The following is a 55,755-nucleotide window of genomic DNA, read 5'->3' on the forward strand; positions in this document are numbered from 1 at the left end:
ACCCAGCACCCGGTGGAGATTTTCGGCGAAGACTGGTTCGAGCCGGCCGAGACGGACAAGCGCGGCTGATAAACCGGTTTTGCCGCCGGCCGACCCGCGTTGACGCGGCGCCGCGCGCTGTCGAGAATGGGGTTTTCGACCTGCCGATGAGGGCTCAGATGATCGATCTGGCGTGTCCCGGCGCCGCCTGGCCTGACTACCGTGGCGGCAGCCTGCTCAATCTGATGCAAACGCTGAGCGGCGAGCTCGGCGGCCCCGACCTAGGCCATGCGCCGTTGCGCGGCGACGCGCTGGACGGCATCGGCCGCCACCGCCACGTCTGCCTGTTGCTGATAGACGGCCTGGGCGCCGCGCAATTGCGGCGGCTGGGGCCGGACAGCCGCTTGCGGGCCGGGCTGAGGGACGAGATAAGCAGCGTGTTTCCGCCGACCACCGCCGCCGCCGTCACCACGGTGCTGACCGGCCGCGCGCCGGCCGAGCATGGACTGATAGGCTGGCACCAGCTGCACGGCGACGAGATCGTCGCGCCGCTGCCCTTGTATGTGCGCCATCCGGCGGGCAGCGCCAACGCGCCGCAGGCGCTGGCCGACTCCTTGTTTCGCGCGCCGCCGCTGTTCGAGCGCTTCATCCGTCCGGCGGCCTTGCTGCTGCCCGATTTCATCGCCGACTCGCCATGCAGCCGTTTCCACGCCGGCGCTGCCGAGCGCGTCGCCTACCACGGCCTGGACGACGGTTTTGGCCAGTTGCAGGCGCGGCTGCGATCGACGACGCCGGGCTTCCACTATCTGTACCTGCCGCAGCTGGACACGCTGATGCACGAGCGCGGGCCGGATTCGGCGCAGGCGCGGCGACTGCTGGCGGCGATAGACGCCGCTTTCGCCGCGCTGCTGGAGACGGCGGCGGCTTGCGACGCCGCGGTGGTGGCCATCGCCGACCACGGTTTCGTCGCCGCGCCGGCGTCGCAATGGCTGGACGTCGACGCCGACGCCGAACTGTACGGCCTGCTGGCGCGGCCGCTGTCCGGCGAGACCCGGCTGGCCTACTGTCATGCGCGGCCCGGCTGCGCCGGCCGTTTTGTCGAACTGGCCCGCGAGCGCCTCGACCACGCTTGCTGGGCCGTGCCCAGCGCCGAGTTGCTGGCCGCCGGCGTGTTCGGCCCCGGGACGGCGCATCCGGAGCTGGCGCGCCGCTGCGGCGATGTCGCGCTGATCGCCAAGCCGGGCTGGAATCTGCGCGACACGCTGCCGGGCGAGAAAACCTTGCGGCTGGCCGGCGTGCATGCCGGCGTCCATCCGGACGAGCAGGCGATTCCATTGATCGCATGCCGTCCGGTGCCAATGGCATAATATGGATATCTGTGCAAACCGGGAGCGGGTCATGAGCCATGCCGTGTATCTTTCCGCCGCGCCGAGCGGCAGCCGCATCGCCGCGCGGCTGTCCGGCGCCCATTTCGCCGATGCCTGGTCGGTCAGGGCCGCCGAGCCGCAATTGCCGGCGCTGGGCCAGTTTCTGCGCGTGGCCGCCGCGACGCCGCGCTGGGTGGAGAACTGCATGCGCTTGCGCAACCGCGTGGTGCGCCTGTTCGGCCTGAAGGACCTGGGTGGTCTGTCCGATGTGGCGGCGCGGCCGCCGGAAGCGTTCCGGCCCGGCGACCGGGTCGGCATCTTCACGCTGCTGGAGAACGGCGAGGACGAGGTCCTGCTTGGCGACAGCGACAAGCATCTGGACGTGGTGCTGTCGGTGCACCGCGCGCCGCAGGACGACGGCGGGGCGGTGCTGACGCTGACCACGGTGGTCCATGTGCACAATCTGCTGGGTCGGCTGTACATGCTGCCGGTGACGCCGATGCACAGGCTGATCGCGCCGGCGACCTTGCGCGCGGCCGGGCGCTAGCGTCTGTTGCCGATCTTTTTTTTGGGCGCCCAAAGCGGCGTCAGGCCGGTGGCGCCTGCCGCCATCATGACATTTCCGGTTTTTTAACAAAGGACGCCGCATGTTTCCGTTGATCGTCACCCTGGAAGTTTCCGCCGTCGAAGATATCCCGTCGGTGGCCGCCGCGCTGACGCGGATGCGGCCGCTGTGTCTGGCCGAGCCGGGCTGCCTGCTGTGGGAGGCCTACCATTCCGAGGCAGACTCCCGGCAGTTCGTGCTGGTCGAGCACTGGGAAAGCCGCGCGCACTGGGAGGCGCACGGTAAGCTGGACGCGATCCAGACCATCTACCTGCCGGAGGTGCTGCCGCGCGCCAAGCGGGCCGGTCATCCGTCCATCCGGCTTGGCGCCTGAAGCCAATGACGGCGCCCTTGCCCGGCCGGGTGTTGATCGTCGGCGGCAGCGGCGCGGGCAAGAGCACGCTTGCGGCCCAGCTGGCCACCGCGTCCGGCGCGCCGCTGACCGAGCTGGATGTCTTGTTCTGGGGGCCGAACTGGACGCGGCGAGAAGCGTTTTCCGCCGACGTGGCGGCGCTGGTGGAGCAGCCGCGCTGGGTGGTGGAAGGCGGCTATGCGTCCGCGCTGGAGCGTTTGCTGCCGCGTGCGGAACTGGTGATCTGGCTGGACTATCCCCGTTCGCTGCTGGCCTGGCGCATCGTGCGGCGCAGCCTGCGTCGGGCCTGGCGGCGGGAGGTGTTGGCGCATGGCAACCGCGAGACCTTGCGCGGCGCGCTGTTTTCTCGCGATTCCCTGCTGCTGTGGATGTGGCGCGGCCATGTTCGCCATTGTCTGGCGCTGTCGACCTTGAGGGACGCGCATCCCGAAGCGGCCTGGCTGGCGCCTCGCAGCCCATCAGAAGCCAGGCTGCTGCTGGCCGGCATCTTGCCGTCTTGAGCCATCGTCCGTAGAATGCGCGCTTTCCCGTCATGGGAAAGCTTTGCGTATTCAATGTGTTAAGGATGAGCCGTGGCCGACGTCAATCGCCTGGAAACCTGGATCAAGTACAAGAACGGCCTGTGCGGCGATTGCATGGCCTCCTGTTGCACGATGCCGGTGGAAGTGAAGCTGCCGGATTTGGTCCGTATCGGCGTCGTCGACGAGTTCGAGCTGGAAGAGCCGATCAAGAACATCGCCAAGCGGCTGGAAAAGCAGCGGGTGATCCAGCATTTCAATTTCAAGAACAGCCTGTTCACGCTGGCGCAGCGCGCCAACGGCGATTGCCTGTACCTGGACGCCGGAACCCGGCTGTGCACCATCTACGACAAGCGGCCCAATACCTGCCGCAATCATCCGAAGATAGGCCCGAAGCCGGGCTTCTGCGCCTATACCCGCGACAGCCGGCCGCGGCGGCCATAGTCCCGGCCGGCGGCGTTCCACGTGAAACAGGCTGCGTCAGTTGAACGATGATCCGTTCCGGTGGCGGGGAGGATGGCTGGAGACCGGTGGCTGTGCGCCGCCGGGGCGGGAACGCCATCGGGCGGAAACGGCGCCCGGCTGTCCAACCGGGCGCGATGGCGACTACTGCTGGGCGGGTGTCGGCGCCTGTTGAGCGGCCGGCGCGTCTATCATCCGCATATCGTGCAGCGACAGCGGCACGCTGGGCTGCACGACGGCCGTGTCGAACGGGCGGCAATTGGCATCCTGGGCGCTGGCGATGCCGGTGACCAGAAACAGGCCGGCCAATAGGGAGGTATACAGTCTGGACATGGCGGGATCCTTTTTGCTTGTTGACGGATGTGCTGTCCCCTGAGTTTCAGACCCGGTGAGGCGAAAGAAACGCCGGTGGGCACTTCCAGTATCGCCAACGATTCGACTGCTGTTAGTGCGGAAGATTCTCTTTTTTCCTCAATATGTTAATTGGTTTGTCCTGGTCTGGATAAATTGACCGGAGCATGCCGGCGCGAGCAAAAAGCGTCGCGCCGGCGCATCGCCTACATCGGCGGCGGAGGCGGATAGCCGGCGCGCGGCGGCGGATAGGACGGCGCCAGCCGCTGGCCCGGCAGCTGATTGCCCTTGGCGTACATGCATTGCTGGTAGGCGATGTTGTAGCGGGTCTGGGCATCGTAGCCGGCGTAGGCGCCGTTGGAGCCGCCGACGGCGGTGCCGGCCAGCAGGCCCATGCCGGCGCCGACGCCGGCGCCCTGGTGGTTGCCGCCGATCAGCGTGCCGGCCGCCGCGCCGACCACGGTGCCCAGCGCCATATTGGTGGCCAGATTGGTGCTGGACGCCTGGTTGCCGTCGACGCTGTTGCCGGCGGCGTAGGCGCGGCATTGCTGCTCTTCCTGGGCGAACACCTCGAACGGCTTGCCCGGCGCCGGCATCACCGCCACGGTGGGGCCGGTCGGCAGCGTGGTGCAGGCCGCCAGCAGCGGCGGCAGCAACAGCGCGTAATAGCGTGTCTTCATCGCGATTCCTTTCCCGTTATTGCGGCGGCCGCGCCGGCACGGTCTTCCAGCCGCCCGGACATTCGCTGACATACGGGTAGTACTGTTTGGCCGCCCTGCAGTAGTACCAGACCTGGGCCGGTTCCTGCGGCGCGACGGCGACGGGAGGCGCGGCCGGCGCCATCGGCACGGCGGGCGCGAGCGGCACCGGCGCCACGGCGATGACCGGCGGCGCGTACAGGCTGGGATAGGGATAGACCGGCGCGGTATAGAAGTACCAGGCGCCGCCGACGACCCACCACCAGCCCATCCGGCCCTGATAATAGCCGTGGTGCCAGTTGCCGCCGCGCCAGACATTGATGCTGATGTGCGGCGGCCCGCCGTGGTGGTAATACGCCTCGGCCGGGGTGACGGCGGCCACGGCCAGCGTGGCGGCCAGCAACGCGCCGCTCAAGCGGATGCAGCCTTTCATGATGAGCCTCTTTCTGCTGGATTCATCGTTGCCGCCGACCCGCTGACGCCGGGCCGGCCGCGTCGAACGCCTGCGTCTCAGCCGTTGGCCGGCGCGGGCATCTCGAACTTGCCATGGGGCTTGCCGTGCGGGCGGTGCAGGTGGTCCATGGTCTTCTGCTGCTCAGGCGTCAGCTGGGCATAGAAGGTTTTCAGCGCGTCCAGATGCTTCTGCATCGCGTCCTGATGGCGCTGCATCATCCGCTCCATCTTTTCCGGCGCGGTCTCGTTTTCGTTCATCGGCGGCTTGGCCATCTTCTGCGGCTTCATCGATGCGGTGAAAGTCTGCCAGGCGGCCTCCTGCTGCGGCTGGATCTTCAGTTTGTCGTGCAGCATCTGCAGGTGCTTGGCGCGCATTTCCTCGCGTTTGGCCGGGTCCATGTGCCAGCCCTTGTGTTGCGGGGCGGCGGCCGGCGCGTCGTCGGCGTAGGCGGAGCCGGCGAGCAACAGGCCGGCGACGAGCAGGGGTTTGATCAGCTTGGTCATGGTCTTGTTCCTTCCGCTATCGGTTTGGGTGAATGCAGTATTGGCGGCAATTGTCAGGCTAGTTTTTCGCGAAAAATCACTTGTGTTTATGACTGTTAACCGGCAATGCCTTGTTGACATTTATCCGGCCGGCAGTGCGCCGCGCCGCCGTGGACTACAGTGAAGACGGATGACAACCGGGAGAACGGCATGGCCGAAGGGGAAAAAACGGGCTGGTGGTGGTGGGGGCAGCATTGGGCGGATTACTGGACCGACGCGGCCCAGCGCGGCCTGTTGTTTTGCGATGTGCTGCGCGAGCGCGGCGACACGTATCGGGAGCATGCGGCCTCCGGCCATCCGCCGGTGCTGGTGTTTGAATACGACATCATCGTCGACGGCCGCGAGCTGGAACAGCCGGTCAATTACGCGCTGGCGGCGATCCGGCCGCCGGCCAGCAGCCCGCCGACCGATCCGGGCCTGCGGCCCTTCGTGGTGATAGACCCGCGCGCCGGCCACGGTCCCGGCATCGGCGGCTTCAAGATGGACAGCGAGATCGGCATCGCGCTGCGCCAGGGCCATCCGTGCTACTTCGTGATGTTCTTCCCGGTGCCGGTGGAGGGCCAGACCATAGAATGCGTCTGGCGCGCCGAAAAGGCCTTTCTGAAAAAGGTCAACGAGCTGCACCCGAGCAGCGCCGGCAAGCCGTTCGCCATCGGCAACTGCCAGGGCGGCTGGGCGCTGGCGATGGTGGCGGCGTCGGCGCCGGAGCTGGTCGGTCCGATACTGCTGGCCGGATCGCCGCTGTCTTACTGGGCCGGCGTTGCCGGCAAGAACCCGATGCGCTACCAGGGCGGCATGCTCGGCGGCACCTGGATGGCCTCGCTGGCCGGCGATCTCGGCAACGGCCAGTTCGACGGCGCGCAGCTGGTCGGCAATTTCGAGCAGCTGGACCCGGCCAACACCTATTGGAACAAGGGCTACCATCTGTACGCCAATATCGATCGCGAGCGCGATCGCTTTCTGGAGTTCGAGCGCTGGTGGGGCGGCCATTTCCTGCTGAACAAGCAGGAAATGGAGTGGATCAGTCAGAACCTGTTCGTCGGCAACCGGCTCAGCCGCGGCGAGGTCTATCTGGAGGACGGCGCGGTGCGCATCGACCTCAGGCAGATCCGTTCGCCCATCATCGTGTTCGCGTCCTGGGGCGACAACATCACGCCGCCGCAGCAGGCGCTGTACTGGATCGCCGACCTCTATCGCGACGTCGAGGACATCCGCGGCAACGAGCAGACCATTGTTTACTGCCTGCACGAGCAGATCGGCCACCTCGGCATCTTCGTTTCCGCCGGCGTCGCCAACAAGGAGCACAGCGAGCTGGCCAGCGCGCTGGACCTGATAGACGTGCTGCCGCCGGGCCTGTACGAGGCGGTGATCACCGACACCCACCCGGAGACGCCTGGCCTGCAATACCTGCAGGGCCGCTATGTGATCCGCTTCGAGCCGCGCGAGGTGTCCGACATCCTGGCGCTGGGCGACGGACGCGACGGCGAGCGCGCCTTCCAGGTGGTGAAGCGGGTGGCCGAGATCAACCAGCAGCTGTACGACTGCTTCGTCTCGCCGTGGCTGCAGGCCGGCAGCACGCCGTGGACCGCGCATCTGCTGCGGGAAATGCATCCGTCGCGTTTCGAGCGGCACTGGTTCTCCAGCGGCAATCCGATGTTGACCGGCCTGGCGGAATGGGCCGAGAAAGCGCGCGCGGCGCGCAAGCCGGTGGCGGCCGACAATCCGTTCTGGCAGTGGCAGCAGACGGTGTCCGATTGGACCGGCAGCTGGCTGGACGGCTGGCGCGACCAGCGCGACGCGCTGAAGGAAATGACGTTCCGCGCCGTCTACGACGCGCCGCTGACCGCCGCGCTGGTGGGCCTGCACCCGAAGCGGCCGTACACGGTGCGCGCCCACGGTGGCGGCTGGGAACGGCAGGAGATGCTGAGGCTGAAGCGGCTGGAGTTGGAGCAGTTCTATTCGGAGGGCGGCGCCGTCGACGGCTTTCTGCGCTTGCTGATCTATGTCGCCATCGGCAACGGCGTGGTGGACGTGCGGCCGTTCAACGCGATACGCCGCGTGATGCAGGACACCGGATTCGGCGAGGAGCTGACGCTGGAGGCGTTCAAGCAGGCGGTGCGACGCCAGACCTGGCTGGTGCGCAACGACGACAAGCGCGCGCTGGCGACGATCAAGGACCTGCTGCCCGACGAGGGGCAGCGGGCGATGGCGCTGGAACTGGTGATGCTGTTGCTGGGCGCGGCCGGACCGATCAGCGTCGAGAAGCAGCAGCGGCTGGGACGAGTGGCGCTGGCGATGGGCATAGACGGCGGCGGCAAGCAGGAGGAGGCGGGCACGCCGCCGGCGCCTGCGCCGAAAAAGGCCAAGCCGCGGCGCAAGGCGGCGCAGTAGCCTCGCCAGCCGGCGGCGATGTCAATCTTGCACGAGCAGCGCGGCCCCGCGGGGCCGTTTTCCGCGTCCGGCATCCGGCGGAAAGCGGCCGGTGCTGGCAGAGACCTTGAACAGGCCTTACACTCGCCGCTTTGCATGAAACGGAGTGGCGCGGCATGAGCACGCAGGCCAATAACCCCACCCACGGCGTCACGCTGGAGAAGATGTTGAACGAGCTGCAGGCGCATTACGGCTGGGACGGTCTGGCGAGCCGCGTCGACATCCGCTGCTTCAGCCACGATCCCAGCATCAAATCCAGCCTGGTGTTTCTGCGCCGCACGCCGTGGGCGCGCGCCCAGGTGGAGGCGCTGTTCGTCGAGATGCGCGCCCGGCCGGTCGATAGCCGTCCAAAGCTGTTCGGCAAAAAGGGCGGCTGACATCCGATTGCAGGCCGGCCGCGTTAAGCTGGACAGAGGCGGCGGATGAGCCGCGCGCCGATGCGAGGGGGAGACCATGGAAGTCGAGATCAGCGTGGAGGCGGAAAAGAAGCGCCTGAACAGCTGGGTGGCGCTGACGGTGGTGCTGCTGTCGGTGCTGATGGGGCTGGGCAAGCTGAAGGACGACAATATCGTCCAGGCGCGCCAGCTGCTGAAGGCGGACGCGGCGGACGGCTGGTCGGAATACCAGGCCAAGAAGATCAAGCAGCACCTGAGCGAGGCGGGCCTGCGCCAGGCCCGGATGCTGGCGCTGGCCAATCCGTCCGCCGCGGCGGCGCTGGCGCCGCAGCAGCATGAGCTGCAGCAGGAAGTGACGCGCTACCAGCGCGACAGCGAGCTGTTGCGCGCGAAGGCCGAGGGCAAGGAGCGGGGGCTGGAGACGCTGAACGCGCGACACGACCTGTTCGACGTCAGCGACGCCGCCTTGTCGATCGCGGTGGCCTGCGCGGCGGTGGCGGCCTTGTCGGCCAATTTGCTGCCGCTGTTCACCGCCTGGGCCTTCGGCGCGGTGGGCGCGCTGTTCTGGCTGGCCGGCTTCGCCGGTTGGGGCCTGCGCGCGGACTGGCTGGTCGGCTTGCTGGGTTGAGCCGGGCGGCCGGGGCCGGCGGGGGCTTGCAATCGGCATGTTTTTGGCTCAGGCTGGGCGCGGTCGTATTTTGTCCCGTCCTCACCACAGGAGCATCGCGATGAAACTGTACTACTCCCCCGGCGCCTGCTCGCTGGCCTCGCATATCGTGTTGTTCGCCAGCGGTCTGCCGTTCAGCGTCGAAAAAGTCGATCTGCGCGCGACGCCGCACACCACCGCCGGCGGCGCCGATTTTTCGGCCATCAATCCCAAGGGCTATGTGCCGGCGCTGCAACTGGACAACGGCGAGTTGCTGACCGAAGGCGCGGCCATCCTGCAGTACATCGCCGATCAGGCGCCGGCCAAGCGCCTGGCGCCGGCCAACGGCACGCTGGAACGCTACCGGCTGCAAGAGTGGCTGAACTTCATCGCCACCGAGGTGCACAAGAATTTCTCGCCGCTGTTCTTCGGCAAGACCGAGGAAGTGAAGGACGACGCCTGGGCGCGGCTGCAGCCGCGTTTCGCGCTGCTGCAGCGCCAGTTGGACAAGACGCCGTACCTGTTGGGCGGCGAGTTCGACGTGGCCGACGCCTATCTGTTCACCTGCCTGTCCTGGGCGCAGTTTGTACAGCGTTCGCTGGCCGATTACCCGGCGTTGCTGGACTTCCTGAAGCGCGTGGCCGCGCTGCCGGCGGCGCAGCAGGCGCTGAAGGCCGAAGGCCTGACCCAGTAGCCGGCGCGCGTTCCGACCCGACGATGCCCGGCGCCGCCGGGCATTTTTCATCGCAGGATGGCAAAGAGGCGCCAAGGCGCTGATGTTTCACGTGAAACCGGAAGTTGTGACATGAAAGACGACACATTGATAGACGCGCGCGGCCTGGGGGCCGCGCTGCAGCGCTTCGCCGACGCGCGCGACTGGAACCGTTATCACTCGCCGCGCAATCTGGTGCTGGCGCTGGTCGGGGAGGTCGGCGAGCTGGCCGAGATCTTCCAGTGGCTGGACGACGACGCGGCGGCCCGGCTGCGAGACGATCCGGCGCGCTTCGCCCATCTGCGCGAAGAGATCGCCGACGTGCTGTTCTATCTGACGCGGCTGGCGATGGTGACCGGGGTGGACCTGGACGAGGCGGCGCGCGACAAGCTGGCCAAGAACGCGATCAAGTATCCAGCGCCTTGACCCTTACGCTATAGTGCCTTTACGGCCGGCGACGGTGGCAAGAGAGCGGCAATGACGTGACACCCGTGCAACAACTGCAGCAATGGATAGACGGCGCGCATCGAATCGCGGTGCTGACCGGCGCCGGCATGAGCACCGAATCCGGCATCCCCGACTTTCGTTCCGCCGATGGCATGTGGGCGCAGAACATGACGCTGACCGAGGTGGTGTCGATAGACTATTTCCGCCGCGCGCCGTCGGCGTTCTGGCAGGCGTTCAGCGACATCTTCCGCATCAAGCTGGCCGGCGGCTACCAGCCCAACGACGGCCACCGCTTTCTCGCCGCGCTGGAGACGGCTGGTAAGGAAGTCACCATCCTGACCCAGAACATAGACGGCCTGCACGGCCGCGCCGGCAACCGCCGGGTGCTGGAGCTGCACGGCACGCTGATGAGCGCCAGCTGTCCCGACTGTCGCATGCCGCATCCGCTGGATTATGTGCAGCGGCACGAGGTGCCGGCCTGCCGCCGCTGCCGCGCGGTGCTGAAGCCGGACGTGGTGCTGTACGGCGAGGCGGTGCCGCTGATAGACGTGGCCTTCGAGGCGGCGCTGAACGCCGAGCTGCTGCTGGTGATGGGTTCGTCGCTGGAGGTGTCGCCGGTCAATCTGATCCCGGTGGAGGCGGCGCGCGCCGGCATACCGTGCGTGCTGATCAACTACACGCCGACCCGCTTCGACACGCTGTTCGACCTCTGCATCCACGCCGGCATCGGCGACACCTGCCGCGAGCTGTCCTGCTGATCCGGCTGGCATGGCGCCGGCGCCGCGCCTATCTTGAGAAAGCCGCTGTCGGCGGCTTTCAAGGGGAATAGGCAATGGATCGCATCAATTGGAATCACTGGCTGGACCTGGCCGTCGCCTTCGGCGGCAACATCGTGTCCGCCATTCTGCTGTGGCTGATCGGCCGCTGGCTGATCGGCTTGTCCACCCGGATGCTGGACGAGCAGCTGAACGCGCGCAAGCTGGATCCGACGCTGCGCCGCTATGCGCACTCCTTCCTGTCGGTGACGCTGACCGTAGTGCTGGTCATCGGCATCCTAGGCTTTTTCGGCGTGCAGACCACCACCTTCGCCGCGGTGATCGCCGCCGCCGGCGTCGCCGTCGGCATGGCCTGGAGCGGCCTGCTGGCCAATTTCGCCGCCGGCATCTTCCTGGTGGTGCTGCGCCCGTTCAAGGTCGGCGATCTGGTGATGGTGGCCGGCATCACCGGCCAGGTCCGGGAGATCGGCCTGTTCGCCACCACGCTGGACACGCCGGACGGGGTGCAGACCCTGGTCGGCAACAACAAGATCTTCTCCGACACCATCCAGAACTACAGCGCCAACGCGGTGCGTCGCGTCGATCTGAAGGCGCAGCTTGCCAGCAGCGCCGACCACGCCCAGGCGATACGGCTGCTGCAGGACGCGCTGGTCCGCATTCCCAATGTGCTGGCCGCGCCGGCGACCGACGTCGGCGTGCTGGAATTCACCGCGCTGGGGCCGGTGTTGGCCGTGCGGCCCTACTGCGCGCCCGAGCACTACTGGCAGGTGTATTTCGACGCCAACCGCGCGATACGCGAAACACTGGGCGCGGCCGGTTTCCCGACGCCGGAGCAGGCGATGGTGGTGCGTCAGGGCTAGCACGCCGTTCCGTCCCCGCCGCTTGAGCCATTTTTACAAGCCCGGCGTCGGCGCTTGCCTTTAAATGCCCCGGCATGCCGCGCGCCCGGCGCGGCGCGGACAGGGGAGAGTGGGATGAAGGTAGGCGTATTGAATGCCGGCTTGCGTCAGTTGGCGGCCGAGGTCGTCGAGCAGGCGGCGAGGGCGGGGCGCGGCCTGGCCGGCATGCTGCGGCGGGTGGCCAATGTGACGGCGACGCCGCCTCGCTCGGCGACGGTGGCGAACGGGCGGAGCGGCTTGGCGGCGCGCCTGCTCGGCGGCCGCCGCGCCGAAGGGCCCGAGCCATCGACGCTGCAGCGGACAGGACCGACGCGCGCGGCCATCCGTCCCGGCGACATCAAGGCGATGCTGCGGGCGCGGCTGGACGGCCTGCGGGAGAATATGGGCGATCCGGTCTATCGCCACCAGGCGCTGGAGTCCACTTACGCGATGATTTACAGCGAGGCCAAGCAGACCTTCTACCGCGCGAACGGCGGCAAGATGCCGGACGGCTATCTGCGGGCGTTAGGCGAGGAGGCGCGCGCGGTCGGCTTGCCGGGCGCGGAAAAGCACGGCGCCTTCATCCCGGCCGGCGACGGCGCCAGCCCCTTCGTCAATTACCTGTTGATCCCGGTGCACAAAGAGTTCGGCCACCGTCTGCGCAACGAGTCGCAGCAGCGTCTGTTCCGCGATCATGCCCGCCAGCTGACGATGGAACTGGTGGCGCCGCACGCCGCGGAACGCGGATGGGAGCCGCCGGCAGCCTTCGCCGCGCGGCTGGAGGCGGTCGGACGGCCCTGGCTCGACCGTCCTTAACGCCGGTTCACTATCTTGTCACGCGCATCGCAGCCGGCCTGCCGGCCGGGCTGCGATGTCCTAGTCCAGCCGGCCCAGCCTGTAGGTCTGGCCGGTCTGGGCGCCCTCTATGCTGAGGCTGTAGGCGCGCGCCACCTGGCGCGCCTCCACCAGCGGCACGCCGCGGAACAGCGGACCGTATTCGGCTTCCGATTCCGCCAGCAGCAAGGGGCTGACCAGATTGATGCGCTGCCGGCGCGGCAGCTCGACGGCGGCGGCGTTGACGAAACCCTCCAGCGCGGCGTTGGCCATATAGACATTGCTCAACAGCGGCACGATGGCCTGCGGCTGCCAGGCGCCGCCGACCAGCGTGAACGAACCGCCGTCGGCCACCTTGTCCAGACCGCGCAGCACCACATTGACCTGGCCCATCAGCTTGGCGTCCAGGCCGACGCGATAGCGCTCGGCGTTCATCTCGGCCAGCGGCCCGACATGGCCGTTGCGGCCGCCGGTGGCCACCGCCACCGCGTCGAGCCGGGGCAGCCGGCCGTACATGGCCGCGATGCTCTGTTCGTCCTCGATGTCCACGCGCACATCGCCGTGATGGCGGCCGGCGACGATCAATTCGTGGCGGCCGGACAGTTCGGCGGCGATGGCGCGGCCGATGTTGCCGCTGCCGCCTATCAGCAGAATCTTCATATCGTTTTCCTTGTGCTATTCGAGTGTCGGAGTCGTCAGCTTAGGTGTGTCCACGGCTTGGAAAAACCGGGCAAACGTGGAAGTATTGGAATTAATATGGAAACAATCGAACCGTCATCCGAATTGGCGCTGGTCTTTCTTGAAGTGGTGGAGGCCGGCAGCATTACCGCCGCCGCCGCGCGCCTGGCCACGTCCAAGTCGCAGGTCAGCAAGCAGCTGAGCCGGCTGGAAGCCCAGCTGGGCGTGCAGTTGCTGTATCGCAGCACCCGGCGGCTGACGCCGACCGAGGCCGGGCGGGCCTATCTGGACTATTGCCGCCGGCTGCGCGTCTTGTTGCGCGAATCGACGGCGGCGCTGCGCGGCCTGAACGAGGAAGCGGCGGGAACGGTGCGGCTGACGGTGCCGCAGATGTTCGCCAGCGTGTTCGGCGCCGAGCTATTGTTGGCTTTTCATCAACAATATCCGGCGATAACGGTGGAGTTGGATATCAGCCTGGCCGAGCGCGACCTGGAGGAGAGCGGCTTCGATCTCGCCATCCGCTCCGCGCCGGCGTTGCCGCCGCATTTGGTGGCGCGCTGCCTGTTCTTCACCCGCGACTGGGTGGTGGCGTCGCCGGCGCTGCTGGCCGGGCGCGGCGAGCCGCGCGAGCCGGGGGCGCTGGCGCGGCTGCCCTGCGTGGTGCACGCCAGCTACCATCGCGGCGCGCGCTGGCTGTTCGAGCGCGCCGGGCGGGTGGAGGAGGTGGAGGTGTCGCATTGGCTGCAGGCCAGCGACTACAGTCTGAACCGGCAACTGGCCGAGGCCGGCGCCGGCTTCGCCCGACTGCCGGATTTCGCCGCCGCCGCCGCGGTGCGGGACGGTCGGCTGCAGCGGGTGCTGGCCGACTGGAACACGCCCAGCCACCCGGTCTATCTGCTGTATCCGAAGAAGACGCCGCAGCCGGCGAAGACGAGGGCCTTGATCGACTTCATCGCTGGCTGGTTCGACGGCTCAGCGCCGGAACAGCTCGTCGGCGCCGGCCGGCCGTAGCCGCGGCGGGCCTGACAGCGCTTGCAGGAAGGCCTGCAACGCCCGTTTCTCGGCGTCGCCGAGGCCAAGCGGTTTCAGCAGCGGCGACGTCTTGGGCTGGGTGTATTTTTCCAGTCCCGCGGCGGCGACTTCGTTGCCGCCGTTGTTGTAGAACTCCAGCACGCCGCTGCCGTCGTCGGTGAACAGCGGCATGTCGCCGCTGTGCATATAGTCGCCGGTGTACAAGAGCTCGCGCAGGCCCGGCGTGCGGAAGGCGCCGACGTCCTCGTTGCGGCCGGTGACGGCGCCGCGGCCCCGGTCCTCGCGGTCGCGGCCGATGAAGTGCAGTCCCAGATTGTGGAAGCGCTGGTCGGACAGCAGCGGGCCGTTGTGACAATTGAGGCAGCGCGCCTTGGTGCGGAACAATTGCAGGCCCCATAGCGCCTGGTCGCTCAGCGCCTGGGCATCGCCTTTCAGGAAGCGGTCGAAGTCGCTGTCGTGGCTGATCAGCGTCCGCTCGAAGGTCGCCAGCGCCCGGGCCAGCCTGTCGGCGTCGACGCGGGCGTCGCCAAAGGCCGCGGCGAACAGCGGCGGATATTCGGCCGCTGCGGCGATCTTGGCAGCCGCCGCGGCCAGCGGCTGGTGCATCTCCAGCGGATTGGCGATCGGCCCCAGCGCTTGCTGCTCCAGGCTGGCGGCGCGACCGTCCCAGAACAGCGAGGCGGCGTAGCCGCTGTTGACGATGGCCGGCGCGTTGCGGCCGCCCAGCTGGCCGATATGGCCGGACGAGACTTCGCGCGGGTCGGCCCAGCCGTGGGCCGGGTCGTGGCAGCTGGCGCAGGCGATGCGATCGTTGCGCGACAGCCGGGCATCGAAGAACAGTTTTTCCCCCAAGGCCGCCTTGGCCGGCGAGTACGGATTGTCGGCCGGGAACGGCATCGCCGGCAGCAGGCCCAGATCGCGGAAACCGGCGCGGGCGGCGGCGTCCAGCGTCGGCGCCGGCCAGTCGGGCTGCGCGGCTTGGCCGGAACGGTAGCGCAAATACTGTTGGCGCCAGCCGGCCAGCGTGGCGGCATCGGGCGGCGTGTCGTCGCTGTCCGGCATCGGTGGTTTGGCCGGCCGCTTGCTGATGGCCAGCAAGGCTGCGGCGCCGACGTCGGCGTATTGGCCGTCCGCGCGCAGGATGCGCGCTTTGCCGGCGTTGTCCTTCACCCAGATCGCCTGCGTCGCGGCGGCGGCGGGGAAGGCCGCGCGGAAGGCGGCGTCGCCGGTCAGGCGCAGCTGCAGCCAGCGGCTGCCGTCCGCCGCGCTGGGCAAGGTCCAATCGCGCTGGCCGCACCAGGCCTGGCCGTTGGCCTCGCTTAGCGCGGAAGAGACTTGTCCGGCCTGGACATCGCGCGGACGCGCCTGCCACAGCACCACATTGAACATGGCGTCCGGATGTTCGCCGTCGTCGACGCAGGCGGCGTCGGCGTTCGGCTTGGCCAGTTCGCCGTCGCGATCGACCGGAATGTACGGCGGCATCGTTTGCGGCAGGTCTTCGGGATTCGGCGCGTCAGGCAGCGCCGGGCCGCGCACCAGCCGAATCCGGGCCGGCGAGCCGAGGCTCAGGCTGATGTGCGGCAGCGTGCGATGGCTGTCGTCGAAGGCCACCGCCAGCGCGCCGCGGCCCTGGCGGCTGGTGGCGGTCCAGTAGAATGCCGCTTCGGCGTCGGGGAAGGCGTGGCGGTCTATCGCCGGCAGGTTTCGTTGCCGGTCGCGCTGACTCCAGTCCAGCAGCGTTTTCAGCTCGCGCTCGCTGGGCAGGCGCCAGTCGTCGTGGCCGCACAGTTTCTGTTGGTTGACCGCCTCGACATAGGTGACGGCGAGGCAGTCTTCCTGCCCCGGCTCGCACTGGGCAGGCCGCTCGATCTGGCGGCTGGCGCTGGCGTAGTAGCTGTGCCAGCGGCTGCGCAGGCCGGTCTCGGCTTTCGCCTCCCAGCTCAGGCCGGTGCGCCTGTCGTCGACGCAGCCGGCTGGGTCGCCGGCTTGGACGGCCTGGCCGTCGCTGTCGCGGCGGGGCTGGAAGCGGGCGGCTTGCGGCTGCGTATCGAGCGCGGCCAGGCTCAGTTGCAGATGGGCTTGCGCGTATTCGGCGCTGACCAGGCTGCGGCCGATGCCGAGCTGGTCGAGCAGGGCCTGCGCGTCGTCGATCTCGGCCAGCTTTTGCGCTTGCTGGAAGCGGGCGGCGTCGGCCGGGTCGATCTGAATGCCGTTGGCCGGGTTGTCGTCGCGGTCCAGCGTCAGCAGCAAGCGGGCGATTCTCAGCGCCGCCGGATGGCCGGCGTCTTGCGTGCCGGCCAGGGTCAGCGGCGTCAGCACCGGCGAGCCGGCGGCGGCGCCTAGCGTCAGTCGGCCGAGGCGGAAAGTGACGGTCTCGCCGTTCAGATAGTGAAATTCGCCGTTGTCGGTGGTCTTGCCGGCCCGGGTCGGGGTTTCGTAATCGAGGCCGCTGACGGCGCTGTCGATGAAGCGGCCGGTTTGCGGCGGCGTGGCGGCGGGGCCGCCGCTGCAGCCTGCCAGCAGCAGCGAGGAAAGTAGGGCGGGAGCGAAGCGATGCATGTAATGAGAATTATTTGCAAAATCCTCGATTATGCCTTGCCGCGCGCTTCCGTCACAAGCGGCTACAGCGAAGACGGGAAGGCGCCTTCGTCCTCGCAGTTTTCCACCTGGATGTCGTCCGGGCTGGTGTTGGGAACATAGACCTGATTGACCGCAGACGGCGGCAGCGACGGATCGGGCGCGCAGTCGGCGCTTTGGACGGGGCCGACCGCCACTTGCGCGCCGGCTTTCAGCTGACAACGCACCACGCTGTCGAGCTGGCCCCAGGCCGGGCAGATGGCGTTGGCGGCCTGGTATTGCGCCACCGTGCCCTGAGGCTTGCTGAACGACCACCAGCGGCCCAGGCGGGAGCCGGGCTTGGCGCTGTCCCAGACCCGATAGACGACGACGCCGGCGGCGGCGAGGTCCTGCTGGTAGACCGCGCCCTCGCACAGGCCGCCGTTGCCGGGCGCGCCGACCGCCTTGGACAGCAGCTCCGGATTCTGCGCCGCCTTCATGCCGCCCGGCGGCGGCAGCACGCTGCCGACGCAAGCGGTGGCGCTTTCTCCCAGCTTGGCGGGCGGGGTGGCGGCGCAGCCGATCAGGATCAGACTGAGCGAGGCGGAGGCGGCGAGGCGCAGCGGTGAGGGCATGGCGGGTCTCCTGTGGTCGGAATCCGATTGCATATTGGAACATAGACGATTTGACCGTCATCGCCAGCGTCGGACGGAAAAAAGGCGCCGACCTAAGCCGGCGCCCAAAGCTGCGGAAAAACAATGAACGATGTTCAGGCCACCGCCGCGCTGGCGGCTGGACGCGTCGGCTGGGCCTGGCCGGACAGCTCGGCCTGGCGCGCGCGCGCCTGCTGATAGTTTCTGAGCTTGATGTGGCCGTAGCCGCGCACGCCTTCCCAGGTCTTGATCCACTCGATCGCCTGCGGCAGCTTGTCGGCGCTCAGTCCGGCCAGCAATGCCGGCAGGCCTTGCTCGAACTCGGCGATTAGCCGGCGCTCCAGCTTGCGGTCGGTCTGCCAGGCGAACGGGTCCAGCGCGCCGCCGCGCAGGAAGCGCAGCTTGGCCAGCAGCTTCATCGCCGGCATCAGCCAGGCGCCGATGGCGATCTTGCGCGGCTGGCCGCGGGTCAGCCAGGCCACGCCGATGTGGAAGCGCAGCTTGTAGTCGCCGTCGAACTGGGTGGCCAGCTCGCGCAGGAACTCGCCGTCGCTGTACAGCCTCGCCACCTCGTATTCGTCCTTGTAGGCCAACAGGTGGTGGTAGGCGCGGGCGGCGGCCAGCGTCAGCGCGGTGCTGCCCGGCTGCGCGGCCTCCTCGGCCTGGCGCACCCGCTGCACCAGCGCCTTGTAGCGCTCGGCCAGCTTGTCGTTCTGGTAAGCGGTCAGCAGCGTGGCTCGGTGATGGACCAGCGCGTCCGGCGTTTCACGTGGAACGAATTGCACGACGGCGGTCGGGCTGACCAGCGCCTCGACGCGCGCCGGATCGTGGGCGGCGTGACGGCCCCAGAGGAAGGCGTCCTGGTTGAATTTGACGGCGGCGCCGTTCAGCCGCACCGCCTCCATGATCGCCTCCAGCGATACCGGTATCAGGCCCTTCTGCCAGGCGTAGCCGAGCATGAACATATTGCTGGCGATGGCGTCGCCCATCAGCGCGGTGGCCAGTTTGTTGGCGTTGACCTCGCTGAAGCGGCCGGCGCCGACCGAGTCGATGATCGCGTCCTTCATCGCCTTGGCCGGGAAGCGCACGTCCGGATTCTTCAGGAAGGCGCTGGTCGGCGATTCGTAGTTGTTGACGATGGCGTGGCTGAAGCCGTCGCGCATCTTGGCCAGCGCCTCTTCGGCGGCGGTGACCACCAGGTCGCAGCCCAGCACCAGATTGGCGTCGCCGGCGGCGATGCGCACCGCGTGCAGCTTGTCCTGCGAGTCGGCGATGCGCACGTGCGACCACACCGAGCCGCCCTTCTGCGCGAGGCCGGCCATGTCCAGCACGGTGACGCCCTTGTTGTCCAGATAGGCCGCCATGCCCAGCACCTGGCCTATGGTGACCACGCCGGTGCCGCCGACGCCGGTGACCATGATGCCGAACGGCTCGGCCACCGACGGAATCTTCGGCTCCGGCAGCGTCGGCATCTTGCCGAGGTCGGCGCTGGCGCCGGCCGGCTTCTTCAGTTTGCCGCCTTCGACGGTGACGAAGCTGGGGCAGAAGCCCTCGACACAGGAGTAGTCCTTGTTGCAGCTGGACTGGTCTATCTTGCGCTTGCGGCCCAGCGGCGTTTCCACCGGCAGCACCGACAGGCAGCCGGACTTCTGGCTGCAGTCGCCGCAGCCTTCGCACACTCGTTCGTTGATGAAGGCGCGCTTGGCCGGGTCGGGGAATTCGCCGCGCTTGCGGCGGCGGCGCTTCTCGGCGGCGCAGGTCTGATCGTGGATCAGGATGGTCACGCCCTCGATGTCGCGCAGCTCGCGCTGCACCCGGTCCAGCTCGCGGCGGTGGAAGACGTCGATGCCGGCGGCCAGGCCCTGGGCGTTCTGGTATTTGTCCGGGTCGTCGCTGGTGATGACGATGCGCTTGACGCCTTCGGCCGCCAGCTGGCGCGTCATCATCGGCACGTCCAGATAGCCGTCGACGTGCTGGCCGCCGGTCATCGCCACCGCGTCGTTGTACAGAATCTTGTAAGTAATATTGACTTTCCCGGCCACCGCGGCGCGGATCGCCAGGATGCCGGAGTGGAAGTAGGTGCCGTCGCCCAGATTGGTGAAGATGTGCTTGGTGCTGGTGAACGGCGCCTGGCCCAGCCAGGTGATGCCCTCGCCGCCCATCTGGGTGAAGGTCTTGGTGGTTTCCGGGCTGATCCAGTGCGCCATGTAGTGGCAGCCGATGCCGGCCACCGCGCGGCTGCCTTCCGGCAGCTTGGTCGAGGTGTTGTGCGGGCAGCCGGAGCAGTAGTGCGGCACGCGGGCGATCGCCTCGCGCGGCTGCACCAGCTGCGCCTCCTTGTCGTCGTAGAACTTCAGCCTGTCGTGTATCACTGGACTGTCGTAGATCAGCGCCAGCCGGCTGGCCAGCGCGCGCGCGATCATCGCCGGCGTCAGCTCGCCGGCGGCCGGCAGCAGCCAGTCGCCGTGCGGCAGCGCCCATTCGCCCTTCTCGGCGAATTTGCCGACCACGCGCGGGCGCACGTCGTCGCGCCAGTTGTACAGCTGTTCCTTCAACTGGTATTCGATGATCTGGCGTTTTTCCTCGACGACCAGGATCTCTTCCAGGCCCTGGGCGAACTGGCGCACGCCTTCCGGTTCCAGCGGCCACACCATGCCTATCTTGAAGATGCGCAGGCCGATCTCGGCCGCCTGCGCCTCGCTGATGCCGAGATCGTCCAGCGCCTGCATCACGTCGAGATAGCTCTTGCCGCAGGTGATGATGCCGAGGCGCGCCTTCGGCGAATCCAGCGTGATGCGATTCAGCCGGTTTTCGCGCGCGTAGGCCAGCGCGGCGTACAGCCGGTGGTGCAGCACGCGCTTTTCCTGGGCCAGCGGCGTGTCCGGCCAGCGGATGTTCAGGCCGCCTTCCGGGATGGGGAAGTCCTTGGGAATCTTGAATTCGAAGCGTTCCGGCGAGATGTCGACGATGGCCGAGCTCTCGATGGTGTCGGTGATGGCCTTGATCGACACCCAGCAGCCGGAGTAGCGGCTCATCGCCCAGCCGTGCAGGCCGAAATCGAGCACTTCCTGCACGCCGGACGGGCTCAGCACCGGGATCATGCTGGCGGCCAGGATGTGGTCGGACTGGTGCGGGAAGGTGGACGATTTGGCGGCGTGGTCGTCGCCGCAGACCAGCAGCACGCCGCCGCGGGCGCTGGTGCCGGCCACATTGCCGTGCTTGAGCACGTCGCCGGAGCGATCCACGCCCGGGCCCTTGCCGTACCACATCGAATAGACGCCGTCGTATTTGGCGCCTTCGAAGATGTTGACCTGCTGGGTGCCCCAGACGGCGGTGGCGGCCAGGTCCTCGTTGAGGCCCGGGTGGAACACCACATTGTGGGCGTCCAGGTAGGACTTGGCCTTCATCATGGTCTGGTCGACATTGCCCAGCGGGGAGCCGCGGTAGCCGGTGACGTAGCCGGCGGTATGGAAGCCGGCGGCGCGATCCAGTTGTTGCTGCAGCATGGGCAGGCGCACCAGCGCCTGGATGCCGGTCATCAGAACCTGGCCGGTGGGGGCGGTGTATTTTTCTTCCAGGTCTGCGTGGCGGATTGACATGGTTTCTCCTCCTGTCGTGCTCGCTTGTGGCGATCAGCCCGCGGCCGCCTTGTGGGCGGCTGGTTCCGGGCGCTTGCTGCGCTGGCAAGCGCGGGGACACTTTATTTTTATACCTTGTTCCCAGGGTATGCGCGGCTGTCGCAGCTTAGAGTGTTCACCCTAATGCCGCCGACTATAGTTTACGTTTACGTCAACGTCAAAGGGATTGCGCGGCGGCTCGGCCCGGGTGCGGTTTATGTGCCAGTGCAGCAAAAAGCCGTTATTCGTTAAATATTTGTAAACATACTGTATAAGCGCGAAGTATTATTGTCGCGTGGCAAAGCGGGTAAGCTGCATGCTGGAATAATCCCGTCTTAGAGAACCCCATGTCCGCTTCTTCTTCCTCCGGCGATCACCGCGGCGTGCTGTACACCCTGGGCGCCTTCATCTGCTGGGGCCTGTTTCCCCTGTACTGGAAGCCGCTGCACGCGGTGCCGGCCATGCAAATCCTGTGCCACCGCATTGTGTGGTCGGCCTTGTTCGTCGCGCTGGTGCTGACCGCGCTGCGGCAATGGGGCGATATCGGCGCGGCCTTGCGCAAGCCTAGGCTGCTGGGCGTCTTCGCGCTGTCGTCGACGGTGCTGTCGCTGAACTGGCTGATCTATATCTGGGCCGTCAACGCCGGCCACGTGGTGGAGGGCAGCCTCGGCTACTTCATCAATCCGCTGGTCAATGTGCTGTTGGGGCGGCTGGTGCTGTCCGAGCGGCTGAGCCGCCCGCAGACGCTGGCGGTGGGGCTGGCGACGCTGGGCGTGGCCTGGCTGACCTTCAGCGCCGGCTCCTTGCCGTGGATCGCCTTGTCGCTGGCGGCCACCTTCGGCCTGTACGGCCTACTGCGCAAGATGGCGCCGCTGCCGTCGCTGCCGGGCCTGGCGCTGGAGACTTTCCTGATGTCGCCGCTGGCGCTGGCCTATCTGCTGTGGTCGGAATGGAACGGGCAGGGCGCCTTCGGCCATGTCGACGCGCTGCGAAACGGCCTGCTGATCGGCGCCGGCGTGGTGACGGCGGTGCCGTTGTTGATGTTCGCCGCCGGCGCGCGCCGGCTGAAGCTGGCGACGGTGGGCGTCATCCAGTACGTCGGCCCCAGCATCCAGCTGGCGCTGGGCGTGATCTTGTACGGCGAGCCGTTCGGCGCCGACCGCGCCGTCGGCTTCGCGCTGATCTGGGGCGCGCTGGCCCTGTATTCGGCGGTGGGCGTGCGCGAGCTGTGGCGCGGCAGGCGCCGACAGCCGGCTTGAACCGCCTGATTCATTGAAAGAAAAACGGCCATCTCTCGGGATGGCCGTTTTCATGCGGGCGCGCCGCTTCAGTGCGTGGGCTCGGTCAGCTTGAGCAGCAACTGGAGACGGTCCTCGACGCCGAACTTCTGGAAGATGGCGGTGAGATGGGCCTTGACCGTTCGCTCGGTGATGTCCAGCTCGCGGGCGATTTCCTTGTTGGAGCGGCCCTGTTTGAGGATGGCGATCACTTCGGCCTCGCGGCTGGACACCCGTTCGCGCCAGTCGGCATGTTCGTCCGGCGGCACCAGCGCGCCGAAGCGTCGGCACAGCTGCAGCAGCAGGCTGCGTCCCAGCCAGGTGCCGCCGGCGTCGACGCTGGCGGCGATCTGGCGCAACTCGTCGGCGCCGGCGTAGGCGTGGGCATAGCCGGCCGCGCCCAGTTGCAGCCAGCGCATGCCTTCGGCGTCGTTGGGCGCGGAGCTGAGGGCGACCACCCGGTAGCATTGGCACAACCGCGGCCAGTCGGCGTCGCGCTCTGCGGCGTTCAGGCTGGCCAGGTCCAGCCACAGCGTGGCGTCCCGCTCCTGCGGCGGTTCCGGCAGATGCTCGCAGCGGAGCGCCTCGCCCAGCGCGTCCCGCCAGTAGCCGGCCAGCACCGAGCTGGAGGAGAACAGCAGGTGGCTCATGTCAGCGCTCCCGCAGCGCTTCCGCCTTGGCGCGCAGCACCGGCTTCAGCAAATAGGACAGGATGCTCTTCTTGCCGGTCATGATGTCCACCTGGGCCACCATGCCGGGGAAGATGGGCAGCTTCTCCCTGCCCAGCCGCGAGCCCTGGGTCTTCACCTTGACGATGTAGAAGGCGTTGCCTTTCTCGTCGGTGATGGTGTCGGCGCCGATCTCGGCCACGCTGCCTTCCATGCCGCCGTAGATGGTGAAATCGTAGGCGGTGAAACGCACCACCGCGTGTTGGCCGGGGTGGAGGAAGGCGATGTCGCGCGGGGTGATCCGGGTTTCCAGCAGCAGCGAGTCATCCAGCGGCACGATCTCGATGATGTCCTTGCCCGGCTGCACCACGCCGCCGATGGTGTTGATGAACAGCCGTTTGATCTGGCCGCGCACCGGGGAGCGGACCTCGGACAGTTTCACCTTGTCGGCCAGCGCCACGCTGCCGGCGGACAGGCTGCTGGCCTTGGCCATGGTGTCGGACAGTTCGGCGCTGGCGGTGTTGCGCATCGTCAGCTCCACTTCCTGGATCTTGCGCTGCGCCTCGCCGATGGCGGCCTGGATCTTGGGCATCTGGGCGGCGGCCTGGTCGCGTTCGCCGCGGAAGCGGGCGACGTCGCGCTCCAGGCGCAGCAGGTCGACGTCGGATACCGCGCCGGACTCCTTCAGCGGGCGGGTGACGGTGAGTTCCTGCATCGTCAGATCGTAGCTGGACAGGGCCTGGGCATAACGGGCGCGGACCTCGTTCAGCTCCTGGCCGCGCTGCGCCAGCTGCTGGCGGGCGATGCCGACGCTGGCGTTCAGCTCCATCTGCTTGGAGTTGTACAGGTCCATTTCCTGCTTGGCGATGTCCGGCGCCAGTTGCAGCACCTTGGGCGGCAGTTGGAACGGCGTGCCGCCCGCCAGCGCTTTCAGCCGCGCGGTCTTGGCCTGCAAGGCCAGGTACTGCACCTGGTTTTCTTCCAGCGAGGAGACGAAGCGGGTGTTGTCCACCCGGAGCAGCAGCTGGCCCTTCTGCACCACCTGGCCTTCCTTGGCCAGTATCTGCGACACCACGCCGCCGTCCAGGCTTTGCAGGTGCTGGTTCTGGTTGGACGGGATCACCTTGCCCTCGCCGCGCGATACCTCGTCGACCTTGGCGAAGGCCGACCACAGGAAGGCGACGAGAAAGAAGCCCAGCATGCTCCAGACGAAGATGCGCGGCCGGCCGGGATTCTGCTGCAGGATCGCCCAGTCGGCGTCGGCGGCGAAGTCGTTGCGGTCGACCAGGTCGCGGGCGGAGGCCCAGTCCATCAGCTTGTCCCAGTACGGGCCGGTGCGTTCCTGGCCGCGTTCCACCCAGCCGTTCAAGCGTTGTTTCCAGTTCATTACCATTTCAGACGCCCGCCTTTCCGATCTTGCCCTGTTGCAGCGCCTCGATCACCTGTTGCTTGGGACCGTCGGCGACGATGGCGCCGTGGTCGACCACGATCAGCCGGTCCACCAGATCCAGCAGCGCGTTGTGGTGGGTGACCAGCAGCATGGTCTTGTCGGACGACGCCCGCGCCAAGGTCTGGCGGACCTGGCTCTCGCTGCTGTGGTCCATATTGCTGGTCGGCTCGTCCAAGAGAAGGATGGGCGGCGCGTTAAGCAGCGCGCGGGCGATGGTCACCGCCTTGCGCTGGCCGCCGGACAGCGACTCGCCGCGCTCGCTGATCTGCATGTCGAAGCCCTGCGGGTGGCGGTTGATGAACTCGGTCAGCCCGGCCTGTTCGGCGGCGGCCGCGATGCTGGCGTCGAAGGCGTGCGGCGAGCCCATCGCGATGTTCTGCCGCATCGTGCCGTAGAACAGCACCGGGTCCTGCGGCACGTGGCCGATCTGGCGGCGCAGCTCGGCCGGGTCGATCTGCTTGATGTCGATGCCGTCGATATGGATTGCGCCCTCGGTCGGTTGGTACAGGCCGAGGATCATCTTCTGGATGGTGGTCTTGCCGGAGCCGATGCGGCCGATGAAGGCGACGCGCTCGCCGGCGCGGATCTTGAACGACACCTCGCGCAGCGCCACCATCGGGTTGTCCGGGTAATTGAACGATACGTTGCGGAACTCGATCTCGCCTTTGAAGTTGGCGCGGTGGAAGAAGGTGGCGTCCTTCTCGCGCTCCACCGGCATCTTCATGAAGCCGTCCAGCGAGGCCAGCGAGGTCTTGGCGTTGTGGTACTGGGTCAGCAGGCTGACCACCTGGCTCAGCTGCGCCATCGCGCGGCTGGACAGCATCACCGCGGCGATCAGGCCGCCCATGGACACGTTGCCGGCCATGATCTCGTACACGCCGAGCACCAGCATGGCGACGGACAACAGCTGCTGGATGAAGCCGGCGAAGTTCATCGTCGACGCGGCCAGGATCTTCAGCCGCGAACCGACCTGGGCCAGGAACAGCGTGGCCTGTTCCCACTTGCCCTGAAGCACGCCTTCGGCGGCCAGCACCTTGACGGTTTCCAGCCCGGACAAGCTTTCCACCAGGTAGGCGTTGCGCTGCGAGGCGGCGCGCAGCGTGGTCTCGGTCAATGCCTGCATCCGCTCCTGCACCAGCAGCGCGAACACCAGCATGACGAAAATGGCGATCACCATCGGTATCGCCATCAGCGGCGAAATCCACAGGATGGCCAGCAGGAAGATCAGCACGAAGGGCACGTCGATCAGCGCGGTGATCGACGCCGAGGCGATGAAGTCGCGTATGGTCTCGAAGGCGCGCAGATTGGCGGCGAAGGCTCCGACCGATGCCGGCCGCGCCTCCATCCGGATGCCCAGCACCCGCTCCATGATCAGCGCCGACAGCGCGACGTCGATCCGTTTGCTGGCCAGGTCTATCAAATAGCCGCGGGTCAGCTTGAGCAAGAAGTCGAAGATCAGCACCAGCGCGGCGCCGCTGGCCAGCACCCACAGCGTTTCCAGCGCCATATTCGGCACCACGCGGTCGTACACCGCCATCGACACGATGGGTATGGCCAGCGCGAAGACATTGATCAGGAAGGCGGCCATCAGCGCGTCGCGGTATAGCGCGCGGCTGCCGTAGACGGTGTGCCAGAACCAGTGGCGCGAGCGGATCTCGGCCAGCTCCGGCGCGCGCTTCTCGTATTGGAAGCGCGGCCTCACCAGGATGGCGATGCCTTCGAAGCTGTGCTCCAGGTCTTCCAGCGGAATCTCGACGACGGCGTCGGGCAGCTCGGACATGCTGAGGAGGGCGACGCCGTCGCGGACTTCGCGCAGGATGCCGGCGGTGTTGTTCTCCTGCAGCAGCACGGCGGGGAGCAGCGCTTGGCGAAGGCTGGACAGCGGTTGGCGCACCACGCGGGTGGACAGGCCGATGCGGCGCGCCGAGCGCGCGAACATCGACGGCGACAGCCGGTTGTTCACCAGCGGGATGCCAGCCACCAGCGATTCGCGGGTGGTGTTGATGCCGTAGCCGCGGGCCAATGAGAACAGGCAGTCGAGCAGAGGATCGAGATGGGTCGCCTGCGCGCTTAGCGGCGGCGTGGTTTCAGGACTGGATATTTCGGAAGCCATGCTTCCACTCCCATGAATATGGCCGGCAGTCGTGCCGGAGTGCGCGATTGGAAACGGTCGTAGCGGCAAGCCGCTCAATCGCGCCGCGATGGCGTCGGGTTGGCCGCGCCCGGTCGCCGGACCCTGTCGCTACGGGCGCTGGAATGGCCAAAAGACCCGCTTTGCGGGTCTTGTCGGCGCAGGATCGCCACGTTTCAATGCTTCGCGGCCTTGCCGGCTTTTTTGGCCGGGGCGATGGCGGGCGCATCGGCTATCGTGCTGGAGATGTAAGGGTGGATCGGGATGCCTGCGGTGCTGAACGGTTGGGGTGGCGTGTAGGCGGTGCTGCAGCTTTCCAGCTGTTCGGCGTCGTCCGACTCGAAGGCTTGCTGTTCGATGGGCTTCAGTTGCAGGCTGGGCAACAGCAGGCCGGATGCCGCCAGCACGCGGGCCTGGGCCAGCTTGCCGTCGTATTCGGCATTGGTCTGCGCGCGTTTGGAATCGTACAGCTCGTTCTCGCTGTCCAGTACGTCCAGCAATGTGCGCTGGCCGATGTCGAACTGCTTCAGGTAGGCGTCGCGCGCCTTCTCGGTGGACAGCGCGTGCTGGCGCAGGTAGCCCATCTGCTCGCTCAGCTTGTGCACGTCGTTGTTGGCGATGCGCACCGTCTGCTGCAGGTCGCGGCAGGCTTTGTCGCGCAGGTCCAGCGCCGAATTGTAGCGCTCGGCCGATACGCCAAGGCGGGCCTTGTCGGCGCCGCCGCGGAACAGGTTGATGTTGAAGACCAGCTGCACCATCTGCTTGTCGTGACGGCCGTAGATGGCGTCGAGATTGTCGGTTTTCTCAGCATGGGCGCGCAGGTCCAGCGTGGGCGAGAAGGCGCCTTTCTTGACCTTCAGATCGCTTTGGGCGGCGCGCAGATTGGCGACGGAGGACAGATAGGCGGGACTGCTGCGCACGGCGGTCGTCATCAGGTCCTGATCGCGCGGCAGCTTGTCCTGCAGCGAGGGGGCCGGAGCCATGTCGGTCGGCGGCTCATCGCCGATCAGGCGGGCGTAGCGGGCGGATACGTCGTGCAGATTGGACGCCTCGTTGATCATATTGGTCTCGGACAGCGCGAGGCGGCCGGCGGCCTGTTCCAGGTCGACTCGCCGGCCGACGCCGGCTTTCACTTTCTGTTCAATCTGATCGTAGATGCCCTTATGAACGCCATAGCTCTCCTTGGCGAAATCAAGCAGCTGGCGGTAGCGCAACACGTCCAGATAGGCGCGGGTGGCTTCCAGGCCCTGCTGTTCGGAGGCGTCCACGAAGTCGTAGTACTTGCCGCGTTTGCTGAATTCCAGCTGGCGCACCGTGTTCACGGTCTGGAAACCTTGGAACAGGTTTTGGGCGAGGTCCGCCGACCAGCCCTTGCGGGTGAAGTCTTCGGTTATCTGCGGCCCATAGTTGATCAGCGGTTCCTTGTTGTTCTCGCGGGCATAGGTGTAAGAGACGTCCACGGTGGGCATATAGCCGGCGCGGCCGATGCCGGTTTCCTCTGCGGCGGAGCGGAACTCATGGAAACGGAAACGAACTTCCGGGTTGTTGGCGATGGTTTTTGCTACGACCTCGCGCAAGTCTGTGGCTTGCGCCAGCGAGGTCGACAGGCTGAGCAAGGCCGCGATTGTCAGGTGCACGGATCTTTTTTGTAAGTATTTCATGGTCAATGATCTCCGAGAGCAAGGGCGATATTTTTAAGTCATACATCAATCAGGTTAAACTGCAAATTGAAGATGTCAAATGAGTATTTTTGCGGAGGGGAGTATGTTTCCCCAATCTGCTACAGTGGCCATCATTAGCAGGCATGGAATGAACATGAAGCTTTTCTTGCTCGTTTTCAGGCAGCATCTGCGGCATTGCTTGCTGCCTGCCATGCTGTTGCTGGCAGGTCTGTGCGTGACGGCCGCCAGCTTGCCGACGGAGCGCGCCGCCGCGCGCTACGGACCACGCGCGGTGGCGCTGTACCGTGAATGGAACCAACTGCTGAGCGGCTTGCAGGGCGTAGAGGAGAGGCAGAAGCTTTCGGAGGTTAATCAGTTTTTCAACCGGCGCATCCTGTACCGCGAGGACATAGACAACTGGGGCGTTCAGGATTACTGGGCGACGCCGCTGGAGATGTTCGGCAAGGGAGCGGGCGACTGCGAAGACTTCAGCATCGGGAAGTACATTTCCTTGCTGGTATTGGGCGTGTCTCCGGACAAGCTGCGCCTGGTTTACGTCAAGGCGAGGATAGGCGGGCCGGGCAGCACGATCAGCCAGGCGCACATGGTGTTGGCCTACTATCCGTCCCCGAGCGCGGAACCGCTGATTCTGGACAGCCTGGTGACGTCGATCGACACCGCCTCGCAGCGGCCGGATTTGCTGCCGGTATTCAGTTTCAATGCCCAGGGTCTGTGGGTGGGCACCCGCAGCAGCGACGTGTCCAAGCTGACCCGTTGGCGGCAGGTGATGGACAAGATGAAAAACGAAGGCTTCATTTTCTGATCCGATGAGATGGGCGGCGCGATGAAAAACCTTTCCCTGATTCAGCGGCTCTGGTTATTGCTGGTACTGCTGGTGGTCTTATCCCTGACGGGGGCCTTGCTGGCCGATTTATACAATGCCCGCCGTTATTTGGAACAGCAGCTGAGTGGCCAGAATGCCAATACCGCCAATTCGCTGGCCTTGATGATCACCCAGCACCAGGCGGACAAGGCGATGGCGGAAACGCTGATCAATGCCACTTTCGACCAGGGATATTTTCATCACATCCGCTGGCGCGGCGCGGACGGCAAGGTGCTGGTAGACCGCGTGAACCAGGCTACGTTTCCCGCTGCGCCGGAGTGGTTCCGGGCCTTGCTGCCCCTAGCGCCGCAGCCAGGGAACGCGCTGGTGACCGCTGGCTGGCTGCAGGCCGGCGAGATCCGGGTGGAGACCGCGTTGAGCTATGCCTACGAATCGCTGTGGCAGGGCGCGTTGCAGACCATGATGTGGCTGCTGGGCGCCGGCTTGCTGGCCGGTTTGCTGGGTTCCATCGACATCTTCAAGCTGCGGCGCGATCTGCAGCGGGTGGTGAGCCAGGCTAGCGCGATCAGCGCGCGCCGTTTCCAGAGCATGACCGAGCCCAAGGTGCCGGAGCTGGCGCGGGTGGTGCTGGCGATGAACCACATGGTCGAGAGGCTGCAGTCCTACCTGGGCGAGCAGTCGGAGGAGGTGGAGCAACTGCGGCGCGAGCGCCATACCGATCCGGTGACTGGCCTGCCCAACCGCGAAGCGCTGGAGCAGGCGGTATCCAGCACGCTGGCCGAAGAGGACGATGTCCGCGGCTGCCTGCTGCTGTTGAGACTGGTCGGACTGGCCGAGCTGAACCAGCGTTTGGGCGGCGAGCGCGCCGACGCGCTGCTGGTCCGCCTGGCTGCGGACCTCGAAGATCTGGCCTCGCGGCGCAAGGGCTGGATGGCGGCCCGCTTGCGCGGCGCCGACTTCGCCGTGTTCTGCCCAGAGCTGGAGATGGATGGCGGCCGGCAGCTGGCGGCGACGCTGTGCGAGCAACTGGCGCTGTACCGGCAGATGGGTTTGAGCGACCGGGACGACATCGGTCATATCGGCGTGTGCGGCATCGGCCAGGGAGACGAGCTGGCCAGCCTGCTCGCACGCGCCAGCCAGGCGCTGGCCGAGGCCGAGGCGGGAGGGGACAACCAGTGGCGGGTCGATGACGGCGCAGGCCCGGAGGTGGGCAGCGAATGGGATTGGCGCGAGCTGATCGAGGCCAGCTGCCGCGAGCATAGCCTGCGGCTGCGGTGGTTCCCGGTGGTGGACGCGCAGCGCGTGCCAATGTGGCAGGAGGGCATGCTGTACCGTCCGCCGATGGAAGGCCTGCCGGCGCTCAACGCGATGAGGCTGGTGTCCCACAGCCTGCGATTGGGCCTGAGCCACCTGGCCGATCTGGAAGCGTTGCGGCTGGCGCTGGCCGATGCGCCGGGCGCGGCGCTGGCGGTGAACCTGTCGCCGGCCTCGCTGGCGGCCGGAGGCTTTCTGTGGCAGGTGATGGAGATGCTGGGCGGCAGCCGGGCGACGGTGTCATTCGAGTTCGATGAAGCGGGGCTGGACGAGCACTGGGGCGGTTTCCTGGCCTTCGGCGAGGCGGTGAAGGGCGCCGGCCACCGATTGGCGGTGGAAATTCGCGGCCACCGGCTGGAGCTCGTGGCGCGGCTGAACCTGGCGGGTATCGACTACCTGGTGCTGGACGGCGCGCTGACGCGCGGTATCCATCAGGACGAGGGCCGACAGGTGCTGGTGAAGGGTTTGCAGCGCATGACCTCGTTGATGGGCGCCAAGCTGGTGGCCAAGGGCGTGGCCAGCGAGGAGGATGCCAGGCAGTTGCTCGAACTGCGCGTCGATGGCCTGACCGGTCCGGCTATCCACTGAGCCGCAGGGCTGCAGGGCGCAAGGCAGAATCGGCGAGAATGGCGCGGCGCCAAGCCGGGGCGATGTGGAAGCGTCGAAAGCCGGCTGTCAGCCGAGCGCGAGGCTGGGGAGCTTGCTGATCCATGCCGCCAGCCGTTTCTCCTGTCTGACGCGTTGACTGGCGAAAGCATCCTGGCCCACATGGCCGTTGCCCTCCGGTTGCGGGCCCGGCCAGGGGCGGGCGGCATGGGACGCGAAGCAGCGGTCGTGCACCATGCAGCTGAGGCGGACATGAGACCAGACCTTGTCCCGCAAGAACCATTGATCGACGTTGGGCGTTTCCATATGCGCCGAACGGTAGCCGGCCAGCAGCGTGTCCAGCGGCGGCAACGCGCCGGCGACGCCGCCCCACATGCCGGCCAGGATCAGATCGGTATGCGTCCACCAGTCCCGCATCACATGGAACCAGCGACCGGACGCCAGCCATTCGTCGACGGCCAGCTTCTCGCGCGGGCCGATGACGGAATCAGCGTCGCGAACCAGGAAGCGGCCCACCCGCGGGTCGTTTGCCGCCTGGAAGCGCCAGGTCAGCCGTTGGCGCAGGCTTTGCCCCGGCGCCTCCAGCACCAGTTCGCAGCCCAGCGCGGCCAGCTCTCGCCGGACCTCCTCCGGCACCGTTTCATCCAGATAGAAGCGCGCCCGCCAGCCGGGATAGACATGGGGAGCCGCCAGCGCATTGTCGATGGCGCCTCGCAGATAGCGAGGGTTGCCGCCCCACAACGAAAAGGCGATGACCTGGGTTTTCCCCAGGGCGAAGGCCGCCGGATCGGTATCGGGCAGCCGCCAGCCGACAGGCGCCTCGCCATGCTGGCTATCGGACAGCGCCAGCGACCGCGCGCCGGCATCCGCCGCTTCTTGCAGACGGCCAAGCCGGTGGAAGCAGGTGCAGAGCGTGGCGTGCACCAGGGCGTCGCCAGGATCGTGCGCGAGGTAGGCTTGCAGCGTTGGAATGGCTTGCTCGCATTGTTGGCTGCGTGCCAGGGAAATGCCCAGATTGAGCAGGACTTCCCGGTTGTCGGGATAGTCGGGGCGCACCTGGGCCAGCGCCTGGGCGGCGGCGTGGTATTGGCCGGCCAGAAACAGGTAATAGGCCAGCTGCAGCACCAGATCCACCGGCTTCCTATGGCCGTGGCGGTTCACGGCCGCCAGCGTCAGGGCGATGGCCTCCTGTGGTTTGCCGGCTTGCCAGCTGGCGTGGGCGCCGGCGTCCCAGGCGGTGGGCGCTGCGGTCATGGCGTGCTCCTTGCTCAGTGCAGAGGCGACGGTGAAAAAGCCCCCCGCGGAGGACAGGGGGCTTAGCGCGACGATGGAGCCAGGCCTTATTCCGTATGTTGCTGGCCGTGGCTCAACAGGTTTTTCAGCACCTGCGCGTCGCTGAGCGCGATGGCATGCGTCAGGTCGACGCTGGCCAGCGATTGCGCTGCCGGCGCGCCCGGGCCGGAGTGGCGGGCGTCCGTCGCCGCGTCCGCGCTTTCCTTGTGGGCGTTCAGATAGCTGTCCAGACTTGCCGCGCGATGGCCGCCTTCCGGCAGCACGTCCTTCAGGTCCAGCGCATCCTTTCCGTCCCGCTGGCCGTGATCGACAAAGCCGCTCCGGGCCGGCTCCGGCGTGGCGGCGGCGCTTTGTTCGCCCAGCGTCCACTTGAAGGTATCGATGCCGGTACCGCCGCGGGCCCCGGCCTCGGCGGAGTGCGGCGCATCGTGGGCGATGGACGGACTTGGTTGGTTGCCGGCAGGCTCGACGGCGGTCTTCTGCGCGCCATAGACGATGCCGGGCTCATCGCTGGCCGCGCCGTGCCGATGGGTTTCCGTGGCGGCGATCTCTCCGGCGCTAGCCTTGGCATGCCCGGCGGCGGCGATGCTGGTTTCACGTGAAACCGCGTCGGCATGATGAGCAATTGCCGTCTTGTCCGGCGTAGCGGCATCGAGTTTGGCGCTGAGAAGCTCGGTGCTGGCGGCTGTGGCTAGGCTTGCAGTCACGATGCCTTGACTGCCGCCGCTGGACGGGGCGAAGTGGTCAATACCATTAATCGTGATCGATAGCGGGTGGGTGGTGCCATCGATGGACGTAATCGTATAGCTGTAGGTTATGTGGTCGGCGCTGGTGAGATTCTGAGCGCTGGCGTTCAGCGTGAAGGTCCAGATACCGGTGGTTTTGTCGAAGTTGAAGGTGCCGTATGTCTCTGCGACATTGAGGCTCGTGCTGAAACCCGACTCGCCTGCATCGACATCGCTCACAGTAAACGAGTTGCTGATTGAGGCTTGGTCTGTATACATATCTTGGGAAGTGACCCCACTGATTCGCGCTGCGTCATTCACACCAGTGATGACGACGGTGATGTCATGGGCGGTACCATCCTTGGAATAGACGGTGAACACCTCTTGCCGGGTGATGCCCTGGCCCAGGGACTGGACGCCTGACAGGCTATCGTTGACGCTGTAGTGCCAGTTGCCGCTGGCGTCGATGGTGAGGCTGCCGAGGTTGCCGGCTTTGCTGTCGACGCGGCTGGGGTCGATGGCCGACTGGTTCTGGTCGGGGTCGGTCACAATCAGCGTGCCGGAGGCGTCTAGGGTATGGGCGGCGGAGACGTTGAGATCTTCGGTGACGGCGCCACGATCGCTGCCGGAGAACACCGGGATGTCGTTGACGCCGTTGACGATGACGGTGATGTCGTGAGACGTGCCGTCCTTGGAATAGACGGTGAAGACCTCGGTGAGGGTGTCGCCCTGTCCCAGATACTGGACCTTGGCGTTGTCGACGGTGTAGTGCCAGTTGCCGCTGGCGTCGATGGTGATGCTGCCGAGGTTGCCGGCTTTGCTGTCGACGCGGGTGGGGTCGATGGCCGACTGACCCTGGTCGGGGTCGGTCACAGTCAGCGTGCCGGTGTAGTCTAGGGTATTGGCGGCGGAGACGTTGAGATCCTCGGTGACGGCGCCATGATCGCTGCCGGAGAATACCGGGATGTCGTTGACGCCGTTGACGATGACGGTGATGTCGTGAGACGTGCCGTCCTTGGAATAGACGGTGAAGACCTCGGTGAGGGTGTCGCCCTGTCCCAGATATTGAACCTTGGCGTTGTCGACGGTGTAGTGCCAGTTGCCGCTGGCGTCGATGGTGATGCTGCCGAGGTTGCCGGCTTTGCTGTCGACGCGGGTGGGGTCGATGGCCGACTGACCCTGGTCGGGGTCGGTCACAGTCAGCGTGCCGGTGTAGTCTAGGGTATTGGCGGCGGAGACGTTGAGATCCTCGGTGACGGCGCCATGATCGCTGCCGGAGAACACCGGGATGTCGTTGACGCCGTTGACGATGACGGTGATGTCGTGAGACGTGCCGTCCTTGGAATAGACGGTGAAGACCTCGGTGAGGGTGTCGCCCTGTCCCAGATACTGGACCTTGGCGTTGTCGACGGTGTAGTGCCAGTTGCCGCTGGCGTCGATGGTGATGCTGCCGAGGTTGCCGGCTTTGCTGTCGACGCGGGTGGGGTCGATGGCCGACTGACCCTGGTCGGGGTCGGTCACAATCAGCGTGCCGGTGTAGTCTAGGGTATTGGCGGCGGAGACGTTGAGATCCTCGGTGACGGCGCCGTGGTCGTTGCCGGTGATCACCGCTGGGTCGTTGGTGCCGATAATGGTGACGGTGACGGTGGAGGTGGTGCCGTCGGCGCTCTTGACGGTGAAGGATTCGACACGGGATTCGCCCTGGTTGAGCGCCTGGACGATGGGGTCGCTGTTGTTGAGGTTGTAATGCCAGTTGCCGCTGGCGTCGATGCTGAATGTGCCGTAGGTGCCGGCGGTGTTGGTTTGGGCCTGGAAGAACGATTGCCCTTGATCGGCGTCCTTGACGGTGAGCACGCCGCCCACGTCCAGCAGCTTGTCCTCGATCACGGTGCCATTGTCGGTGCCGCCGATCACGGCGGCGTCATTGGTGCCCAGCACATGGATGGTGACCACGGAGGTGGCGGTGCCATCCTTGGACGCGACGGTGAATTGCAGCGGGACGGTGTCGCCCTCGCCCAGCGCCTGCACCTTGGCGCTGCCGTTGTTGATGGTGAAGGTCCAGGTGCCGTCGGCGTTGGCCTGGAAGGTGCCGTAGTCGGTGACTTGTTGCGAGGGCTGCAGTTGGGCCTGGCCCTGATCGATGTCGACCACGGTCAGCTTGCCGCTGGCCACCGTTTGGGCCGGGGTGTCTTCCTTGACGGTGCCGTCGCCGATGTCGCCGGCGCCGCCGATGCTGGCCGGGTCGTTGACGCCGTTGACGACGACGACGACGTTGTGGGTGGTGCCATCCTGGGAGTAGACGGTGAACGACTCGGTACGCGTGTCGCCCTGTCCCAGGTATTGGACCTTGGCGTTGTCGACGCTGTAGTGCCAATTGCCATTGGCATCGATGGTGAGGGCGCCGAGATTGCCGGCCTGGCTGTCCACGCGGGTGGTGTTGAACACCGCCTGGCCTTGGTCGGGATCGACGATGTTGAGCTTGCCGTTGTAGTCCAGCGTATTGCTTGCCGAGACGTTTTGGTCTTCGGTGACGGTGCCGTTGTCGCCGGTGATGATGGCCGGATCGTCCTTGCCCTGGATGGTGACGGTGACGGTATGGGTGGTGCCGTCCAGCGACTGGATGGTGAAGGTGCGGTCGAAGCGATCGGCATTGGTGAGCGCCTGGGCCTTGGCATTGTCCAGGGTGAAGGTCCATTGGCCGGTGGTGCTGTCGAAATGGAAGGTGCCGTAGTCCACCTTGATGTCGGCCTGCGGCTGGAAGCCGGCCTCGCCCGGGTCTGAATCCTTGACGACCAGCGTGCCGCTGACCTGGGTGATGTCATCTTCGACCACGACGCCATGATCGTTGCCGCCGAAGACCGCGGGGTCGTTGACCGGGGTGACGCCGACATTGACGGTGACGGTGGCGGTGCCGCCTCGGCCGTCATTGACGGTGACGGTGAATTTGTCGCTGCCGTTGTAGTCCTGTCCCGGGGTGTAGGTCCAGCTGCCATTGGGATTGATGACGACCACGCCGTGGGCGGGGTCGGAGCCTTTGACGAAGGTGAGCGGATCGCCGTCGGGGTCGCTGGCGGTCAGCGTGCCGCTGACCGGGGTGTCCTCCTTGGTGGTGACGCTCAGGTCGTTGCCCAGCGGGGCGCCATTGGCGGCGGTGAAGAACGGTGGCGAGTCCGGTGTTTCATTGGCGGCGGACAGGGCGGTCTGGGTTGCCGCGGTCGAAATCGGCGCGCTTTCCTGCTGCAGGGCCGCGAGCGATTCCGTAATGCGGCCGAGGCGGATGAAGGAGTGGCCGCTGTTTTCGCCACCTGGGTCGCTCAGGCCCGCTGCGGCGGGGTCGAGATTGTCGAAGGGATTGGCGTTGGGGCCTGGGTTGGGATTGTCCAGCGCGGCGAGAATCTGTTGGGCTTCCGGCGTCAGCGGAGCGATGGCGGCTTCGGTGGCGTCGGCGTGCTGCGCATGCAGCACTTCTTCGGTCAGCATCACCTGGCGGGTGCCGTCAATATGCAGCATCTGGCCGTCGGACTGGCTGATGTCGATGGCGGCGCCGTTCTCCAGTTGCAGCTGCTCCCCGGGAAGCAGGGCATCGCCCGCTTTCAGCAGGCGTACTTTGCCGTCGATGCCGATTGCCTTGACGCTGCCTTGCAGCGCGAGGATGTGTCCTTGAGTGCTGGTGGCCATGGTGGGGCTCCTGGGGGGCGGTTTGCTGACCCCCGCAGAATAGTGAGGCATGGTCCACAGAGACATTGTACCGAAGCGCTATGAAATCGATACTTTTTGCATTTTGTCTGACAATGTTATGAAAAGAGCGGATTACATAGATCATTTGCATGGATTGCAGGACTGGCACTTTGGACAGGTTTGGCTATAAACCGCATAACAGGGGGACTCAGGCGCCGAAATCGCGGGATGAGGAAGGCGTTGGATAATGTCTGACAGTCAGGGCCATCCCGCGGCGCCGCTGTCATCGTCGCGGGGAATTCATCATGGAACTCTATCTGCTCTGCCTGGTTTTCTTTCTGACCGATATCGGCGCCAGGCTGGCGTTGCGCACCCGTTCCTGGCGCGCGGTGGAGCTGACTCTAGTGGCCGGTTTGCTGCTGGCTTGGCTGCTGTATCCCCATCTGAGCGACTGGGCGGTGCCATGGATGCCGCTGGGCTGGGGCATGCTGTTGTACGCGGTGATGGTCGGCCTGCAGCTGGGGCTGATGGATGCCGCGCTGCGCACCGGACTCGGTCGCTGGCGCGCGGCGCACGCGCCAGTGAGGCCGATGCGCCGACGGTGGTGAACCGGCGGCTTTGGCCGCCTTATGCTTGACGAATGACCATCGGCGGGAGCAGACTCCGCGCTTCCGCCGCCTGCGCATCCCTGATGCAGCGCGCGGGAATATATCGGAGCCGCCGTGCCGCCCGGCATGATCGTCTCCTCGCTCTTTCATCGTTCTTTACAGGTACCGCCATCATGGCATCGATCTTTATCCTGTCGCGCCACCTGCTGCGCGACATGCTCGGCGACGAGCATCTTCATCATTCATCCATGCTTTCCCCCGACATGCCGTACCCGTGCCAGGCTTCCCGCTCGGCCGACGAACGGCGACGCCAGCTCGAATGCGGGCTGGACCGGCTGCGGCTGGAAAAGGCGGGCACATGCTGAGCGCGGCGCTGCAAGGCGAGCGGCTGCGGTTGCGGGATTTCCTGCCGTCCGACCGCGACGCCTATCTGGCGGCGCGTCGCGGCGCCGCCTTCGGCCGCCATGCCCAGCCGGAGCAGCGGACCGAGGCGTTCAGCGCCGGTCTGCTCGCGCGCTTTCTCGAACAGCAGCGGCAGACGCCGCGCTGGGACTGGCAGCTGGCCGTGGTCCGCGCCGTCGATGGCGCGCTGATCGGCTCGGTCGGACTGCGCGGCGCGGCCGGCGGCGAGGCCGAGTTTGGCATCGAGCTGGACGAGGCGGTGTGGCGCCGCGGCTACGCGGCCGAGGCGGCGGCGCTGATGCTGGCCTTCGGCCGCGAGCGGCTGGGTTGCCGCCGTTTTCATGCCCGCTGCGTGCCCGGCAATGTGGCGATGCTGGCGCTGGCGATGCGGCTCGGTTTCGAGATGCAGCCGCTGCGCGACGGCGGCCGCCTGGAGTTGCTGCTGGTGGCCTGAGCTTGGCAGGCTTTCAGTTTACTCATGGATAGGGTGGGCAATCATGGCCGTTAAGTACTGAAATATCTTGACCTTTCTAGTACGATGGAATGAGACTTGCTCATCCGTACCGGTGAGGCATCCACCGGTCGAAACCATGCCGCCGGCAGAGCGGCGATACCCCGGGAGAAATGGGAATGACAGCATTGGCAGCGCTGCGCGCCGAGTTTGACGCGCTCAACCACGATTATCTGGCCATCCACAAGGCCAAGGAAGACCTGTTCTGGGACACCTATATGGCGGTGTCCGACGACGATGCCGGTTTCGCCCGCGCCGAGGCCGCGTTCAAGGACTTCATCTCCAGTCCGACGCGGCTGGGGCGGGTGAAGGCGGCGCAGGAAGCGTTGCAGGCGCTGCCGGCCGACGCCGAGCGCGACGCGTTGCTGCATGGTTTCAACGGCTGGCGCGCGCTGTTCGACAGCAACATCATCGAGAGCGACGAGGCGCGCAGGTTGATGACCGAGCTGGTGGAGCTGGAGTCCGGGCTGTTTTCCAAGCGCCGCGACTACAAGATGCGCCACGTCAATGAAAGCGGCCAGCTGGAAGAGGCGACGCTGAGCGGGCTGTCCACCAATATGGGCACCAACCGCGACGAGGCGGCGCGCAAGAGCTCGCACGACGCCTTGCTGGGCTTGGAGCGCTGGGTGCTGGACAACGGCTTCATCGCCATCGTGAACAAGCGCAACGAATTGGCCCGCAGCCTGGGGTACGCCGACTACTTCGAATACAAGGTGAAGAAGAACGAGCAGATGACTCCGGATCAGCTGTTTGCGATTCTGGACGATTTCGAGGCGCGCACCGGCGACGCCAACCAGCGCGCGCTGGACCAGTTGCGGGCAAAGCACGGCGAGGACGCGCTCCAGGCCTACAATCTGCGTTTCCACATGAGCGGCGACGTCACCCGCCAGATCGATCCCTATCTGCCGTTCGCCAAGGCGGTGGAGCGTTGGGTGCTGAGTTTCCGCCGGCTGGGCATACAGTATCGCGGCGCGACGATGCAGCTGGACCTGGTCGAACGCCAGGGCAAGTACCAGAACGGCTTCTGCCACGGCCCGATCCCGTCCTTCTTCGACGGCGAGGCCTGGGTGGCCGGCCAGATCAACTTCACCGCCGACGCCAAGCCGGACCAGGTGGGCAGCGGCGCGCGCGCGATCAACACCTTGTTCCACGAGGGCGGCCACGCCGCCCATTTCGCCAACGTCACGCAGAACTCGCCGTGCTTCTCTCAGGAGTTCGCGCCGACGTCGATGGCCTACGCCGAGACCCAGAGCATGTTCTGCGACAGCCTGCTGGACGACGCCGACTGGCTGAAGCGCTACGCCCGCAACGGCAAGGGCGAGGTCATTCCGGACGCGCTGATCCGCGCCCGCATCGAGGCGACGCAGCCGTTCGCCGCCTACGCCGAGCGCTCCATCGCCGTCGTCGCCTATTTCGAGCGCGCGCTGTACGCGCTGCCGGAAGACGAGCTGGCCGCCGAGCGCGTGTTGCAGCTGGCCCGCGACAGCGAGCGGCGCATCCTGGGCATCGCGGTCAGCCCGCGTCCGCTGCTGGCGATTCCGCACCTGTTGAACCAGGAGTCGGCCGCCGCCTACCATGGCTATCTGCTGGCCAATATGGCGGTCTACCAGACCCGCGCCCATTTCCTGAAGGAATACGGCTATCTGACCGACAACCCGGCCATCGGCCCGAAGCTGGCCGAGCACTACTGGGGCCCGGGCAACAGCATCAATCACAACGCGACCTTGCTGAGTCTGACCGGCGAGCCGTTCAACGCCCGCTATCTGGCCGACAGCTGCAACCAGAGCGCCGACGAGGCCTGGGCCGAGGCGCAGCGTTTGATCGCCGACGCCGCCGCCCGCGATTATCCGGGGCAGTATCCGGACGCGCTGGACGCGCGCATCCGCCTGGTGCACGGCGCCGAGCTGATCGCCGACAACGGCGACGGTGACGCGGCGATGTTCGATCGTTTCGAAAGCTGGGTGGCCGCGCACTATCCGGCCAGCGTGCACTGAGCATCGCGCGGAAATGAAAAACGGCCGGGCAAGCCCGGCCGTTTTCGCGTCCGCCGTCCGGCGGCTACAGCGCCATCCCGGCGGCCGGCTTGCGCGCCAGCCGTTGCGTGTCTTCCGGCGCGCCGGCCAAGGCTTGCAGCGCGTGGGCGGCGCCCTGGCGCAGCGCGTCGGCCAGGTTCAGCGTCAGCTTGGCCTGCGGCTGTGCCGGATCGCCCGGCAGCAGGCTGATCCGGCTTCGCTGGTCGTGCAGCATCGCGAAGCCGGCCTGGCGCAGGCCCTGGCGCCAGCCGGCGTCGGCCAGCGTCGCGCCGAGCGCCTCGCGCTGCGCGGCGTGCAGCGGCAGCTTCTCGCGCCGGCACATCTGCTCCACCGCGGCGCGCGCGCCGTCCAGCAGCGATTGCTTGGCCGGGCTGAGCGCGGCGGCCGCCGCCGCAGGCGCGGTGGCCTGCGGGAAGGCGATGCGGCTGACCGTGCCTTCGAAGTAGTCGCGTATCGTCATCGTCCCTTGCGGACCGTTGGGGCCGCGGCTTTGCGCGAGCTCCACCAGCTTGCCGGAGAAGTCGTTGAAGCGGGTGGTGGTGACGCCGTTGGCGCTGCGGACCTCGGCCTGGCGCGCCACCTGAGCGGTGCGGCGCGCCACCCGGTCCTGATCGTAGCTGCCGTAGGTGCTCCAGATGGTCTGGCCATACTGGTTGACGCCCTCGTCGTGCACCAACGCCGGCTGGCGCGGATCGAAGCGGCGCTGCGGCGGCACGTCGGCCACCGGCACGCCGGCTTGCTGCAGGAAGGCGGTGCCGGCCTGCAGCGTCAGGCCCGCCAGGCCGTTGTCGTAGCCGCCGCCGACGTCGCAGTGATTGCCGGGGAAGTTGAAGTTGAGCGCGCCGGCCTGGGCGGAGAAATCGGCCGCCTTGAACAGGGCGCGGTATTCGTTTTCGGCGCGCAGCACCAGCAGATTGCGGCTGTTCGGCGGGAAGGCCATATTGCCGGACATGCCGGTCATCACCGGATCGTACAGCGCGGCGGCGGACAGGCCGAGCTGGCCCGGCGGCACCAGCATGCGGCCGCTGGCCGGGTCGCTGAGGCCGCGTTCGAACAATAGCTGGGCGAATACCGAGGCGGCGTCGTTGCCGCGGCTGAAGGCGGCGGCGGCCACGGCGACGCTGCCGCCGGGATGGTTTTGCAGCCAGGCGACGGCCTTGCGCTGGAAGTCGTCGTAGGCCAGCTTGGCGGTACGGACCGCCTCGGCGGTGACCGCCGGCGGCAGGAAGGACGAGCCGGGCAGCGTCGGTCCGGTGCCGGGGCCGGGGAAATAGGCGGCGGCGAGCGCCGGATTGCCGGCGGCCGCGGCGGCGGCCTGCCGGTACAGTTGGGCGGCGTTGGTGCTCTGCATGCCGCGCGACAGATGGTCCTTGTCGTTGGCGGTGCCGTCGAAGGCGGCGAAATACACGAACTGGCCGGCGGTCACGGCCGGCTGCGCCGCGCGGGCGATGGTCTCGGCGCGCGAGCGCGCCTGCCGCAGCTCGTCCGCGCTCAGTTGTCCGACGATTCTGGTCATCGATGTCCCCTAGCGCTCAGCGACGCGACAGCGGGTAGATGGCGTAGCGCTGGAAGCCGGCCGCGCCGTCGGTCTGCAGCGTGCTGAACAGGTAGAGCGGGGCGGCGCCGGCGGGCAGTCCGCTCAGCGTGCACGCCAGCATATAGCCGGCTTGCGGCGAGTTCAGGTCCCAGCAGCGCGCGATCGCCGGCCGGCCGGCCAGCACCGCCCTCAGCTTGTCCTGCGCTTCGGCCAGATCGGCCTCGGCCGGGCGTTCGGCGCGGTGCTCGCGGGCGTAGCGCAGCGCGGCGGCGGCTTCGCCGATGTCGGCGAGCGGTCTGACCTGATCCAGCGGCTGCCGCTGGGGCTGGCTGGGCGCGCCGGGGGCGTCGAAGGTGGTGATCAGCGCGCAATGGGCGTCGTCGCGGCAGGACAGCCGCAACTGCAGGCTGTTGCCGGGCTGGCCTATGCTGGCCTGGTGGTCGCCGGCGAGGCCGGACGCGCCGGCCTGGGCCGCGGCGGCGAGCAGCAATAGGGGAAACAGGAGTCTGCGCATGGTTTTTCCTTGTAGGGAGACCGCCGCTAAGCGGACGGCGGGCACGGAAAAAAGCATACGCGGGCGCGGGAGGCGGCCACAAATGACCGGCGTCGTCCCGGCGGGGCGGCGGCGTTTATTGCTGGCGGTAGATCAGTCGGCCTTCGAGCAGCAGCTCGCTGGGCGTCAGCGTCAGGTTGTGGCCGGGCGCGGCGCGGTCGAAGACGAAGCGCTGGCCCTGGTATTCGATCCAGGCGCTGATCGGCTCGCCCTGAAAGCGGCCGAGGATTTCTTCGGAACGGACCACGTCGGCGTCGGCCGGCAGCATCAACCCCTGCGGCGTTTCCGCCTGCTCGACGTCCCAGTTTTCGTCGCCGGCCGGCTGCGGATCGTGGCGAGTGGCGGAGCGCAGCCACAAGCGGAATATCCACAGCGGCAGCAGCACCCGGTGCACGCGCTTGTCGTCGGTGATGACGCAGGCCACCGGAAAGCGCTGGCGGCATTGCGGGCAGCAGGCTTCGGCCGACAGGAAGATCTTGCCCTGCATCAGGCTGGCGATGCCGTCCATGTGCTCGGCGCCGACCATGGTGCGGCACTGCGGGCAGTGCTTGCCGAATCGGCGCACGCTGTTGCCGTTGGCAAAGGTGAGCGGAAGGAAGCGGGAAATCTTGTCGGGTCGTGCCATTGCTGCGATATCCGGTAGCCAGGAGGGGGCGCCGGGGTGCGCCGGCGACGAGAGTCAGATTATAACCGCTAGCCGCGGCGAGAGAAACGCAGCCGGCACGCCAGCGTGTGGACGGCGCCGGGCGGCAGCAGGCGCGCGTCGTCGCCGGCGTTGGCGGTTTCCACGCAGACGAAGCGCCGCCAGTCCGGGTCTGGCAGATCGGCCAGCCGCGCCGCCTTGACCGGCGCCGGGTTCCAGATGACGGTGCTGGCGGAGCCTTCCGGCTGGACGACGATGTCGCGCCGCCAGCCGGCGTCGCGCAGCGTCGCGGCGCGGTCGGCGTAGGCGATCAGATCCACTTCGCCGTCGAAGCGGAACGGGCCGTCCGGCAGCGCGGTCCGGGCGTCGGCCACCTTGTTGTGGGCAGGCGCGCCTTCCAGGCCCAGCAGCTCGACGCTGTCGATGTCGGACACCGCCAAATAGCTGTGCAGCGCGGCGCCGACGGTTTGCGCGGCATCGCCGCGGTTGGCGGTGCTCAGCGCGATGTCGGCGCCGTCCGGGCCGATGCGAAAGCTCAGCGAGGCGGTCAGGCCCTCATGGCTCGGGCCGCTGAGTTTCACGTGGAACACTTCGCCGTCGCGGCCGGTCTCGGCCAGCGTCCACAGCCGCTGGCGCGCGACGCCGTGCGCCGGCTGGCCGGGATCGGACGGGTGCGGACCGAACCACGGCCAGCATACCGGCACGCCGCCGCGTATCGCCTTGCCCGGCTGGCAGGCCGTCTGCGGCGACAGATAGAGCAGCGGCGGCTCGCCGTCGCGGCGGTAGTCGATCAGCTGGCCGCCCAGCAGCGCGATGCGGGCGGAGAAGCCGTCGCCGGCCAGCAGGATCTGTTCGACGCCGGGCGCCAGTTCGGAAAGGCTGATGCCTTGCGGATGGGACATCGTGCGCTCCATCGGGATCGGGGAATGCCGATGATAGCGCGAGGCGCGCGCCGCGCGGCGATGTTTTCAGTCCATCAGTCCCAGTCGCCGCCACAGCGCGCGCAGCGTCCACAGCGGCCCGATCAGCAGGAATTGCAGATCCTGGGTGAACGACGGCTTTTTGCCTTCGCGCGCGTGGCCGGCGAACTGGCCGGACCAGGCCAGCGCGAACACCAGCAGCGAGGCGATGCCCAGCGGCAGGCCCTGGCTCTGGGCGACGGTCAACAGCAGCAGCGCCAGGCCGCCGAGCGCGGCCATCACCAGCGCCGCCGCGCGCGACAGCCGCCAGTACCAGGCCACCGCGGCCAGCGCCGCCAGCCAGGCCCAGGGCAGCGGGCCGGGCAGCACGATCAGCATGCCCAGCAGCGACAGCGCGATCAAGGGCACGCACAGCTTGTGCATGGCGATATTGAACGGGTGGCGGTGGCTCTCGTCGTAGGCCGCCAGCCATTGGGGCAGGGTCATCATCGTTTCGCCTCCGGTTTTCTGCGCTGGATCAGCCAGCGCGGCGGCCGCTCGCGTTACAATCGGCCATTCCCTCGTCAATGGAGCCACGGTGTCAGACGCCCCGCAACCCCGCTACCAGCGCATCAAGGACTACATCCTGTCCGGCATCCGCGATCGTCACTTCCTGCCCGGCTGCAAGATTCCGCCGGAACTGGAGCTGGCGCGCCAGTTCGGCGTGTCGCGGATGACGGTCAACAAGGCGGTGCGCGATCTGGCCGAGGCCGGCATCCTGCTGCGCTTCGCCGGCGACGGCACTTATGTGGCGGAGCGCAAGGCGGAATCGCCGCTGCTCGACATCAACAACATCGCCGCCGAGATCGGCGCGCGCGGCCACCGGCATACCGCCCAGGTGATGGTGCTGGAGTCGGTGCCGGCCAGCGAGGAAGTGGCGCTGCGGCTCAGCATGCGCGCCGGCGGCCCGGTCTACCACTCGCTGATCGTCCATTGCGAGGACGAAGTGCCTATCCAGCTGGAGGACCGCTACGTCAATCCGGCCTTCGCGCCGGATTATCTGCGGCAGGACTTCTCCCAGCGCACGCCGAACGACTACCTGATGCAGAGCTGCCCGCTCACCGATATCGAGCATAGCGTGGAAGCGGTGCTGCCGGGGGCGGTCGAGCAGACCTTGTTGGGCATCGTCGCCGCCGAGCCGTGCCTCTTGGTGCTGCGCCGTACCTGGTCGCACAAGAAACTGGTCAGTTTCGCCCGGCTGACGCATCCGGGCCTGCGTTACAAGCTGCGCTCGCAGACGCGGGTCAAGAAGTAAGCTGTATATACAATTAGGCGGCATTGCCGCAGCCAGGACGGCCGCCTATTGGGCGGCCTTTTTTATTGCCCTGCAACATCCATCGCTCGAATCCCCGCCATTTCCGGCCTTGTCCTCGTCTGCTTGACAAGCTCAGACCATGGGCGTAATTGTATATACAAATATCCGCACAGGACCGCCATGAACGCCGCTTCTTCGCACCGCCCCAGCCTGTGGCTGAACGCCAGGCTCGCCACCATGGACCCGGCCCGCGACGCGCCCTACGGCGCGCTGGACGGTCACGCGCTGTTGTTGCGAGACGGCCACATCGAAGCGGTGCTGCCGCAGGCCGGCGTCGACGCCGCCGCTTTCGACGGCGAGGTGTTCGACCTGCAGGGACGCTGGATCACGCCCGGCTTCATCGACTGCCACACGCATCTGGTCTACGGCGGCAGCCGCGCCGCCGAGTGGGAAAAGCGGCTCTCCGGCGTGCCCTACCAGCAGATCGCCGCCGAGGGCGGCGGCATCGTCTCCACCGTCCGCGCCACCCGCTGGCTGGACGAGGAAGAGCTGGCGCTGGAAAGCCTGCCGCGGCTGAAGGCCTTGATGGCCGACGGCGTGACCACGGTGGAGATCAAGTCCGGCTACGGCCTGACCCAGGCCGACGAATTGAAGCAGCTGGCCGCCGCGCGGCGCCTGGAGGCTTTATTGCCGGTGGAGGTGGCGACGACGCTGCTGGCTGCCCACGCATTGCCGCCGGAATACGCCGGCGACGCCGACGGCTACATCGATCTGGTGGTCGAATCCATCGTGCCGGTGGCGGCGCGGGCCGGTCTGGCCGAGGCGGTGGACGCGTTCTGCGAATCGGTGGGCTTCACGCCGGCGCAGACCCGCCGCGTGTTCGAGGCGGCGCGCGCCCACGGCTTGAAGATCAAGGGCCACGTCGAGCAGCTGTCCAATCTGCGCGGCGCCGAGCTGGTGGCCGAATTCGGCGGCCTGTCGGCCGACCACATCGAATATCTGGACGACGCCGGCGTCGAGGCGCTGCGCCGCGCCGGCACCGTCGCGGTGCTGCTGCCCGGCGCCTTTTATTTCCTGCGCGAGACGCAGAAGCCGCCGGTGGACAAGCTGCGCGCCGCCGGCGTGCCGATGGCGGTGTCCACCGACCTGAACCCCGGCACCAGCCCGTTCGCGTCGATCCGTCTGGCGATGAACCAGGCCTGCGTGCTGTTCGGTCTGACGCCGGAAGAGGCGCTGGCCGGCGTCACCCGCCACGCGGCGCGGGCGCTGGGCCGCGGCGACAGCCACGGCCGGCTGGCCGCCGGCTGCGTCGCCGACCTGTTGGTCTGGGACATCGCCCATCCGGCCGAGCTGGCCTACAGCGTCGGCGTGCCGCAACTGAAGCAGCGGGTGTTCCGCGGAACGCCGCAATCCATCGACTGATTACGTCCGGCCGGCCGGACGCCAGCGCGCTTCCGGCCCATCGGCAATTAAGGGAAGTGTGCTCATGGTGGACATGAAGATCTGGACCGGCCGCGTCGACGCGGCCGAGGGAGAGGCGGCCAAGCGTTGGCATCAGGCGGTGCAGGCCATGCCCGAGGGCGGCGCGCCCGGCATCGCCATCATCGGCTTTGCCTGCGACGAGGGCGTGCGCCGCAACCAGGGCCGCGTCGGCGCCGCCGGCGGCCCGCAGGCCTTGCGCAAGGCGCTGGCCAATCTGGCTTACCACCCGACCTTGCCCTTGTACGACGCCGGCGACGTTGCCTGCGCCGACGGCGATCTGGAGGCCGCGCAGCGCCGCCTGGGCGAGACGGTGGCGCAGGTGATCGCCGCCGGCCACCTGCCGCTGGTGCTGGGCGGCGGCCACGAGACCGCCTACGGCCACTGGCTGGGTCTGTCGGCCGCGCATCCGGACAAGCGCATCGGCGTGATCAATTTCGATGCCCATTTCGACCTGCGCCAAGCCGACGAGGCCACCAGCGGCACGCCGTTCGCGCAGATCGCCGCCGACTGTTCCCGCCATGGCCGGGTGTTCCGCTACCTGTGCCTGGGCGTGGCCGAAACCGCCAACACCCAGGCCTTGTTCGACACCGCGCGGCAACTGGGCGCCGAATGGCGGCTGGACACCGATATGAATGGCTGGCAGCTGGCCGATATCCGCGGCCAGCTGGCCGAGTTTCTCGACAGCGTCGACGCCGTCTACCTGACCATAGACCTGGACGTGCTGCCGGCGGCGCAGATGCCGGCGGTGTCGGCCCCGGCCGGCTACGGCGTCGACATCGCCGTGGTCGAGGCGCTGACGTCCCGCATCGCCAAGAGCGGCAAGCTCGCCGGCGCCGACCTGGTGGAATTCAACCCCCAATACGATATCGACAGCCATGGCGCCAAGGCGGCGGCGCGGCTGGCCTGGAGCCTGAGCCGCCACCTGCGCCGTTGACGATCGCGCGATTCAAGGAAATACAGAGGAGAGAGAACCATGACCGACCCGCGTTTTGACGCTTCCCGCCACATCCGCGCGCCGCGCGGCAACCAGCTGACATGTAAAAGCTGGCTGACCGAAGCCGCCTACCGGATGATCCAGAACAATCTGGACGCCGAAGTGGCCGAGCACCCGCAAAGCCTGGTGGTGTACGGCGGCATCGGCCGCGCCGCGCGCAACTGGGAATGCTACGACAAGATTCTGGAAACGCTGCAGCGGCTGGAAGACGACGAAACGCTGCTGGTGCAGTCCGGCAAGCCGGTCGGCGTGTTCAAGACCCACGAAAACGCGCCGCGCGTCTTGATCGCAAACTCCAATCTGGTGCCGCACTGGGCCAACTGGGAACACTTCAACGAGCTCGATAAAAAGGGCCTGATGATGTACGGCCAGATGACGGCCGGTTCGTGGATCTACATCGGCTCGCAGGGCATCGTCCAGGGAACGTACGAGACCTTCTTCGCCGTCGCCAACCAGCACTTCGGCGGCAAGCCGCAAGGCCGCTGGATCCTGACCGGCGGCTTGGGGGGCATGGGCGGCGCCCAACCGTTGGCCGCGACGATGGCCGGTTTCAGCATGATCGCCGTCGAATGCGACGAGACTCGCATCGATTTCCGGCTGAAAACCCGCTACGTCGACCGCAAGGCCACCACGCTGGACGAGGCGCTGGCCATCGTAGAAGACGCCAAGCAATCGGGCAAGGCGGTGTCGGTGGGCCTCTTGGGCAACGCCGCCGACGTGTTCGCCGAGCTGGTGGCGCGCGGCGTCACGCCGGACGTGGTCACCGACCAGACCTCGGCCCACGACCCGGTGCACGGCTATCTGCCGCAAGGCTGGAGCGTGGCCCAGTGGCGCGACAAGCAGAAGACCGACGCCGCCGCCGTCAGCGCCGCCGCCAAGCAGTCGATGGCTATCCAGGTGCGCGCGATGCTGACGCTGCAAAGCCGCGGCGCGGCGACGCTGGACTACGGCAACAACATCCGCCAGGTGGCGCTGGAAGAGGGCGTGGCCAACGCTTTCGATTTCCCCGGCTTTGTGCCGGCCTATGTGCGCCCGCTGTTCTGCGAGGGCATCGGCCCGTTCCGCTGGGTGGCGCTGTCCGGCGATCCGGAAGACATCTACAAGACCGACCAGAAGGTGAAGGAGCTGATCCCCGACGACCCGCACCTGCACAACTGGCTGGACATGGCGCGTGAGCGCATCGCCTTCCAGGGCCTGCCGGCGCGCATCTGCTGGGTGGGCCTGAAGGACCGCGTGCGCTTAGGGCTGGCCTTCAACGAGATGGTGAAGAACGGCGAATTGAAGGCGCCCATCGTCATCGGCCGCGACCATCTGGATTCCGGCTCGGTCGCCAGTCCCAACCGCGAAACCGAAAGCATGAAGGACGGTTCCGACGCCGTGTCCGACTGGCCGTTGCTGAACGCGCTGCTGAACACCGCCGGCGGCGCCACCTGGGTCAGCCTGCACCACGGCGGCGGCGTCGGCATGGGCTTTTCGCAGCATGCCGGCGTGGTCATCGTCTGCGACGGCAGCGACGCCGCGTCCGAGCGCCTCTCCCGCGTGTTGCGCAACGACCCGGGCACCGGCGTGATGCGCCACGCCGACGCCGGCTACGACATCGCGGTGGATTGCGCCAAGACGCAGGGCCTGGACCTGCCGATGTTGAAATAAGAGCAGGGCCGCGGAGCCTCCTGCCGGGAGCGCTCCGCCGGCCGGCGCGGCGCGGAAACGCGAAGCGCGAACAGCAGAACAAAGAAGCATAGAGAGACAGAAGCCATGAGCATCCTCAACATCGTACCGGGCCGGCTGACGCTGGCCGAATTGCGCCGCGTTTCACGTGAAACCGGCCTGCAACTGAAGCTGGACCCGTCCGCCTACGCGGAGATAGACGCCTCCGCCGCCACCGTGGCGCGGGTGCTGTCCGAAGGCCGCACCGTCTACGGCATCAACACCGGCTTCGGCCTGTTGGCCAGCACCAAGATCGCCACCGACGAGCTGGAGCTGCTGCAGCGCTCCATCGTGCTGTCGCACGCCGCCGGCATCGGCGCGCCGATGGACGACAGCACCGTGCGCCTGGTGATGGCCTTGAAGATCAACTCGCTGGCGCGCGGCTTCTCCGGCATCCGCCGCGACGTGATAGACGCGCTGGTGACCTTGTTCAACCGCCAGATCTACCCGGTGATCCCGCAGAAGGGTTCGGTCGGCGCGTCCGGCGATCTGGCGCCGCTGTCGCATATGAGCGCGGTGCTGATCGGCGAGGGCGAGGCCTTCGTCGACGGCGTGCGGGTGCCGGGCGCGGTGGCGATGCGTTCCGCCGGCCTGGAACCGATCACGCTGGCGCCGAAGGAAGGCCTGGCCTTGCTGAACGGCACCCAGGCGTCCACCGCCTTCGCGCTGGAGGGCCTGTTCGCCGCCGAGGACCTGTACGTGTCGGCCACCGTGGCCGGCAGCCTGTCGGTGGAGGCGGCGCTGGGCAGCCGCACCCCGTTCGACGCGCGCATCCACGAAGTGCGCGGCCATCAGGGCCAGATCGACGCCGCCCGCCTGTACCGCGAACTGCTGGCGCACAGCCAGATCGAGCAGTCGCATGAAAACTGCGGCAAGGTGCAGGACCCGTACAGTCTGCGCTGCCAGCCGCAGGTGATGGGCGCCTGCCTGACGCAGATCCGCAACGCCGCCGAAGTGCTGCGCGTCGAGGCCAACGCGGTGTCCGACAACCCGCTGGTCTTCGCCGGCGACAACGACATCCTGTCCGGCGGGAATTTCCACGCCGAGCCGGTGGCCTTCGCCGCCGACAATCTGGCTTTGGCCATCGCCGAAATCGGCTCGCTGTCCGAACGCCGGATGGCGTTGCTGATAGACAGCAATCTGTCCAAGCTGCCGCCTTTCCTGGTCAACAACGGCGGCGTCAATTCCGGCTTCATGATCGCCCAGGTGACGTCGGCCGCGCTGGCCAGCGAGAACAAGTCGCTGGCCCACCCGGCCTCGGTGGACAGCCTGCCCACCAGCGCCAACCAGGAAGACCATGTGTCGATGGCCACCTTCGCCGGCCGCCGCCTGCGCGACATGGCCGGCAACACCGCCGGCATCCTGGGGGTGGAGCTGCTGGCCGCCTGCCAGGGCATAGACTTCCGCGCGCCGAACAAATCCAGCGACACGCTGGAGGCGGCCAAGGGCATGCTGCGCGAGCAGGTGCCGTTCTACGACAAGGACCGCTATTTCGCGCCCGACATCGAGAAGGCGGCCGCGCTGGCGGCCAGCGGCCGCTTCAACGGCCTGATCGGCGGCGGGATGTTGCCGTCGGTGTAAGGCGAATGGTGCGTGATCCCGTGGGTGCGTCGCCCCGTGGATGCGTCGCCCCGTGGATGCGTCACCCCGTGGATGCGTCACCCCGTGGATGTGTCACCCCGTAGGGTGCGTCACCCCATAGGGGCGACGCACCGTTGAGGTGGAAAAACCCGAGGGCAGGCCGAATGGCTTGCCCTTTTTGTTGGACGTCATATTGTGAAGGCATGGCTTTGCCGGACGTTTCTGACAGTGAATCACGCTGCGGCGAGCCGTTTTCCGCGCCCGGCATCCGGCAGAAAACGGCTGATGCCGGAAAAGATCGCGAACCGGCTCTAAGGTCAGGTCCGCTGAACCCCGTCGGCATGGTGGAGTCTGAACGTGTTGGTGCCTCTGGCCCTGTTCATTTTCCGACAATAGGAGCCCGATATGACCGACCTGTCCACGCTCAGCTTCACGGTTGTGCCCAACCGCGATCTCTCCGCGCATCAGCGCGACGGCATCCTGAGCCTGTGCTCGCAGGCCTATGAGGAAGATTTTTCCCCCCAACTGGGTGGTTTGGAAGACGCCACCCACTTGCTGGTTCACGACGCCGGCGAGCTGGTCAGCCACGCCGCCTGGCTGCAGCGCGAATTGCGCGCCGATGGCCTGCCGCCGCTGCGCTCCGCCTATGTGGAGGCGGTGGCCACGCTGCCGGACCGACAGGGCAAGGGTTATGGCAGCGCAATGCTGTCCACCATCCCGGCCTTGATCGGCGACGACTACGACATCGCCGCGCTGTCGCCGTCCGAGGCCGACTTCTACGCCCGCCGCGGTTGGGAGTTGTGGCTGGGGCCGTTGGCCTATCATGACAATGGCAGCCTGGTGGAAACGCCGGAGGAAGAGGTGATGATCTACCGGCTGTTCTACACGCCGTCGGCGCTCGATATCAGCGGGGCGCTGGAAACCGACTGGCGGCCGGGCGAAGTCTGGTAAGCGCCGGTCCAGGCGGACAACCGGCCCTGGGCCGGTTTTTTGACTGTCGCGCGGCATCGGCGCCGGTCGCCATGCCAGTCGGGACGGGGCTGTGACGGGTGGATAGCGCTCCACTATCGCCGTCATCCCGAAATCCAATTGGGATTTTCCGGGATGCCGACCCACAGTGAACGGGAACGGAATCGCGAAGGAGACGCGGATGTTGCAAGAGTTGCTGTCGCCGTTGCTGGCCTATGCCGGCGGCTATCGGCAAGGCCTGTCCAACCATTTGCCGATGGCGCTGCAGGCGCTGGCCGAGCTGGGCGCCGACGAAGCCGAATTGCGCCGCCATGCCGCGTCGTGCAAGCACCTGGAGCCGCTGGACGACGATGGCCGCGACATCGCCGATACCGGCGGCTGGCTGGGCGATCCGAGCAGCGAGGCCGCCTGGCGGCGGCGTTTCGCCTGGGAGCGGGAAAGCGACAGATGGCAGCGCTGCTGGCCGCAACGGCTGCGGCTGGCGCTGGAGGCGCCGGCCTCGGCGTCGTTCCACGGCCTGATCCGGCTGTCCTACGCGGTGCGCGGCGGCGTGGCGGGGGAGATCGACGCCGCGCTGGCCTATGCGCTGTCGCACTGGCGCATGCTGCCTATGCCGGGGCGCAGCATGGTGCAGTTGACGCTGGCCGAGCTGATGCGCGACTGGCAGAGCAGGCCGATTCCGCCGGAGGCGGGGGAGGCGCGCATCCTGGACGATATCGAGCAGGCGCTGGCGATGCCCGAGCTGCAATGCCGGCTGCCCCCCGGCCTGTTGGCGGGCGCGCGCGAACAGCGCCGTCTGTGCCGGCTGTTGTTTCTGGCCGCGCGCGATTTCAAGTCCGTGCATCTGATCACCGCCTGGGAGGCCGGCTTGAGTCTGGCGCGCGGCAACGGCATGGGCGAAGTGCCGGATTGCGCCGCCTTGCAGATGCAGATGGCGTTGCTGGGGACATACATCTACGACGGTTGTCCGGTGCTGCCGCAACTGCGGCGCGGCCCGCTGCCGTCGCTGGAGGAGATTCGCCGCCTGGCGCGGGAGCAGCCGGACGATCACAGCATCAAGCTGGCGCTCAGTTGCCTGCGTCTGGCCGAGATGGACGGCGACGCCGCCTGGATGGTGCTGGCCACCGAAGTGGCCGCGCACGGCTGGCCGGAGCGGATGGCGGCGTGAAACGGAAAACGGCGGGCCGCCGCGGTGCGGCCAGCCCGCCGTTCAGACCGATCTATTGCACTTTGGCGAAGGCATCCGCCACGTAGGGCGCGTTGGCGGTATTGAGGCCGGCCACGCACATGCGGCCGCTGCCGACCAGATAGACGCCGAAGCGCTCGCGCAACTGGTCCACCTGGGCCTGGCTGAAGCCGGTGTAGCTGAACATGCCGCGCTGGTCGACCAGATAGCCGAAATCGCGTCCCGGCAACGCTTCCTTCAGCACCTGCACCAGCACGCCGCGCATCGCCTGTATGCGTTCGCGCATCTCGTTCACTTCCGACACCCACAGCGCCTTCAGCTCGGCGTCGTTCAGCACGGTGGCGATCACCCTGGCGCCGTGCGTCGGCGGGCTGGAGTAGTTGCGGCGCACGGTGGCCTTCAGCTGGCCCGACACCAGCGAGGCCTCGGCGGCGTCGCGGCATACTACGGACAGGCCGCCGCAGCGTTCGCCGTACAGCGAAAAGATTTTCGAGAAGGAGTTGCTGACCAGGAAGGACAGGCCGGCGTCGGCCATCGCGCGGATCGCGTAGGCGTCTGGTTCCAGGCCGGCGCCGAAGCCCTGATAGGCGATGTCGAGGAAGGGAATCAGCTGGCGCGCCTTGGCGACGGCCACCACCTGGTCCCATTGCGCGTCGCTGAGGTCGGCGCCGGTCGGGTTGTGGCAACACGGGTGCAGCAGCACGATGCTCTTGGCCGGCAGCGTGTCCAGCTTGGCCAGCATTGCGGCGAAGTCGACGCCGCGGGTGGCCGGATCGAAATAGGGGTAGCGCTCCACCGCGAAGCCGGCGCCTTCGAAGATGGCGACGTGGTTGTCCCAGGTCGGGTCGCTGACCCAGACGCCGGACGCCGGGAAATAGCGTTTCAGGAAGTCGGCGCCCACTTTCAGCGCGCCGGAACCGCCCAGCGTCTGCAAGGTGGCGATGCGGCCGCTGGTCACCGCCGGATGATCGGCGCCGAACAGCAGCGTCTGCACCGCGTTGCGATAGGCCGGCATGCCGTCCATCGGCAGATAGGTGCACGGCGGCTGGGCCTGGCCGGCCAGCAGCGCCTCGGCCTGCTCCACCGCCTTCAGCCGCGGAATGCGGCCGGCTTCGTCGTAATACAGGCCGATGCTGAGATTGACCTTGTCGGCGCGCGGGTCCTTGCCGAAGGCTTCCACCAGCGACAGGATGGGGTCGCCGGCATAGGCGTCTACATGTTGGAACACGAGTCTTCTCCTCTTGGTTTGCGGACGCCCGCGCTTGTTCGGGGGCGGGTCGCCGGGATGCGGCGCGGCGCTCAGGCCAGGTCGTCGCGTTTCAAAGCCAGCCCCATCGCGAGCAGCCACGGCACGATCAGCCAGCCGCCCAGCACGTTCAGCAGCGCCACCTGCTTCAGTCGCCGGCTTTTCACCAGCACCGCGGTAACGGTGGGGACCAGATAGGCGCCGGCCATCGCCAGCGCGTCGCCGAGCCAGATCGCGGCCTCGACCAGCGGCGGCAGATTGCGCCAGCTGCCGTAGCACCATAGCAGGATGGCCAGCGCCAACAGCGTGAACAGCAGATTTCTCAGCATCGGCAACAGGTTCATGGCGGGCGGTACGATAGGGGAAACCCATATCGTGCGAGTTTTTGTCGGCGCTGGCAACGGCAAGTTTGGGATGGAGTGAAATGATCGTGCCATAAATTTCCTTCAATACGGCATTTCGTGCCATTTCATATGCCGAACGCTTGTTCGGATGCCGTCGCTTGTTTACGCTGGGACTTTCTGCGGGAGACGGGAAGCCCCATGGCAGTGGAAATCGACGCCGATCCGCGGCGGCTGGACCGCGAGCGGATTTACCGCTATCTGTCGCGCGAATCGTACTGGGCGCGCGGCTTGCCGCGCGAGGTGTTCGAGCGCTCGCTGGCGCATTCGCTGTGCTTCGGCGCCTATGCCGAGGACGGTCAGCAGATCGGTTTCGCCCGCGCGATAACGGACCAGGCCACCTTCGCCTATCTGGCCGACGTCTTCGTGCTGGACGGCTGGCAGGGGCAGGGCGTCGGCAAGCGGCTGGTGGAGGCGGCGCTGGCGCATCCGGCGCTGCAGGACCTGCGCAGGATGGTGCTGGCCACCGCCGACGCGCACGGCTTGTACGCGCAATACGGCTTCACCGCGCTGAACCGGCCGGAGAGAATGATGGAAAAGCTGGATCAGGACGTGTACCTGAGAAAGGCGGCGGGCGATGACGCGCAAACAGTTCTGGAGTGATCCTTATCAGACCGAGCTCGCCACCCGCGTCAGCCGCGTCGACGGCGCGCGGGTATGGTTGGAGGAAACCATCTTCTACGCCTTCTCCGGCGGCCAGGAGAGCGACAGCGGCCGCATCGCCGGCCATCCGGTGCGACAGGCCGAAAAGCAGGGGATGGACATCGTCTACACGCTGGACGCCGATCATGGCCTGGCGGCCGGCGACGCGGCGACGGTGGAGATAGACTGGCCGCGCCGCTACCGGCTGATGCGGCTGCATTTCGCCGCCGAGCTGGTGCTGGAGGTGATCTGCCGCCAGATGGACGACGCGGAGAAGATCGGCGCCCACATCGCCGAGGATAAGGCGCGGATAGACTTCACGCTGGACCTGCCCATCACGCCTTTGCTGCCGGCCATCGCCGCCGCCGCGCAGCGGTGGATCGACGATGATCTGCCC

Annotated in this window: 52 protein-coding genes (2 of these 52 only partly in view); 31 read left to right on the top strand and 21 right to left on the bottom strand. The window is 67.1% G+C overall.

Annotated elements, in window-relative coordinates; all coding sequences use genetic code 11:
• The 6 genes from CXB49_RS21165 to CXB49_RS21190 form a co-directional block, all read left to right on the top strand.
• A protein-coding gene (locus CXB49_RS21165; RefSeq protein ID WP_101710205.1) for a DUF3079 domain-containing protein crosses the window boundary here: on the top strand, positions 1–69 show its end. It extends 120 nt beyond the left edge of the window; the window shows 69 of its 189 coding nt (coding positions 121–189); the start codon falls outside the window, past its left edge; its stop codon occupies positions 67–69.
• Positions 70–158: 89 nt separating this feature from the next.
• The gene (locus tag CXB49_RS21170) at positions 159–1,346 is read left to right on the top strand and encodes an alkaline phosphatase family protein (RefSeq protein WP_233492877.1); all 1,188 of its coding nucleotides are present in this window, start codon (positions 159–161) and stop codon (positions 1,344–1,346) included.
• Positions 1,347–1,377: 31 nt separating this feature from the next.
• Positions 1,378–1,893, top strand: a complete 516-nt coding sequence (locus tag CXB49_RS21175; protein WP_101710206.1) for a DUF2867 domain-containing protein — start codon at positions 1,378–1,380, stop codon at positions 1,891–1,893.
• Between the two features lie 100 nt (positions 1,894–1,993).
• The gene (locus CXB49_RS21180) at positions 1,994–2,284 is read left to right on the top strand and encodes a putative quinol monooxygenase (RefSeq protein ID WP_101710207.1); all 291 of its coding nucleotides are present in this window, start codon (positions 1,994–1,996) and stop codon (positions 2,282–2,284) included.
• A 5-nt stretch (positions 2,285–2,289) separates the two neighbouring features.
• On the top strand, positions 2,290–2,823 hold the full coding sequence (locus CXB49_RS21185) for a hypothetical protein (RefSeq protein WP_101710208.1): 534 nt from the start codon (positions 2,290–2,292) through the stop codon (positions 2,821–2,823).
• 72 nt (positions 2,824–2,895) lie between these two features.
• Positions 2,896–3,285, top strand: a complete 390-nt coding sequence (locus tag CXB49_RS21190; protein WP_101710209.1) for a YkgJ family cysteine cluster protein — start codon at positions 2,896–2,898, stop codon at positions 3,283–3,285.
• A 162-nt stretch (positions 3,286–3,447) separates the two neighbouring features.
• Here CXB49_RS21190 and CXB49_RS21195 read toward each other — a convergent pair whose 3' ends face one another.
• From CXB49_RS21195 to CXB49_RS21210, 4 genes are all read right to left on the bottom strand, one after another.
• Positions 3,448–3,636, bottom strand: coding sequence for a hypothetical protein (locus CXB49_RS21195; protein WP_101710210.1), 189 nt, complete (start codon positions 3,634–3,636; stop codon positions 3,448–3,450).
• Between the two features lie 224 nt (positions 3,637–3,860).
• Positions 3,861–4,334, bottom strand: a complete 474-nt coding sequence (locus CXB49_RS21200) for a glycine zipper family protein (RefSeq protein WP_101710211.1) — start codon at positions 4,332–4,334, stop codon at positions 3,861–3,863.
• A 16-nt stretch (positions 4,335–4,350) separates the two neighbouring features.
• Positions 4,351–4,785 carry a hypothetical protein gene (locus CXB49_RS21205; RefSeq protein ID WP_101710212.1) on the bottom strand — a complete coding sequence of 145 codons (435 nt, stop codon included), beginning with the start codon at positions 4,783–4,785 and terminating at the stop codon, positions 4,351–4,353.
• Between the two features lie 77 nt (positions 4,786–4,862).
• Entirely contained in the window at positions 4,863–5,309 is a 447-nt protein-coding gene (locus CXB49_RS21210; RefSeq protein WP_158300985.1) for a Spy/CpxP family protein refolding chaperone, read from the bottom strand.
• Positions 5,310–5,468: 159 nt separating this feature from the next.
• Here CXB49_RS21210 and CXB49_RS21215 point away from each other — a divergent pair, with 159 nt between their 5' ends.
• The 8 genes from CXB49_RS21215 (at position 5,469) to CXB49_RS21250 (ending at position 12,448) form a co-directional block, all read left to right on the top strand.
• Positions 5,469–7,739, top strand: a complete 2,271-nt coding sequence (locus CXB49_RS21215) for a DUF3141 domain-containing protein (RefSeq protein ID WP_233492878.1) — start codon at positions 5,469–5,471, stop codon at positions 7,737–7,739.
• A 155-nt stretch (positions 7,740–7,894) separates the two neighbouring features.
• Positions 7,895–8,155, top strand: a complete 261-nt coding sequence (locus tag CXB49_RS21220; RefSeq protein ID WP_101710214.1) for a VF530 family DNA-binding protein — start codon at positions 7,895–7,897, stop codon at positions 8,153–8,155.
• Positions 8,156–8,231: 76 nt separating this feature from the next.
• A complete protein-coding gene (locus CXB49_RS21225) occupies positions 8,232–8,801 on the top strand; it encodes a DUF4337 domain-containing protein (protein ID WP_101710215.1) in 570 nt (189 codons plus the stop codon).
• Between the two features lie 100 nt (positions 8,802–8,901).
• Entirely contained in the window at positions 8,902–9,513 is a 612-nt protein-coding gene (gene gstA / locus CXB49_RS21230) for a glutathione transferase GstA (RefSeq protein ID WP_101710216.1), read from the top strand.
• Positions 9,514–9,624: 111 nt separating this feature from the next.
• Positions 9,625–9,957, top strand: a complete 333-nt coding sequence (locus tag CXB49_RS21235) for a nucleotide pyrophosphohydrolase (protein WP_101710217.1) — start codon at positions 9,625–9,627, stop codon at positions 9,955–9,957.
• A gap of 56 nt (positions 9,958–10,013) precedes the next feature.
• Positions 10,014–10,736 (top strand): NAD-dependent protein deacylase, encoded by a 723-nt coding sequence (locus CXB49_RS21240; RefSeq protein ID WP_101710218.1) that lies wholly within the window; start codon positions 10,014–10,016, stop codon positions 10,734–10,736.
• A gap of 74 nt (positions 10,737–10,810) precedes the next feature.
• Positions 10,811–11,614 carry a mechanosensitive ion channel family protein gene (locus CXB49_RS21245; protein ID WP_101710219.1) on the top strand — a complete coding sequence of 268 codons (804 nt, stop codon included), beginning with the start codon at positions 10,811–10,813 and terminating at the stop codon, positions 11,612–11,614.
• A 114-nt stretch (positions 11,615–11,728) separates the two neighbouring features.
• Positions 11,729–12,448 (top strand): hypothetical protein, encoded by a 720-nt coding sequence (locus CXB49_RS21250; RefSeq protein ID WP_101710220.1) that lies wholly within the window; start codon positions 11,729–11,731, stop codon positions 12,446–12,448.
• 60 nt (positions 12,449–12,508) lie between these two features.
• On the opposite strand, the gene CXB49_RS21255 is transcribed toward CXB49_RS21250, so the two are convergent.
• Positions 12,509–13,126 (bottom strand): short chain dehydrogenase, encoded by a 618-nt coding sequence (locus CXB49_RS21255; RefSeq protein WP_101710221.1) that lies wholly within the window; start codon positions 13,124–13,126, stop codon positions 12,509–12,511.
• A 96-nt stretch (positions 13,127–13,222) separates the two neighbouring features.
• Between CXB49_RS21255 and CXB49_RS21260 the strand changes: the two genes are divergently transcribed.
• Complete coding sequence (locus CXB49_RS21260) at positions 13,223–14,155, top strand: LysR family transcriptional regulator (RefSeq protein WP_158300986.1); 933 nt, start codon at positions 13,223–13,225, stop codon at positions 14,153–14,155.
• On the opposite strand, the gene CXB49_RS21265 is transcribed toward CXB49_RS21260, so the two are convergent.
• From CXB49_RS21265 to CXB49_RS21270, 3 genes are all read right to left on the bottom strand, one after another.
• The gene (locus CXB49_RS21265; RefSeq protein ID WP_158300987.1) at positions 14,117–16,735 is read right to left on the bottom strand and encodes a cytochrome c peroxidase; all 2,619 of its coding nucleotides are present in this window, start codon (positions 16,733–16,735) and stop codon (positions 14,117–14,119) included. The two genes, CXB49_RS21260 and CXB49_RS21265, sit on opposite strands and share 39 nt — an antisense overlap.
• Positions 16,736–16,797: 62 nt before the next feature.
• Positions 16,798–17,367 (bottom strand): hypothetical protein, encoded by a 570-nt coding sequence (locus CXB49_RS23785; protein WP_158300988.1) that lies wholly within the window; start codon positions 17,365–17,367, stop codon positions 16,798–16,800.
• A 134-nt stretch (positions 17,368–17,501) separates the two neighbouring features.
• Positions 17,502–20,984 carry an indolepyruvate ferredoxin oxidoreductase family protein gene (locus tag CXB49_RS21270; RefSeq protein WP_101710224.1) on the bottom strand — a complete coding sequence of 1,161 codons (3,483 nt, stop codon included), beginning with the start codon at positions 20,982–20,984 and terminating at the stop codon, positions 17,502–17,504.
• 365 nt (positions 20,985–21,349) lie between these two features.
• Here CXB49_RS21270 and rarD point away from each other — a divergent pair, with 365 nt between their 5' ends.
• Positions 21,350–22,261, top strand: a complete 912-nt coding sequence (gene rarD / locus CXB49_RS21275; protein WP_101710225.1) for an EamA family transporter RarD — start codon at positions 21,350–21,352, stop codon at positions 22,259–22,261.
• A 68-nt stretch (positions 22,262–22,329) separates the two neighbouring features.
• On the opposite strand, the gene CXB49_RS21280 is transcribed toward rarD, so the two are convergent.
• From CXB49_RS21280 to CXB49_RS21295, 4 genes are all read right to left on the bottom strand, one after another.
• Positions 22,330–22,929, bottom strand: a complete 600-nt coding sequence (locus CXB49_RS21280) for a LuxR C-terminal-related transcriptional regulator (protein WP_101710226.1) — start codon at positions 22,927–22,929, stop codon at positions 22,330–22,332.
• 1 nt (position 22,930) lies between these two features.
• Positions 22,931–24,334, bottom strand: a complete 1,404-nt coding sequence (locus CXB49_RS21285; protein ID WP_233492879.1) for an HlyD family type I secretion periplasmic adaptor subunit — start codon at positions 24,332–24,334, stop codon at positions 22,931–22,933.
• A gap of 7 nt (positions 24,335–24,341) precedes the next feature.
• Complete coding sequence (locus CXB49_RS21290; protein ID WP_101710228.1) at positions 24,342–26,510, bottom strand: type I secretion system permease/ATPase; 2,169 nt, start codon at positions 26,508–26,510, stop codon at positions 24,342–24,344.
• Between the two features lie 194 nt (positions 26,511–26,704).
• Positions 26,705–28,165 carry a TolC family outer membrane protein gene (locus CXB49_RS21295; RefSeq protein WP_233492880.1) on the bottom strand — a complete coding sequence of 487 codons (1,461 nt, stop codon included), beginning with the start codon at positions 28,163–28,165 and terminating at the stop codon, positions 26,705–26,707.
• A gap of 178 nt (positions 28,166–28,343) precedes the next feature.
• Here CXB49_RS21295 and CXB49_RS21300 point away from each other — a divergent pair, with 178 nt between their 5' ends.
• On the top strand, positions 28,344–29,012 hold the full coding sequence (locus tag CXB49_RS21300; RefSeq protein ID WP_233492881.1) for a transglutaminase-like cysteine peptidase: 669 nt from the start codon (positions 28,344–28,346) through the stop codon (positions 29,010–29,012).
• Between the two features lie 21 nt (positions 29,013–29,033).
• Positions 29,034–30,935: a LapD/MoxY N-terminal periplasmic domain-containing protein gene (locus CXB49_RS21305; RefSeq protein ID WP_101710804.1), complete on the top strand. Its 1,902-nt coding sequence runs from the start codon at positions 29,034–29,036 to the stop codon at positions 30,933–30,935.
• Positions 30,936–31,022: 87 nt separating this feature from the next.
• Here the strand turns inward: CXB49_RS21305 and CXB49_RS21310 are convergent, their stop codons facing one another.
• Together CXB49_RS21310 and CXB49_RS21315 are read right to left on the bottom strand one after the other, a co-directional pair.
• Positions 31,023–32,207, bottom strand: coding sequence for a tetratricopeptide repeat protein (locus tag CXB49_RS21310; protein WP_101710230.1), 1,185 nt, complete (start codon positions 32,205–32,207; stop codon positions 31,023–31,025).
• Positions 32,208–32,293: 86 nt separating this feature from the next.
• The gene (locus CXB49_RS21315) at positions 32,294–36,649 is read right to left on the bottom strand and encodes a retention module-containing protein (RefSeq protein WP_158300989.1); all 4,356 of its coding nucleotides are present in this window, start codon (positions 36,647–36,649) and stop codon (positions 32,294–32,296) included.
• A gap of 305 nt (positions 36,650–36,954) precedes the next feature.
• On the opposite strand from CXB49_RS21315, the gene CXB49_RS21320 reads away from it, so the two are divergent.
• The 4 genes from CXB49_RS21320 to CXB49_RS21335 all read left to right on the top strand — a co-directional run bounded on the left by CXB49_RS21320 (position 36,955) and on the right by CXB49_RS21335 (position 40,164).
• Positions 36,955–37,257: a hypothetical protein gene (locus CXB49_RS21320; protein WP_101710232.1), complete on the top strand. Its 303-nt coding sequence runs from the start codon at positions 36,955–36,957 to the stop codon at positions 37,255–37,257.
• A gap of 173 nt (positions 37,258–37,430) precedes the next feature.
• Positions 37,431–37,622, top strand: coding sequence for a hypothetical protein (locus tag CXB49_RS23790; protein ID WP_158300990.1), 192 nt, complete (start codon positions 37,431–37,433; stop codon positions 37,620–37,622).
• Positions 37,616–38,113 carry a GNAT family N-acetyltransferase gene (locus CXB49_RS21330; protein ID WP_158300991.1) on the top strand — a complete coding sequence of 166 codons (498 nt, stop codon included), beginning with the start codon at positions 37,616–37,618 and terminating at the stop codon, positions 38,111–38,113. Before CXB49_RS23790 ends, CXB49_RS21330 begins: the two co-directional genes overlap by 7 nt.
• A 176-nt stretch (positions 38,114–38,289) precedes the next feature.
• On the top strand, positions 38,290–40,164 hold the full coding sequence (locus CXB49_RS21335; RefSeq protein ID WP_101710235.1) for a M3 family metallopeptidase: 1,875 nt from the start codon (positions 38,290–38,292) through the stop codon (positions 40,162–40,164).
• 64 nt (positions 40,165–40,228) lie between these two features.
• Here the strand turns inward: CXB49_RS21335 and CXB49_RS21340 are convergent, their stop codons facing one another.
• From CXB49_RS21340 to CXB49_RS21360, 5 genes are all read right to left on the bottom strand, one after another.
• Positions 40,229–41,719, bottom strand: coding sequence for a hypothetical protein (locus tag CXB49_RS21340; protein WP_101710236.1), 1,491 nt, complete (start codon positions 41,717–41,719; stop codon positions 40,229–40,231).
• Between the two features lie 16 nt (positions 41,720–41,735).
• A complete protein-coding gene (locus CXB49_RS21345) occupies positions 41,736–42,254 on the bottom strand; it encodes a hypothetical protein (protein ID WP_158300992.1) in 519 nt (172 codons plus the stop codon).
• A gap of 115 nt (positions 42,255–42,369) precedes the next feature.
• Complete coding sequence (locus tag CXB49_RS21350) at positions 42,370–42,918, bottom strand: hypothetical protein (protein ID WP_101710238.1); 549 nt, start codon at positions 42,916–42,918, stop codon at positions 42,370–42,372.
• Between the two features lie 68 nt (positions 42,919–42,986).
• Positions 42,987–43,838, bottom strand: a complete 852-nt coding sequence (locus tag CXB49_RS21355; RefSeq protein ID WP_101710805.1) for a D-hexose-6-phosphate mutarotase — start codon at positions 43,836–43,838, stop codon at positions 42,987–42,989.
• 66 nt (positions 43,839–43,904) lie between these two features.
• Entirely contained in the window at positions 43,905–44,345 is a 441-nt protein-coding gene (locus tag CXB49_RS21360; RefSeq protein ID WP_101710239.1) for a DUF962 domain-containing protein, read from the bottom strand.
• 88 nt (positions 44,346–44,433) lie between these two features.
• Between CXB49_RS21360 and hutC the strand changes: the two genes are divergently transcribed.
• From hutC to CXB49_RS21395, 7 genes are all read left to right on the top strand, one after another.
• Positions 44,434–45,150, top strand: coding sequence for a histidine utilization repressor (gene hutC, locus CXB49_RS21365; RefSeq protein ID WP_101710240.1), 717 nt, complete (start codon positions 44,434–44,436; stop codon positions 45,148–45,150).
• A gap of 180 nt (positions 45,151–45,330) precedes the next feature.
• The gene (gene hutI, locus CXB49_RS21370) at positions 45,331–46,572 is read left to right on the top strand and encodes an imidazolonepropionase (RefSeq protein WP_101710241.1); all 1,242 of its coding nucleotides are present in this window, start codon (positions 45,331–45,333) and stop codon (positions 46,570–46,572) included.
• Positions 46,573–46,636: 64 nt separating this feature from the next.
• Positions 46,637–47,566, top strand: coding sequence for a formimidoylglutamase (gene hutG, locus CXB49_RS21375; RefSeq protein WP_101710242.1), 930 nt, complete (start codon positions 46,637–46,639; stop codon positions 47,564–47,566).
• 39 nt (positions 47,567–47,605) lie between these two features.
• Positions 47,606–49,276, top strand: coding sequence for a urocanate hydratase (gene hutU / locus CXB49_RS21380; protein WP_101710243.1), 1,671 nt, complete (start codon positions 47,606–47,608; stop codon positions 49,274–49,276).
• A gap of 105 nt (positions 49,277–49,381) precedes the next feature.
• Positions 49,382–50,914: a histidine ammonia-lyase gene (gene hutH, locus CXB49_RS21385; protein WP_101710244.1), complete on the top strand. Its 1,533-nt coding sequence runs from the start codon at positions 49,382–49,384 to the stop codon at positions 50,912–50,914.
• A 405-nt stretch (positions 50,915–51,319) separates the two neighbouring features.
• Positions 51,320–51,865 carry a GNAT family N-acetyltransferase gene (locus tag CXB49_RS21390; protein ID WP_101710245.1) on the top strand — a complete coding sequence of 182 codons (546 nt, stop codon included), beginning with the start codon at positions 51,320–51,322 and terminating at the stop codon, positions 51,863–51,865.
• 199 nt (positions 51,866–52,064) lie between these two features.
• Complete coding sequence (locus CXB49_RS21395; RefSeq protein ID WP_101710246.1) at positions 52,065–53,051, top strand: questin oxidase family protein; 987 nt, start codon at positions 52,065–52,067, stop codon at positions 53,049–53,051.
• A 52-nt stretch (positions 53,052–53,103) separates the two neighbouring features.
• On the opposite strand, the gene CXB49_RS21400 is transcribed toward CXB49_RS21395, so the two are convergent.
• Together CXB49_RS21400 and CXB49_RS21405 are read right to left on the bottom strand one after the other, a co-directional pair.
• The gene (locus tag CXB49_RS21400; protein WP_101710247.1) at positions 53,104–54,297 is read right to left on the bottom strand and encodes an amino acid aminotransferase; all 1,194 of its coding nucleotides are present in this window, start codon (positions 54,295–54,297) and stop codon (positions 53,104–53,106) included.
• Between the two features lie 71 nt (positions 54,298–54,368).
• On the bottom strand, positions 54,369–54,659 hold the full coding sequence (locus CXB49_RS21405; protein ID WP_158300993.1) for a superinfection immunity protein: 291 nt from the start codon (positions 54,657–54,659) through the stop codon (positions 54,369–54,371).
• Positions 54,660–54,857: 198 nt separating this feature from the next.
• Here CXB49_RS21405 and CXB49_RS21410 point away from each other — a divergent pair, with 198 nt between their 5' ends.
• Complete coding sequence (locus CXB49_RS21410) at positions 54,858–55,319, top strand: GNAT family N-acetyltransferase (protein ID WP_101710249.1); 462 nt, start codon at positions 54,858–54,860, stop codon at positions 55,317–55,319.
• On the top strand, positions 55,294–55,755 hold the 5' portion of the coding sequence (locus CXB49_RS21415) for an alanyl-tRNA editing protein (protein WP_101710250.1). It continues 183 nt past the right edge of the window; only the first 462 of its 645 coding nucleotides appear in the window; the start codon lies at positions 55,294–55,296; its stop codon lies beyond the right edge, outside the window. Before CXB49_RS21410 ends, CXB49_RS21415 begins: the two co-directional genes overlap by 26 nt.

Origin of the sequence: Chromobacterium sp. ATCC 53434 (assembly GCF_002848345.1) — a bacterium.
Taxonomy (GTDB): Bacteria; Pseudomonadota; Gammaproteobacteria; order Burkholderiales; family Chromobacteriaceae; genus Chromobacterium.

Bases quoted from the DNA above. Each gene is read 5' to 3' on its own strand.
- CXB49_RS21170 (WP_233492877.1), top strand. From the start codon at position 159: ATGATCGATCTGGCGTGTCCCGGCGCCGCCTGGCCTGACTACCGTGGC.
- CXB49_RS21175 (WP_101710206.1), top strand. From the start codon at position 1,378: ATGAGCCATGCCGTGTATCTTTCCGCCGCGCCGAGCGGCAGCCGCATC.
- CXB49_RS21180 (WP_101710207.1), top strand. From the start codon at position 1,994: ATGTTTCCGTTGATCGTCACCCTGGAAGTTTCCGCCGTCGAAGATATC.
- CXB49_RS21185 (WP_101710208.1), top strand. From the start codon at position 2,290: ATGACGGCGCCCTTGCCCGGCCGGGTGTTGATCGTCGGCGGCAGCGGC.
- CXB49_RS21195 (WP_101710210.1), bottom strand. From the start codon at position 3,636: ATGTCCAGACTGTATACCTCCCTATTGGCCGGCCTGTTTCTGGTCACC.
- CXB49_RS21200 (WP_101710211.1), bottom strand. From the start codon at position 4,334: ATGAAGACACGCTATTACGCGCTGTTGCTGCCGCCGCTGCTGGCGGCC.
- CXB49_RS21205 (WP_101710212.1), bottom strand. From the start codon at position 4,785: ATGAAAGGCTGCATCCGCTTGAGCGGCGCGTTGCTGGCCGCCACGCTG.
- CXB49_RS21210 (WP_158300985.1), bottom strand. From the start codon at position 5,309: ATGACCAAGCTGATCAAACCCCTGCTCGTCGCCGGCCTGTTGCTCGCC.
- CXB49_RS21220 (WP_101710214.1), top strand. From the start codon at position 7,895: ATGAGCACGCAGGCCAATAACCCCACCCACGGCGTCACGCTGGAGAAG.
- CXB49_RS21225 (WP_101710215.1), top strand. From the start codon at position 8,232: ATGGAAGTCGAGATCAGCGTGGAGGCGGAAAAGAAGCGCCTGAACAGC.
- gstA (WP_101710216.1), top strand. From the start codon at position 8,902: ATGAAACTGTACTACTCCCCCGGCGCCTGCTCGCTGGCCTCGCATATC.
- CXB49_RS21235 (WP_101710217.1), top strand. From the start codon at position 9,625: ATGAAAGACGACACATTGATAGACGCGCGCGGCCTGGGGGCCGCGCTG.
- CXB49_RS21245 (WP_101710219.1), top strand. From the start codon at position 10,811: ATGGATCGCATCAATTGGAATCACTGGCTGGACCTGGCCGTCGCCTTC.
- CXB49_RS21250 (WP_101710220.1), top strand. From the start codon at position 11,729: ATGAAGGTAGGCGTATTGAATGCCGGCTTGCGTCAGTTGGCGGCCGAG.
- CXB49_RS21255 (WP_101710221.1), bottom strand. From the start codon at position 13,126: ATGAAGATTCTGCTGATAGGCGGCAGCGGCAACATCGGCCGCGCCATC.
- CXB49_RS21260 (WP_158300986.1), top strand. From the start codon at position 13,223: ATGGAAACAATCGAACCGTCATCCGAATTGGCGCTGGTCTTTCTTGAA.
- CXB49_RS21265 (WP_158300987.1), bottom strand. From the start codon at position 16,735: ATGCATCGCTTCGCTCCCGCCCTACTTTCCTCGCTGCTGCTGGCAGGC.
- CXB49_RS23785 (WP_158300988.1), bottom strand. From the start codon at position 17,367: ATGCCCTCACCGCTGCGCCTCGCCGCCTCCGCCTCGCTCAGTCTGATC.
- CXB49_RS21270 (WP_101710224.1), bottom strand. From the start codon at position 20,984: ATGTCAATCCGCCACGCAGACCTGGAAGAAAAATACACCGCCCCCACC.
- rarD (WP_101710225.1), top strand. From the start codon at position 21,350: ATGTCCGCTTCTTCTTCCTCCGGCGATCACCGCGGCGTGCTGTACACC.
- CXB49_RS21280 (WP_101710226.1), bottom strand. From the start codon at position 22,929: ATGAGCCACCTGCTGTTCTCCTCCAGCTCGGTGCTGGCCGGCTACTGG.
- CXB49_RS21285 (WP_233492879.1), bottom strand. From the start codon at position 24,334: ATGAACTGGAAACAACGCTTGAACGGCTGGGTGGAACGCGGCCAGGAA.
- CXB49_RS21290 (WP_101710228.1), bottom strand. From the start codon at position 26,510: ATGGCTTCCGAAATATCCAGTCCTGAAACCACGCCGCCGCTAAGCGCG.
- CXB49_RS21300 (WP_233492881.1), top strand. From the start codon at position 28,344: ATGAAGCTTTTCTTGCTCGTTTTCAGGCAGCATCTGCGGCATTGCTTG.
- CXB49_RS21305 (WP_101710804.1), top strand. From the start codon at position 29,034: ATGAAAAACCTTTCCCTGATTCAGCGGCTCTGGTTATTGCTGGTACTG.
- CXB49_RS21310 (WP_101710230.1), bottom strand. From the start codon at position 32,207: ATGACCGCAGCGCCCACCGCCTGGGACGCCGGCGCCCACGCCAGCTGG.
- CXB49_RS21315 (WP_158300989.1), bottom strand. From the start codon at position 36,649: ATGGCCACCAGCACTCAAGGACACATCCTCGCGCTGCAAGGCAGCGTC.
- CXB49_RS21320 (WP_101710232.1), top strand. From the start codon at position 36,955: ATGGAACTCTATCTGCTCTGCCTGGTTTTCTTTCTGACCGATATCGGC.
- CXB49_RS23790 (WP_158300990.1), top strand. From the start codon at position 37,431: ATGGCATCGATCTTTATCCTGTCGCGCCACCTGCTGCGCGACATGCTC.
- CXB49_RS21330 (WP_158300991.1), top strand. From the start codon at position 37,616: ATGCTGAGCGCGGCGCTGCAAGGCGAGCGGCTGCGGTTGCGGGATTTC.
- CXB49_RS21335 (WP_101710235.1), top strand. From the start codon at position 38,290: ATGACAGCATTGGCAGCGCTGCGCGCCGAGTTTGACGCGCTCAACCAC.
- CXB49_RS21340 (WP_101710236.1), bottom strand. From the start codon at position 41,719: ATGACCAGAATCGTCGGACAACTGAGCGCGGACGAGCTGCGGCAGGCG.
- CXB49_RS21345 (WP_158300992.1), bottom strand. From the start codon at position 42,254: ATGCGCAGACTCCTGTTTCCCCTATTGCTGCTCGCCGCCGCGGCCCAG.
- CXB49_RS21350 (WP_101710238.1), bottom strand. From the start codon at position 42,918: ATGGCACGACCCGACAAGATTTCCCGCTTCCTTCCGCTCACCTTTGCC.
- CXB49_RS21355 (WP_101710805.1), bottom strand. From the start codon at position 43,838: ATGTCCCATCCGCAAGGCATCAGCCTTTCCGAACTGGCGCCCGGCGTC.
- CXB49_RS21360 (WP_101710239.1), bottom strand. From the start codon at position 44,345: ATGATGACCCTGCCCCAATGGCTGGCGGCCTACGACGAGAGCCACCGC.
- hutI (WP_101710241.1), top strand. From the start codon at position 45,331: ATGAACGCCGCTTCTTCGCACCGCCCCAGCCTGTGGCTGAACGCCAGG.
- hutG (WP_101710242.1), top strand. From the start codon at position 46,637: ATGGTGGACATGAAGATCTGGACCGGCCGCGTCGACGCGGCCGAGGGA.
- hutU (WP_101710243.1), top strand. From the start codon at position 47,606: ATGACCGACCCGCGTTTTGACGCTTCCCGCCACATCCGCGCGCCGCGC.
- hutH (WP_101710244.1), top strand. From the start codon at position 49,382: ATGAGCATCCTCAACATCGTACCGGGCCGGCTGACGCTGGCCGAATTG.
- CXB49_RS21390 (WP_101710245.1), top strand. From the start codon at position 51,320: ATGACCGACCTGTCCACGCTCAGCTTCACGGTTGTGCCCAACCGCGAT.
- CXB49_RS21395 (WP_101710246.1), top strand. From the start codon at position 52,065: ATGTTGCAAGAGTTGCTGTCGCCGTTGCTGGCCTATGCCGGCGGCTAT.
- CXB49_RS21405 (WP_158300993.1), bottom strand. From the start codon at position 54,659: ATGAACCTGTTGCCGATGCTGAGAAATCTGCTGTTCACGCTGTTGGCG.
- CXB49_RS21410 (WP_101710249.1), top strand. From the start codon at position 54,858: ATGGCAGTGGAAATCGACGCCGATCCGCGGCGGCTGGACCGCGAGCGG.